Annotated in this window: 60 protein-coding genes (2 of these 60 only partly in view); 32 read left to right on the forward strand and 28 right to left on the reverse strand. The window is 64.9% G+C overall.

What is annotated here, in order from left to right; translation table 11 throughout:
• Together LB564_RS23990 and LB564_RS23995 are read right to left on the reverse strand one after the other, a co-directional pair.
• Positions 1-161 carry the start of a diguanylate cyclase gene (locus LB564_RS23990; protein WP_224541488.1) on the reverse strand. It extends 1,753 nt beyond the left edge of the window, so 161 of the gene's 1,914 nt are visible here — the first part of the coding sequence; its start codon is at positions 159-161; its stop codon lies off the left edge, out of view.
• Between the two features lie 172 nt (positions 162-333).
• On the reverse strand, positions 334-1,236 hold the full coding sequence (locus LB564_RS23995) for a LysR family transcriptional regulator (protein ID WP_224541489.1): 903 nt from the start codon (positions 1,234-1,236) through the stop codon (positions 334-336).
• Positions 1,237-1,329: 93 nt separating this feature from the next.
• On the opposite strand from LB564_RS23995, the gene LB564_RS24000 reads away from it, so the two are divergent.
• Complete coding sequence (locus tag LB564_RS24000) at positions 1,330-2,211, forward strand: aldo/keto reductase family oxidoreductase (RefSeq protein ID WP_224541491.1); 882 nt, start codon at positions 1,330-1,332, stop codon at positions 2,209-2,211.
• Positions 2,212-2,282: 71 nt separating this feature from the next.
• Here the strand turns inward: LB564_RS24000 and LB564_RS24005 are convergent, their stop codons facing one another.
• Positions 2,283-3,338, reverse strand: coding sequence for a hypothetical protein (locus tag LB564_RS24005; protein WP_224541493.1), 1,056 nt, complete (start codon positions 3,336-3,338; stop codon positions 2,283-2,285).
• A 65-nt stretch (positions 3,339-3,403) separates the two neighbouring features.
• Between LB564_RS24005 and LB564_RS24010 the strand changes: the two genes are divergently transcribed.
• Positions 3,404-4,594, forward strand: a complete 1,191-nt coding sequence (locus tag LB564_RS24010; protein ID WP_224541495.1) for a cytochrome P450 — start codon at positions 3,404-3,406, stop codon at positions 4,592-4,594.
• Between the two features lie 76 nt (positions 4,595-4,670).
• Here LB564_RS24010 and LB564_RS24015 read toward each other — a convergent pair whose 3' ends face one another.
• Positions 4,671-6,263, reverse strand: coding sequence for a GH3 auxin-responsive promoter family protein (locus LB564_RS24015; protein WP_224541497.1), 1,593 nt, complete (start codon positions 6,261-6,263; stop codon positions 4,671-4,673).
• Entirely contained in the window at positions 6,253-6,966 is a 714-nt protein-coding gene (locus LB564_RS24020) for a glycoside hydrolase family 15 protein (protein WP_224541499.1), read from the reverse strand. Before LB564_RS24020 ends, LB564_RS24015 begins: the two co-directional genes overlap by 11 nt.
• Before the next feature lie 208 nt (positions 6,967-7,174).
• On the opposite strand from LB564_RS24020, the gene LB564_RS24025 reads away from it, so the two are divergent.
• Complete coding sequence (locus LB564_RS24025) at positions 7,175-7,948, forward strand: pseudouridine synthase (protein WP_224541501.1); 774 nt, start codon at positions 7,175-7,177, stop codon at positions 7,946-7,948.
• A 16-nt stretch (positions 7,949-7,964) separates the two neighbouring features.
• Here the strand turns inward: LB564_RS24025 and LB564_RS24030 are convergent, their stop codons facing one another.
• Together LB564_RS24030 and LB564_RS24035 are read right to left on the reverse strand one after the other, a co-directional pair.
• Positions 7,965-8,366 (reverse strand): hypothetical protein, encoded by a 402-nt coding sequence (locus LB564_RS24030; protein WP_224541503.1) that lies wholly within the window; start codon positions 8,364-8,366, stop codon positions 7,965-7,967.
• A gap of 93 nt (positions 8,367-8,459) precedes the next feature.
• Positions 8,460-8,849: a hypothetical protein gene (locus LB564_RS24035; protein WP_224541505.1), complete on the reverse strand. Its 390-nt coding sequence runs from the start codon at positions 8,847-8,849 to the stop codon at positions 8,460-8,462.
• 432 nt (positions 8,850-9,281) lie between these two features.
• Here LB564_RS24035 and LB564_RS24040 point away from each other — a divergent pair, with 432 nt between their 5' ends.
• Entirely contained in the window at positions 9,282-9,683 is a 402-nt protein-coding gene (locus LB564_RS24040; protein WP_224541507.1) for a VOC family protein, read from the forward strand.
• 266 nt (positions 9,684-9,949) lie between these two features.
• Here the strand turns inward: LB564_RS24040 and LB564_RS24045 are convergent, their stop codons facing one another.
• A complete protein-coding gene (locus tag LB564_RS24045; RefSeq protein WP_224541509.1) occupies positions 9,950-10,531 on the reverse strand; it encodes a histidine phosphatase family protein in 582 nt (193 codons plus the stop codon).
• Positions 10,532-10,898: 367 nt separating this feature from the next.
• On the opposite strand from LB564_RS24045, the gene LB564_RS24050 reads away from it, so the two are divergent.
• Positions 10,899-11,348, forward strand: coding sequence for a universal stress protein (locus tag LB564_RS24050; RefSeq protein ID WP_224541511.1), 450 nt, complete (start codon positions 10,899-10,901; stop codon positions 11,346-11,348).
• 43 nt (positions 11,349-11,391) lie between these two features.
• Here LB564_RS24050 and LB564_RS24055 read toward each other — a convergent pair whose 3' ends face one another.
• Positions 11,392-12,297 carry an AraC family transcriptional regulator gene (locus LB564_RS24055; RefSeq protein WP_224541513.1) on the reverse strand — a complete coding sequence of 302 codons (906 nt, stop codon included), beginning with the start codon at positions 12,295-12,297 and terminating at the stop codon, positions 11,392-11,394.
• Between the two features lie 201 nt (positions 12,298-12,498).
• Between LB564_RS24055 and LB564_RS24060 the strand changes: the two genes are divergently transcribed.
• On the forward strand, positions 12,499-13,074 hold the full coding sequence (locus LB564_RS24060; RefSeq protein WP_224541514.1) for a DUF308 domain-containing protein: 576 nt from the start codon (positions 12,499-12,501) through the stop codon (positions 13,072-13,074).
• Positions 13,075-13,103: 29 nt separating this feature from the next.
• Here the strand turns inward: LB564_RS24060 and LB564_RS24065 are convergent, their stop codons facing one another.
• Both LB564_RS24065 and LB564_RS24070 read right to left on the reverse strand, forming a co-directional pair.
• Positions 13,104-13,853, reverse strand: coding sequence for a sulfite exporter TauE/SafE family protein (locus LB564_RS24065; RefSeq protein WP_224541517.1), 750 nt, complete (start codon positions 13,851-13,853; stop codon positions 13,104-13,106).
• Between the two features lie 39 nt (positions 13,854-13,892).
• The gene (locus LB564_RS24070; protein WP_224541519.1) at positions 13,893-14,102 is read right to left on the reverse strand and encodes a hypothetical protein; all 210 of its coding nucleotides are present in this window, start codon (positions 14,100-14,102) and stop codon (positions 13,893-13,895) included.
• 123 nt (positions 14,103-14,225) lie between these two features.
• Between LB564_RS24070 and LB564_RS24075 the strand changes: the two genes are divergently transcribed.
• Positions 14,226-15,098 carry a LysR substrate-binding domain-containing protein gene (locus LB564_RS24075; RefSeq protein WP_224541520.1) on the forward strand — a complete coding sequence of 291 codons (873 nt, stop codon included), beginning with the start codon at positions 14,226-14,228 and terminating at the stop codon, positions 15,096-15,098.
• A 15-nt stretch (positions 15,099-15,113) separates the two neighbouring features.
• Here the strand turns inward: LB564_RS24075 and LB564_RS24080 are convergent, their stop codons facing one another.
• Positions 15,114-15,812 (reverse strand): RES family NAD+ phosphorylase, encoded by a 699-nt coding sequence (locus LB564_RS24080; protein WP_224541522.1) that lies wholly within the window; start codon positions 15,810-15,812, stop codon positions 15,114-15,116.
• Positions 15,806-16,216, reverse strand: a complete 411-nt coding sequence (locus LB564_RS24085) for an MbcA/ParS/Xre antitoxin family protein (protein ID WP_224541525.1) — start codon at positions 16,214-16,216, stop codon at positions 15,806-15,808. Before LB564_RS24085 ends, LB564_RS24080 begins: the two co-directional genes overlap by 7 nt.
• Positions 16,217-16,764: 548 nt before the next feature.
• Between LB564_RS24085 and LB564_RS24090 the strand changes: the two genes are divergently transcribed.
• The gene (locus LB564_RS24090) at positions 16,765-17,364 is read left to right on the forward strand and encodes a hypothetical protein (protein WP_224541527.1); all 600 of its coding nucleotides are present in this window, start codon (positions 16,765-16,767) and stop codon (positions 17,362-17,364) included.
• Positions 17,365-17,474: 110 nt separating this feature from the next.
• Here the strand turns inward: LB564_RS24090 and LB564_RS24095 are convergent, their stop codons facing one another.
• From LB564_RS24095 to LB564_RS24105, 3 genes are all read right to left on the reverse strand, one after another.
• On the reverse strand, positions 17,475-18,908 hold the full coding sequence (locus LB564_RS24095; RefSeq protein ID WP_224541530.1) for an aldehyde dehydrogenase family protein: 1,434 nt from the start codon (positions 18,906-18,908) through the stop codon (positions 17,475-17,477).
• 161 nt (positions 18,909-19,069) lie between these two features.
• Positions 19,070-19,453 (reverse strand): ACT domain-containing protein, encoded by a 384-nt coding sequence (locus LB564_RS24100; protein WP_224541532.1) that lies wholly within the window; start codon positions 19,451-19,453, stop codon positions 19,070-19,072.
• A 2-nt stretch (positions 19,454-19,455) separates the two neighbouring features.
• Entirely contained in the window at positions 19,456-19,941 is a 486-nt protein-coding gene (locus LB564_RS24105; RefSeq protein WP_224541534.1) for a GNAT family N-acetyltransferase, read from the reverse strand.
• 369 nt (positions 19,942-20,310) lie between these two features.
• Here LB564_RS24105 and LB564_RS24110 point away from each other — a divergent pair, with 369 nt between their 5' ends.
• From LB564_RS24110 to LB564_RS24140, 7 genes are all read left to right on the forward strand, one after another.
• Positions 20,311-21,750: a PAS domain S-box protein gene (locus LB564_RS24110; protein ID WP_224541536.1), complete on the forward strand. Its 1,440-nt coding sequence runs from the start codon at positions 20,311-20,313 to the stop codon at positions 21,748-21,750.
• A 110-nt stretch (positions 21,751-21,860) separates the two neighbouring features.
• The gene (locus LB564_RS24115) at positions 21,861-22,247 is read left to right on the forward strand and encodes an ester cyclase (RefSeq protein ID WP_224541538.1); all 387 of its coding nucleotides are present in this window, start codon (positions 21,861-21,863) and stop codon (positions 22,245-22,247) included.
• A gap of 43 nt (positions 22,248-22,290) precedes the next feature.
• Entirely contained in the window at positions 22,291-22,512 is a 222-nt protein-coding gene (locus LB564_RS24120; protein ID WP_224541540.1) for a type II toxin-antitoxin system ParD family antitoxin, read from the forward strand.
• On the forward strand, positions 22,481-22,639 hold the full coding sequence (locus LB564_RS24125) for a type II toxin-antitoxin system RelE/ParE family toxin (RefSeq protein WP_263491666.1): 159 nt from the start codon (positions 22,481-22,483) through the stop codon (positions 22,637-22,639). Before LB564_RS24120 ends, LB564_RS24125 begins: the two co-directional genes overlap by 32 nt.
• A 193-nt stretch (positions 22,640-22,832) precedes the next feature.
• Positions 22,833-23,891, forward strand: a complete 1,059-nt coding sequence (locus tag LB564_RS24130; protein ID WP_224541542.1) for a YeiH family protein — start codon at positions 22,833-22,835, stop codon at positions 23,889-23,891.
• 80 nt (positions 23,892-23,971) lie between these two features.
• A complete protein-coding gene (locus tag LB564_RS24135; RefSeq protein WP_224541544.1) occupies positions 23,972-25,021 on the forward strand; it encodes a helix-turn-helix domain-containing protein in 1,050 nt (349 codons plus the stop codon).
• Between the two features lie 172 nt (positions 25,022-25,193).
• A complete protein-coding gene (locus LB564_RS24140) occupies positions 25,194-26,243 on the forward strand; it encodes an alpha/beta hydrolase family protein (RefSeq protein WP_224541546.1) in 1,050 nt (349 codons plus the stop codon).
• Positions 26,244-26,830: 587 nt separating this feature from the next.
• On the opposite strand, the gene LB564_RS24145 is transcribed toward LB564_RS24140, so the two are convergent.
• A complete protein-coding gene (locus tag LB564_RS24145; RefSeq protein ID WP_224541548.1) occupies positions 26,831-27,328 on the reverse strand; it encodes a GAF domain-containing protein in 498 nt (165 codons plus the stop codon).
• A gap of 294 nt (positions 27,329-27,622) precedes the next feature.
• Between LB564_RS24145 and LB564_RS24150 the strand changes: the two genes are divergently transcribed.
• Both LB564_RS24150 and LB564_RS24155 read left to right on the forward strand, forming a co-directional pair.
• Complete coding sequence (locus LB564_RS24150) at positions 27,623-27,856, forward strand: hypothetical protein (protein WP_140709001.1); 234 nt, start codon at positions 27,623-27,625, stop codon at positions 27,854-27,856.
• 62 nt (positions 27,857-27,918) lie between these two features.
• The gene (locus LB564_RS24155; protein WP_224541551.1) at positions 27,919-28,185 is read left to right on the forward strand and encodes a DUF1488 domain-containing protein; all 267 of its coding nucleotides are present in this window, start codon (positions 27,919-27,921) and stop codon (positions 28,183-28,185) included.
• A 77-nt stretch (positions 28,186-28,262) separates the two neighbouring features.
• Here LB564_RS24155 and LB564_RS24160 read toward each other — a convergent pair whose 3' ends face one another.
• Entirely contained in the window at positions 28,263-29,324 is a 1,062-nt protein-coding gene (locus tag LB564_RS24160; RefSeq protein WP_224541552.1) for a diguanylate cyclase domain-containing protein, read from the reverse strand.
• Between the two features lie 655 nt (positions 29,325-29,979).
• On the opposite strand from LB564_RS24160, the gene LB564_RS24165 reads away from it, so the two are divergent.
• From LB564_RS24165 to LB564_RS24185, 5 genes are all read left to right on the forward strand, one after another.
• Positions 29,980-31,023, forward strand: coding sequence for a LacI family DNA-binding transcriptional regulator (locus LB564_RS24165; RefSeq protein ID WP_224541555.1), 1,044 nt, complete (start codon positions 29,980-29,982; stop codon positions 31,021-31,023).
• A gap of 74 nt (positions 31,024-31,097) precedes the next feature.
• On the forward strand, positions 31,098-32,390 hold the full coding sequence (locus tag LB564_RS24170) for an ABC transporter substrate-binding protein (RefSeq protein ID WP_224541557.1): 1,293 nt from the start codon (positions 31,098-31,100) through the stop codon (positions 32,388-32,390).
• A 275-nt stretch (positions 32,391-32,665) separates the two neighbouring features.
• Complete coding sequence (locus LB564_RS24175; protein WP_224541558.1) at positions 32,666-33,595, forward strand: carbohydrate ABC transporter permease; 930 nt, start codon at positions 32,666-32,668, stop codon at positions 33,593-33,595.
• The gene (locus LB564_RS24180) at positions 33,595-34,452 is read left to right on the forward strand and encodes a carbohydrate ABC transporter permease (protein ID WP_224541560.1); all 858 of its coding nucleotides are present in this window, start codon (positions 33,595-33,597) and stop codon (positions 34,450-34,452) included. Before LB564_RS24175 ends, LB564_RS24180 begins: the two co-directional genes overlap by 1 nt.
• A 20-nt stretch (positions 34,453-34,472) precedes the next feature.
• Positions 34,473-36,455: a glycoside hydrolase family 127 protein gene (locus tag LB564_RS24185; RefSeq protein ID WP_224541562.1), complete on the forward strand. Its 1,983-nt coding sequence runs from the start codon at positions 34,473-34,475 to the stop codon at positions 36,453-36,455.
• Between the two features lie 46 nt (positions 36,456-36,501).
• Here LB564_RS24185 and LB564_RS24190 read toward each other — a convergent pair whose 3' ends face one another.
• The 9 genes from LB564_RS24190 to LB564_RS24230 form a co-directional block, all read right to left on the reverse strand.
• The gene (locus LB564_RS24190; protein ID WP_224541563.1) at positions 36,502-37,572 is read right to left on the reverse strand and encodes an acyltransferase family protein; all 1,071 of its coding nucleotides are present in this window, start codon (positions 37,570-37,572) and stop codon (positions 36,502-36,504) included.
• 365 nt (positions 37,573-37,937) lie between these two features.
• Positions 37,938-38,336, reverse strand: coding sequence for a DUF1801 domain-containing protein (locus LB564_RS24195; RefSeq protein WP_224541565.1), 399 nt, complete (start codon positions 38,334-38,336; stop codon positions 37,938-37,940).
• 32 nt (positions 38,337-38,368) lie between these two features.
• Positions 38,369-38,806: a DUF1801 domain-containing protein gene (locus LB564_RS24200; protein ID WP_224541568.1), complete on the reverse strand. Its 438-nt coding sequence runs from the start codon at positions 38,804-38,806 to the stop codon at positions 38,369-38,371.
• A gap of 6 nt (positions 38,807-38,812) precedes the next feature.
• The gene (locus tag LB564_RS24205; RefSeq protein WP_224541570.1) at positions 38,813-39,034 is read right to left on the reverse strand and encodes a hypothetical protein; all 222 of its coding nucleotides are present in this window, start codon (positions 39,032-39,034) and stop codon (positions 38,813-38,815) included.
• 40 nt (positions 39,035-39,074) lie between these two features.
• Entirely contained in the window at positions 39,075-39,467 is a 393-nt protein-coding gene (locus LB564_RS24210) for a VOC family protein (RefSeq protein ID WP_224541572.1), read from the reverse strand.
• 78 nt (positions 39,468-39,545) lie between these two features.
• Positions 39,546-39,977 carry an SRPBCC domain-containing protein gene (locus tag LB564_RS24215; RefSeq protein ID WP_224541574.1) on the reverse strand — a complete coding sequence of 144 codons (432 nt, stop codon included), beginning with the start codon at positions 39,975-39,977 and terminating at the stop codon, positions 39,546-39,548.
• Positions 39,974-40,297, reverse strand: coding sequence for an ArsR/SmtB family transcription factor (locus LB564_RS24220; RefSeq protein ID WP_224541576.1), 324 nt, complete (start codon positions 40,295-40,297; stop codon positions 39,974-39,976). The genes LB564_RS24215 and LB564_RS24220 overlap by 4 nt, the downstream gene beginning before the upstream one ends.
• A 267-nt stretch (positions 40,298-40,564) precedes the next feature.
• A complete protein-coding gene (locus tag LB564_RS24225; protein WP_224541577.1) occupies positions 40,565-41,281 on the reverse strand; it encodes a gamma-glutamylcyclotransferase in 717 nt (238 codons plus the stop codon).
• Positions 41,282-41,422: 141 nt separating this feature from the next.
• Positions 41,423-42,277 (reverse strand): helix-turn-helix domain-containing protein, encoded by an 855-nt coding sequence (locus LB564_RS24230; protein ID WP_224541579.1) that lies wholly within the window; start codon positions 42,275-42,277, stop codon positions 41,423-41,425.
• Between the two features lie 192 nt (positions 42,278-42,469).
• On the opposite strand from LB564_RS24230, the gene LB564_RS24235 reads away from it, so the two are divergent.
• The 7 genes from LB564_RS24235 (at position 42,470) to LB564_RS24265 (ending at position 49,382) form a co-directional block, all read left to right on the forward strand.
• The gene (locus LB564_RS24235; protein WP_224541581.1) at positions 42,470-43,225 is read left to right on the forward strand and encodes a phytanoyl-CoA dioxygenase family protein; all 756 of its coding nucleotides are present in this window, start codon (positions 42,470-42,472) and stop codon (positions 43,223-43,225) included.
• 212 nt (positions 43,226-43,437) lie between these two features.
• Positions 43,438-44,460: an ABC transporter permease gene (locus tag LB564_RS24240; RefSeq protein ID WP_224541583.1), complete on the forward strand. Its 1,023-nt coding sequence runs from the start codon at positions 43,438-43,440 to the stop codon at positions 44,458-44,460.
• A 65-nt stretch (positions 44,461-44,525) separates the two neighbouring features.
• Entirely contained in the window at positions 44,526-45,494 is a 969-nt protein-coding gene (locus LB564_RS24245; protein WP_224541585.1) for a sugar ABC transporter substrate-binding protein, read from the forward strand.
• 81 nt (positions 45,495-45,575) lie between these two features.
• A complete protein-coding gene (locus tag LB564_RS24250) occupies positions 45,576-47,093 on the forward strand; it encodes a sugar ABC transporter ATP-binding protein (RefSeq protein WP_224541587.1) in 1,518 nt (505 codons plus the stop codon).
• 12 nt (positions 47,094-47,105) lie between these two features.
• Complete coding sequence (locus LB564_RS24255; protein ID WP_224541588.1) at positions 47,106-48,080, forward strand: ribokinase; 975 nt, start codon at positions 47,106-47,108, stop codon at positions 48,078-48,080.
• Entirely contained in the window at positions 48,077-48,538 is a 462-nt protein-coding gene (gene rbsD, locus LB564_RS24260) for a D-ribose pyranase (protein ID WP_140709041.1), read from the forward strand. The genes LB564_RS24255 and rbsD overlap by 4 nt, the downstream gene beginning before the upstream one ends.
• A 1-nt stretch (position 48,539) precedes the next feature.
• Positions 48,540-49,382 (forward strand): 3-methyl-2-oxobutanoate hydroxymethyltransferase, encoded by an 843-nt coding sequence (locus LB564_RS24265; RefSeq protein WP_224541590.1) that lies wholly within the window; start codon positions 48,540-48,542, stop codon positions 49,380-49,382.
• Positions 49,383-49,465: 83 nt separating this feature from the next.
• Here LB564_RS24265 and LB564_RS24270 read toward each other — a convergent pair whose 3' ends face one another.
• On the reverse strand, positions 49,466-50,374 hold the full coding sequence (locus tag LB564_RS24270) for a LysR family transcriptional regulator (protein ID WP_224541593.1): 909 nt from the start codon (positions 50,372-50,374) through the stop codon (positions 49,466-49,468).
• A 98-nt stretch (positions 50,375-50,472) separates the two neighbouring features.
• On the opposite strand from LB564_RS24270, the gene LB564_RS24275 reads away from it, so the two are divergent.
• The 3 genes from LB564_RS24275 to LB564_RS24285 form a co-directional block, all read left to right on the forward strand.
• On the forward strand, positions 50,473-51,696 hold the full coding sequence (locus tag LB564_RS24275) for an MFS transporter (protein WP_224541594.1): 1,224 nt from the start codon (positions 50,473-50,475) through the stop codon (positions 51,694-51,696).
• Positions 51,697-51,804: 108 nt separating this feature from the next.
• Positions 51,805-52,497, forward strand: coding sequence for a DUF2270 domain-containing protein (locus tag LB564_RS24280; protein ID WP_224541596.1), 693 nt, complete (start codon positions 51,805-51,807; stop codon positions 52,495-52,497).
• Between the two features lie 111 nt (positions 52,498-52,608).
• Positions 52,609-54,256: the 5' portion of a cation:proton antiporter gene (locus tag LB564_RS24285; protein WP_411910226.1), read on the forward strand. It continues 686 nt past the right edge of the window; the window shows 1,648 of its 2,334 coding nt (coding positions 1-1,648); the start codon lies at positions 52,609-52,611; its stop codon lies off the right edge, out of view.

Raw genomic sequence — 54,256 nt, forward strand, 5'->3', positions numbered from 1 at the left:
AGCATCAGAATGATGGCGCCGACGCCCATCAGCAGGCCGAAGGCCGCCGCCTTTACGGCGGGCGCCCAGCGATCCAGCCACACATGGGTGTGGATCCAGACCGAAACGAACATCGCGACGACCGCCAGGTTGGCCAGCAATTCGGACCAGGGCGAACCCATTTTCTTACGCGTCCCCCTTCATTTTGCCTCTTGAAGGTGCATCCGGCGTTGGCGAAACCGCCCTTCTGATACGTCGGGCAAGACAACAAACCGTTACAGACCGCGTTTGGATTGTTCGAATGCGGGCGCAAGGCGGCGCTGCCGGAGGCCGCGTTGGCTCAGCTGGAACCCCTCACCACCGCATCCCGCCGACAAAATCGATGAAGGCGCGCAGCGGCGCCGGCGTCAGGCGGCGGCCTGGATAGTAGAGGAACGGGCCTGAAAATTCCTGCCACCAGGGCTCCAGCACCGGCTCCAGCCGGCCATCGTCGAAATAGGGGCGCAGCCAGTCCTCGAACAGCGAGACGATACCGCCGCCGGCGACCGCCACCTCGAGCGCGAGCGCCATTGCCGTGCCGGTGCTGACCAGCAGCGGCCCGGTCGGCTCGACGCTCACCACCTCGCCGTCGCGTTCGAACTCCCAGGGCGGCGTGAAGCCGCTGGCGAAGCGGCCGCGCAGGCAGGCATGGTCGAGCAGTTCGCGCGGGTGCTCGGGCCGGCCGTGCCGGTCGAGATAGGCCGTTGCGGCGGCGGTGGCGAAGCGCTGCCGGCGCGGGCCGATCGGCACGGCGATCATGTCCTGCTCCAGCCGCTCATCATAGCGGATGCCGGCGTCGCAGCCGCTGGCCAATATGTCGACGAAACTGTCCTCGGCGGTCACTTCCAGCCGAATTTCGGGATAGGCGGCGAGGAAGGGCGGCAAGAGGCGCGGCAGCACCAGTTTGGCGGCCACGACAGGCACGTTGAGCCGCAGCGTGCCGGCCGGGCGGCCGCGAAAGCCATTGACCACGTCGAGCGCCGCCTCGACCTCGCCGAGCGCCGGGCCGAGCCGTTCGAGCAGCCGCGCGCCGGCCTCGGTCGGCGCCACGCTGCGCGTCGTGCGGTTGAGGAGCCGCACGCCGAGTTCGCCCTCCAGCCGCCGCACCGTCTCCGACAGGCTGGAGGCGCTGACGCTTCCCACCCGGGCCGCCTCGCGAAAGCCGCCGGCGCGCGCCACCGCCATGAATGCCTGGAGGTCGCCCAGATCCGCCGCCATTGTTCGCCTTTCCGCACAGGCTGTGCCGATTACATCATATTATCGTGCAGGCGCGCGTTGTCTATATCTGGCTGATCCAAAGGAGACGACACCATGACCGACATCAGCAAGGCCGGAAGCTTCAGGCTCGGCGACCGCACCGTAAAACGTCTCGGCTACGGCGCCATGCAATTGGCCGGACCCGGCGTCTTCGGTCCGCCGAAGGACCGCGACGCCGCGCTCGCCGTGCTGCGCGAAGCCGTCGCCAGCGGCGTCGACCACATCGACACGTCGGATTTCTACGGCCCCCACGTCACCAACCAGATCATCCGCGAGGCGCTGCATCCCTACCCCGCCAACCTCACCATCGTCACCAAGATCAGCGCCCGGCGCGGCGCGGACGCATCGTGGATCCCGGCAATGTCGCCCCAGGAACTGACGCAGGCCGTGCACGACAATCTGCGCAATCTCGGGCTCGACGTGCTCGAGGTCGTGAACCTGCGCTCCATGCATGGCATCCACGGACCCGCCGAAGGATCGCTCGAGCCGCAGCTCGACACGCTCGCCGAACTGCAGCGCCAGGGCCTTGTGCGCCATATCGGCCTGAGCAATGTCACCCGCAAGCAGATCGCGCAGGGGCGCGGCAAGGTCGACATCGTCTGCGTACAGAACCAGTACAACATCGCGCATCGCCAGGATGATGCGCTGATCGACGAGCTTGCCGCCGATGGCATCGCCTATGTGCCGTTCTTCCCGCTCGGCGGTTTCACGCCGCTGCAGTCGAGCACGCTCGCCGACGCCGCGCAAAAGCTCGGCGCGACGCCGATGCAGGTGGCGCTCGCCTGGCTGTTGCAGCGCGCGCCCAACATCCTGCTCATCCCCGGCACCTCGTCGGTCGGCCATCTCCGCGAGAACCTGGCGGCGGCGGAGCTAAAGCTGCCGGCCGACGCGATCGAGGTTCTGGACGGCATCGGCGGCGAGGCCAAGGCGGCCTGAGAACGACCCGGCCGGGCAGAGCCTGCTCGGCCAGAACGCATTTATTGCCGGGGGCGAAACACCCCCGGCAATCATCCCAACAGACGCGCCAGCCGCTTTTTCAGCGCCCGCAGCGACAGGCGCCGCCTGAGCGAAAACCCCGCAATGCGCCGACGCACCGCCTGCATGGCGTCGGCATGGGCGGCATCGACGCTCATCGTGCCGTCGCCGAGCACAAGACTGAGGCCGGAAGCCGGCCGCATGATGCCGCGCAGCGCCTGGGCGTGCATGGCGGCGTAGCGGCTGTAGTCGGCGCCTGCCTCCCAACCGGGCGGACGCGCCAGGACCGTGGGATTGTTGTTGATCTCGAAGGTCTGGACCTGGCCGTCGACGATGCCGTAGTCGATGCGGCCATAGTCGATGCCGGCCAGTGCGAAGACACGCTCGATCTGCTCGGCATGCGGACTCTCGGCCACATAGGCGCGGCTCTCGGCCCTGTCCGCCTCGCTGAAGCGGGTGCTTGGAAACTTGATGTACCAGCTTTCATTGATGAAGCAGTGCTGCGGATAGACCGTCGGTCCGACCTTGTAGGCCGAATATTTGCGAAACCGTCCATCGGCCGAAGGTGCCGCGCCATATTCGACGATCATCAGGTCCGGGTCGCGGCGGATACGCGCCGGCAGGCCGGCGATGGCCCGATCGAGGGCCTCCGCGCTGTCGACCAGTCCGGTCAACGGCAACTCATGCTGGCTCTCCCAGCGCACGAAGACCGGAAAGCGACGGATTGCCTTGCGCTCCTCCAGGCGATGCACGTCGAAATGGTTGAGGCCGGCGGCCTTCAGCCGTTTCAGCAAGTCGAACCGGCCGGGCACGATCGCCGGATCGTTGAGCAGCAACAGGTCGGGATTGCGGGAGCGGATGCGCCCGTGCAGCGAAATCGCCGCCTGCGATTGAGCGGCGGACAGCCGTTCGAAATCGGTGAAGATGAAGGTGCCGGGCGCGACCGGCCCCAGCCTCGCGACATGCTCATAGGGAATGATCCGCACCTGTTCGCCAAGCCCATGGTCGTAATAGCCAAGCAGCACGCCCATCGTGTAAGCGTGTTGGCGCGTGCAGAAATAGTAGATCGGCCCTTGATCGGTGGTCATGGCCGGTTATCGGTTTGCGGACGCGTGCCTGATTTGGCCGGCAAGGTGGGGTTTTTCGAAAAGCGATGCATACCGGGCCCTCCGAGGCAGTCGAACATCCCTGGCAAGGGGTTCGCGCCGGCGCCTTCGAGGGCGCCGCCGACACCTATGCCATCCATGATGAAATGCGCCGGCAAGCGCCCGTCTGGCAGGCGCCTTGGGGCGATGTCTATGTCACCGGCTACGATCTGGTCTCCAACAGTCTTGCCGACCGCAAGCTCTCGCATGTGCCGCCGGGCAGCGAAGCGGCGCAGCCAGATTCGGCGATACGCGACTGGCTGATCTACCAGGAAGGCAGCGCCCACGCCGCGCTGCGCCAGGCCTTGCAACAGCCCTTTGTCGGCAAGGGCATGGCCGCCCTGCGCCCGGTGGTCGCGCAAGCGGTCGACGAATTCGTCGGCGATGCCGGCCTGTCGGATGCGGTCGATGTCGTCGCCGCCTTCACGCGCGCCGTCCCCGAACGCATCATCGGCCGCCTGCTTGGCGTGCCGGATGAGGACATGCCGCTGATCCGGGCCTGGTCGGTTGCGATCCGCACCATGCTCGACACCGGCTTCGACGATGCCTTTGGCGATGGCGCCAATCCAGCCGACGAGATGTCCGGTTATTTCGTGGAGCATCTGCGCCATCTGCTCGCCGCCGCAGACCTGCCGCCGCTGCTGGCGGGCCTGCCGGCTCTGGCCGACGCGCTGGGGCTGACGGCCGCCGGCCGCAACATAGCCTTCCTGGCCTTTGCCGGCCATGAGACCACGGTGCATCTCATCGGCAATATGCTGTTCCATCTTGCCCACCGGCCCGACCAATGGACGGCGCTGCGCGCCGACCGCCGGCTCGCCGCCAATGCGGTTGCCGAAACGCTGCGGCTGGAAAGCCCGGTGCAGAAGATCTGCCGCTGGCCGCTCGAGCCCGTGGTCCTTGGCGGCCGCGAGATCGGCAAGGACCGGCTGGTGGTGCTGCTGGTCGGCGCCGCCAATCGCGATCCCGCCCAGTTTGCCGATGCATCGCGTTTCGACCTTGGCCGCGCCGGCAGGCAGAATCTGGCTTTTGGCCGTGGCGCGCATGTCTGCATCGGCAGGGCGCTGGCCGAGATAGAGGGCCATGCGGTGCTGGAAGCCGCGCTCGCCCGCTGGAAAACCATCGAGCCTGTCGGCTGGCAATGGATGGACAATTCCTCCATCCGTGGCCTGGACGCGCTGACCTTGCGCCTGACGGCCTGAGCGGAAAAGGCTGGCCCCCTCCTCGTCGGCCGCCAGGGCAAATTCCGATTCCGGTCCAAAGGGATGACGCATCATCCTAAACCCCCGCTTCACCGGCATTGAGGGCCGCAAGCAGCGCCTCATCCGATTGCCCGAGCAGGATCGGCGCTTTCATGCCGGCAATGCTCGTGCCGCCTTTCAGGCGGTGGCGCTTCAGCCGGCCATAGAGATCATCGACCGCGATCGTCCGCAACGCGCCCAACTGGCCGATGCGGCGCGCATATTCATATTGCGGATTGGCCATCAGCTTGCGCTCGACGGCTGACCCCGGCGGCGCGACCGTGCCCGGGGCTCGCCTGGATTCGACGAAAAGCTGGTAGTGCGGATGCGGCGCCGCGACCGCCGCCAGCAGAGCATAGGTGCGGGGATCGAACCCAGCTTCGGCCAGAGAGCGCGCGACGAAGGCTTCGGTGAGTTTCTCGCCGCAGAGATCCGACACCATGCCTGCCCGGCCAATGAAGCGCAGGCGCGGCGTGTCGCCGGTGAAGCCACGGACCTCGACCACGTCTTGCGTGTCGTAACGATAAAGCCCCGAGCCGGTGGTGACGATCAGCCGGTAGCAGCGGCCAAGCTCGAGCTGCCAGGCGAAACGGCCGGCGCCGTCGTCGTCGATAAATTCGAAGAATCCGCTTTGCGATGCCAGGATCGAGCCGGGACCATCGCCATGGGGAAACGACACCGCCGCCTCGGTGGACATCAGGCCTTTCGGCTGGAGGAAGGCCTGGGGAAATTGCGCCTGCAATTCGGCGGCGAAGCCTTGGCTCGAGGCATCGGTCCAGCAGCTGATCGTATCGAGCCGAGGCCAGATCGCCGACAGGCCGGCACCGGCCCCGCCGAGGGCTGCCTCCAGAACGGCGATGCGGCGGCTCACCGTGGCGGCCGGCTGCGTGGCGCCAAGCCTCTCGCCAAGCTCCGGCAGCAGGCTCGCCGCATCGCGCCGCATGGCGCGCAGGATCTCGGTCAGATAGGTCGGGCTCCAGACCCAGATCAGGCTGAGGTCGTCGGCGGCCAGCAGGTGCAGGCAGGTCTGCCTTTGCCAGCTGGCGAAGTCGCCGAGTAGCCTCAGTTCCATCGGCACTGCCGACAATTCGATGAGGCTGTCGCGCAAGGCACCGAAATAGGCAAAAGGCACCGGACTGCCCAGCCTGTGGGCGCCGACGCGTTCGTCGGCTCCACGGCCGACGGGGCTCAGCGCGAAATAGCCATGCCCTTGCGCCACGCCCGGCCGGCGGCGGATCAGGTCCGCCAGCCAGGGATAGAGGCAGTCGGTGAACGCGCGCAGGCCGCTATCGGTATAGGGGATGTATTTAGAGCCGCCGGAACTGCCGCCGGTTTGCTCCAGGAAGCGGACCGGCTCGGCCGTCAGCACATTGCCGGCGCCGTCGATCGTGCGCTTGATGTAAGGCAGCAACGCCTCGTAGTCGGCGATCGGAACCAGATCGCGAAACGCCTCGGCCGACGTGGCGCTGGCGAAACCATGGTCGCGGCCGAACTCCGTCCCGGCATTGGCCTCGATCAGCCGCCGCAGCAGATCACGCTGCGTTGCCTCGACATGGCCGAGCCGCGCCCGAAAGCCTGCCTCGACGGCAGCGGTCGCGCCGGCGATCCGAGCCCAGGCGTCAGCGGCCATCGCCCAGCCCCTCTGCAAAGCTCGTGGCGCCATAACGCTTCAGATTGCCGGTCTCGAACTCGGTCAGGCAGGCGAGTTCGACACCTCTGGAATGGTCGGGGTTGGCTCTGACGAAAAAGGCCGCCAGGGGATTGTGGGCCGCCGTTTGCCTGGCGTCCGCCCATTGTTCCCGAAGATGGCCTTGCGATGGACCGAAATCGATGAGCCCGGTCGAAGGATCGAAATAATCGCCGTAGCGGGCGGACGCTATCGCATCGCGGATTGCCAGCAGGCAGGACGCTCCCTGGCCTTCGATGGCCGGAACGAACTTGCGAAAGAAATCGGGCAGGATGCGAAACGTGCGGTGTCCCTTGATGATGGGGAACCAGAACAGCCGGCCGTCGACCTTGGCCTTGGCCGCGCCCGCCGCGCGGAAAAAACCTTTCAGCAGCACGGGATTGCCCCAAAGCGAGGCGTGAAGGACGGTATCCCCGGAGAACAGGTAATGCACCGTCTCGTCGCCGATCGCCTGTTGGCGCACGAGATAGGTCGAGAAGCCGACGATCTCGCGGCCGAGACGGGTCAGCACGACGGCGTCCTTCTCGGACAGATCACGCTCGAAAAGCCCGCGATCGATCGCTTCGTAATAGGTCTCGTAGAGAGCAAACATCCGGTCGCGATCGGCCCTCGCCAGTTCCGCGACCGGTATTGTCAGCGTCTCCAAGGATTCCGTCTGGCCCGCACCAATTCCCAAATAGTCTGCCCGCCCCTATCAGACCCGATCTAGCGAATATCAGTCCCGGCTTGAAAAGTTCAACCCGGTGCTTGACGATTCATCGCTCGGACGGAGCCTCCAGCCGCATGGAGGCGTGGCTTGCGGTGCCCGCTTTCTCCATGGCATCTGTCGCCTGGAAGGGATCATCGGCAAAACCATGGCAGCACGATCACCACCGCCCGGCCGGCCGCCCCCCGGCAAGCCACGCGCCGCCGGGCCTCCCGGCGTCAGCCTGAACCGCGCGCTGTCGAAACTCGGTCTGTGCTCGCGCACGCAGGCGCAAGTGCTGATCGCGGCGGGCCGCGTGCGGGTCGGCGGCAAGGTGGTGCGCGATGCGGCGTTGCGCGTCGACATGAACCGCGACCGCATCGTCGTCGACGGCGACGCGGTCGTTGCCGAGCGCAAGGTCTATCTGATGCTGAACAAGCCGCGCGGGCTGGTCACCACCCGCGACGACCCGCAACAGCGCGACACCGTCTACGCCTGTCTCGAAGGGCTCGATTTGCCCTATGTCTCGCCGGTCGGCCGCCTCGACAAGGCGAGCGAAGGGCTGCTGTTGATGACCAACGACACCCATTTCGCCAACCGGCTGATGGACCCGGCCTCGCATCTGCCCAAGACCTATCACGTGCAGGTCGCCACGGTGCCGGATGACGTCATGCTGGGCAAGCTCCGCGCCGGCGTCACCGTCGATGGCGAGACCCTGGCGGCAAACTCGATCGGGCTTTTGCGCAGCGGCGGCCGCACCGCCTGGCTGAAGATCGTGCTCGACGAAGGCAAGAACCGCCACATCCGCCGCCTGCTCGCCGCCCACGACATCGAGGTCAAGCGCCTCATCCGCATCGCCATCGGCGGCTTGCCGCTGGGCGATCTCGCCAAGGGTGCCGCACGGCATCTGACGGCGGAGGAGCTGGCGTTGCTGGCGCAGTGAACGGGCGTCTAAGTTTCTATTCGACGTTGATGCTCACCACGGCCTGGTGAGCGTCGCCCATATAGGTGTGGACCGAAAACGTAACCTGGTCGCGACCCTTGTATCCGGGCTTCGACCGATAAAGCCCCTTGATGCCGTCAACCTTGTGCGCGTTGCATTTCCAACGGTCGTTCGATTTGGCAAAACCGGCGTAGATCTTGGCGTGGACGAGCCTGACCGTGCCGTGGCTTGGACCCGCGATGATCCGGACATCGTTGGCGCCCGCGCTCGAACAGTCGGCATTCAGGCTGACATTCCTGAAAATATAGATCTCCTGTCCGGAGAGCGCCGATTTTTCGTAGCTCGACGCCGCCGCCGGCCAGGCCGCGCAGCCCAGAATCGCCAATGCCGTTACCAAACTTGTCGTTCGACGCTTCATTTCAACGATCCTTCTGGCTGAACGATTTGCCGCCCGCCACGGCATGCGGGCGGATATTGGCGGGCCTCCGCAGCCCTTGCGACGGAAAGCCTGCTACTCCACCTTGATGTTGGTGACATATTTAAAGGCGTTGCCGTCATAGGTGTGGACCGAGATCGTCACCTGATCCCAGCCCTTGAAGCTGGGGCTCGACCTGTAGAGCGCCTTGATGCCATTCACCTTGCGGGAATTGCATTTTGCCCGGTCGTTCGACTTGTTGTAATGCGTGAATACCTTGTCATGGACGAGTTTTACATTTCCGTGGCTTGGACCCGAGACCACCCTCACATCGTCCCTGCCCTCGCTGGAACAATCCACGTTCAGGCTCGCCCCGCCGAAGAAATAGACATCACGGCCCGAAAGCGCTGTCTTTTGGTAGGTGAACGTCCGGTTGGAAGCAGCCGCGGGACTGACCGCCAGCCCCAGAAGTACCAGCCCCGTCATGATAGGTGTCGCGCGGCGCCTCATATTGTCTCCCCCCGGTTCAGGAACTCTCCGGCCGACGATTTTATGACAGCTCGGAGCAAGCAACAAATCACGGAAACAGCCATGCCAATCAATTCATGGTTATCAGAATAAAATCGATGAAAGCCCTCGGAGATCGCCATTCTCAATACTCATACCGGACGAAATGAAGTATTTATCTCGAAACAACGCCACGAAATTCTTAAGCCCATGAAATGCGCCAAGAACAGATTGCCGATTACAACACGTTGTCGCCTGCCGATGATTTCTCCCCTCCCGCTGTCCAGGCGCCGGTCAGGTCCGAAGCATAACCGCCGCTCCCTCTCTCCTGACAGAAAGCTGTCAGGAGGCCTGGTCTATGCATCGGCTGGGAAGCCCGCTAGCGGCTTCAGCGACCAAGGAGCCAATGCGATGAATTTCGTCTCTGTCCGCATCATAACGTCGGACGTCCAGCGCCTCGTGCGCTTCTACGGGGAGATCACCGGCATGCCGGTGACGGTGTACACGGAAGATTTCGCCGAACTGGCGACGCCGGCCTGCACCCTGGCGATCGGCGGCACACGCACCCTGATGCTGTTCGGCGGCGACATCGCCCGCCCCGCCGACAACCACACCGCCATCCTCGAATTCCGCGTCGGCGACGTCGATGCAGAATTTGCCCGGCTGTCGGACCTCATCAAGAAGACGACCGTGCAGGAGCCGACCACCATGCCCTGGGGCAACCGCTCGCTTTTGTTCCGCGACCCCGACGGCAATCTGGTGAATTTCTTCACGCCGGTGTCGGCGGAGGCGATCCGGAAATTCGAGAGGTAGAGGGCAGCCCAGCATCCGGAATTAGCCGAGACCTCCCCGCGTTCGTCATCCCAGGGCGGAGCAGCCGCGAAAGCGGCGTCGCGGAGACGCTGGGATCCATGCCGCGACCTTCGCCATCGAGTGCAGCGGAGCAGAATTCAGGACCGTGGCGACGCACCGGAGTCCCGGCATGGATCCTCGGGTCTACGCGACGGAGCTTCGCTCCTGCTCCGCCCATACATGACGAAAACGATAGGCGTTGCCGCATCTGGTTGATGTGGCCAGCCCTACTTCCCGTTCCACTTGCGCACGACTGGCTCGGTCAGATCGTGCTCGTAACCCAGCACGCTGATGCTGGCAGTGTCGAGCACGAAGAGCGCGCCGCCTTCGGGCGGCAGGCCGAGCCAGCGGGCGGTCAGCACGCGCAGGAAATGCGCGCTGGAGAAGATCAGTATGTCGGCATTGGCCTGGCGCAGGCGCTCGATGATCCTGTCGGCGCGGGCGCCGACATCGGCCGCCATCTCGCCTTGCGGGCAGCCGTCGCGGAACACGTTCCAGCCCGGCCGCCCGGCCAGGATTTCTTTCGTCGTGCGCCCTTCATAGGCGCCGTAATCCCACTCCTGCAGATCGTCCAGCTTGAGGCTTGTCGCGCCAAAGCCGGACAGCACGCTGGTGTTGTAGGCGCGCTGCGAGGGGCTCGACCACACCTGGGAAACCGACAGGCCTTTCAGCCGGTCCGCGAGACCGCGCGCCGCCGCCTCGCCAGCCGGCGTCAACGGCATGTCGGTGCGGCCGGTATGCTGGCCCGAAAGGCTCCACGCCGTCTCGCCATGCCGGACCAGATGGATTTGGGGAAACGCGCTGCTCATGGGATGCCTTTCGATGTCGTCGGCACCTTAGAGGACGATTCCGCAAAGGGGAATCCGGTTAGCGAATGCGCGGCGTGCCTCTTCTCGACAGGTTGGCGCCGCCCCTCACCATGCCGTGTCGGATGATTTCGCCAGCGCAAGTACGCGCCGGCGTTGCGGCGGCTTCTTTCTCCCCGTTTACGGGGAGAAATGCCCGGCAGGCCAATGAGGGGCGGCGCCGACGCCAACGATTGACCGCCCCAGACGCCAAGCCCTGTATATCAAGCCACCCGCTGGCCCTGATCCCCGCCGCATTGGCTCAATGAATGGGCGCGGGGGCATCACTATCTCTATTGGGTAGTCCTCAGGCACGACAGGCAACACCATCATGTACAAACATCTGCTCATCGCCACCGACGGCTCGGAACTGGCCGACAAGGGCGTCGCCCAGGGCCTCACTCTGGCCAAGGATCTCGGCGCCGCCGTCACCTTCGTCACCGTTTCGGAACAATTCCCGATCTTCGCCTGGGGCGGCGCCATGGCCGGTTACGCGGCCGGCGATGAACTGGCCGTCTACCAGGAAGAATCGCGCCGCTACGGCAAGCAAGTGCTCGACAAATGCAAGGCATCCGCCGATGCCGCCGGCGTCTCCGCCAAACTGGTCCATGTCGAGGACAAACGACCCGCCGAAGCGATCCTGGAGCTGTCCAAGGCGCAAGGCTGCGACCTGATCGTCATGGCCTCGCATGGCCGCAGGGGCCTCGGCAGGCTGCTTCTGGGCAGCCAGACGGCGGAAGTGCTGTCCTATACCGAGATCCCGGTGCTGGTGGTGCGGTAGCGGCTGGTCCCGCACCTCGCTATTTTGAGAACGGCGCCGCCGGTCAGGGATGCTTGCCGGCTTCATTCGCCAAGGCATATTCAACCCGTGGCGAATGCCCGAAAAGCTGCTTGTAGGCGCGGCTGAAGGCGGCCTCGGACTCGTAGCCGATGCGCAAGCCGATCTCGCCCACCCGCGCGTCCCGCCTGGCCAGGAGGTCGCGGGCCAGGCCCAGGCGCCATTCATTCTGGTAGCGCAGTGGCGAGCGCCCGACGAGCGCGGCGAAACGATCGCAGAAGCTCGAACGCGACATGCCGGCCTTGTCGGCCAGTTCATTGATGCTCCATCGCTGCAGCGGCCTTTCGTGGATGGCCTTCAGCGAACGGGCGACGCGGGCGTCGGAAAGCCCGCCGAGCCAACCCGTGGCGTGCCCTTCATGGACCCAGCTGCGTAAGGTGCGGATGACCATGAGATCGATGATGCGCGAAATCATCAAGGCGGCACCTGGCTCGGCGCCGCTGGTTTCGACCATCAGGAACGGCAACATTCCGTCGACCCACCCTGCCCCCTGGGTACGCTGGATGTGAATGCATTGCGGCAAGGCGAAGATCATTCCGCGCAGGCTGTCCGGATCAAACCAGAAGCGGCAGACGACGATCTCCACGCGCGGATGCGCCGCCACCAGCCGCAAGGCGCCGGGACCGCGAGGCAGCAGCACGAGGTCGCCAGCCTCGATGACGACAGCGGCCTGATCCTCGCTCTCCATGCGCAGCGCGCCGGACCTCACCACGACGATATGAGCCTGCCCGTCGTCGAGATCGAGCTGCTCCGCTTCCGCCAGCGCGCGTGAAAAAACCTCGTCGCCGGTAAGCCGGATCTGCGCCAGCACATGCGAGAGAAGGTCGCCGGAGACATCGGCACGCGGCCCTCCATCCGGAAGAATGGTCAAATTTTCAGGCGATTCAATCATGGATGAGGCCGGCTGTTTTCCCTACATTCCCTAGCAAGAATAGCGCATCTCGCAGTGATTATGTGCTGTTTTCATCTTGGATCAAAGCCATTCCCGCAAGTTGAGATGCGAGCGTGAGCTTTTCCAATCATCCGAAGCGGACGTGATCCCAGTCGATCAAGCGGGTCGACCGCCGTCCAACCACCAAGACAGGAAATTCCAATGAGCACTCAAACCATCCAGGCGCCCGGGGGCATTGCCGCATCGCAGTGGCTGAGATCCTATTATTTCATCCGGGCCGGCTTTTCGGTCGCCTGGGTTGCGGCGGCCTTTACCCTTGGCAAAAGCGCGCCGCCGGTCGCGGCGCTCCTCCTGGTCGCCTACCCCCTATGGGACGCGATCGCCAACATCGTGGATGCGCAGCGCAGCGGCGGCCTGAAGGCCAATCCCAGCCAGGCGCTCAACGCAGCGGTGAGCACGATCACCGCCATCGCGGTCGTCGTCGCGCTTGGACAGGGCCTGCACACCGTGCTGGCGGTGTTCGGGGCGTGGGCGGTTCTCTCCGGCCTGTTCCAGCTTGCCACCGGCGTGCGCCGTTGGCGGGCGGGCGCGCAATGGGCGATGGTGCTGAGCGGTGCGCAGTCGGCGCTTGCCGGCGGCTTCTTCATCAAGCAGGCAATCGGCGCAGCGACGCCCGGCATCACCGACATCGCCCCCTATGCCGCGTTCGGCGCCTTCTATTTTCTCGTCTCGGCCATATGGTTGAGCGTCACGCAGGCACGCAAGCGCAGAGCTTGATCCTTGCGCGTACCAAGGCTGGCCTGGCGTTAAAGCGCGGCCTCCAGCATGAGATAGGCCCCGAGCGCCAGCAGCCCGGCGAAGAACACCGTGCGAAAGGTCTCGACGCTCATCTTCTGGCGCAGCGCCTGGCCGACGAACATGCCGGCCAGCGCGGGTAGCAAGGCCAGAACCGACCCCGCCAGTTGCGCCGTCGGCGAGGCCAGCGCGCCGGTCCTGACCAGGCCGAAGCCGAGGGCCAAGGTCGACACGGTGAAGGAGAGGCCGAGCGCCTGGATCAGGTCTTCCCTGCCCAGCCGCAGCGATTGCAGGTAAGGCACCGCCGGAATGACGAAGACGCCGGTAGCGCCGGTGACCAAGCCGGTCGCCACGCCGACCAGAGGCGACATCCACGCTTCGTGGCGCGCCGGCGTGGTGAAGCCGGCCTTGGCGAGGCCCACAAGCGCATAGAGCACCAGTGCTGTGCCAAGCCCGGTCGAGGCGATCGTCGTGTGCGCGCCGGTCAACAGGCCGGCGCCGGCGACGGTGCCGATGACGACGCCGGCCATCATCGTCCACAGCCGCTTGCACAAGCCGCCGAAGGACGGGCCGGTGAACAATTGCCACAGGTTGGTGACCAGCGACGGGATCAGCAGCAGAGCAGCGGCCTGCGCCGGCGGCATGGTCACCGCCAGCAGGCCCATCGCCACGGTCGGCAGCCCCATGCCGACGACGCCCTTGACCAGGCCGGCGGCGAGGAAGACGAAACCGATGAAGGCGACGGCGCCGATGCTCAGCATGGATGGGCGCTCAGCATGAGCCCGGGCACGCCGGCTGCTTCAGTCATGCGACAGCATGTCCGTAGCTTCGGCATCCCGATCGGGGTTTGCCGGCGCGGCATCACGGCTGGCGGAAGCCGCCGCCACGGTGCATTCCCGCGAACCAGGATGCGCTTGCGCGATCGCAAGCGAGGCCACCGCGAGCGCCAGCACGATCGCCGCGCCTTCAAGAATGCCGAGCCCTCGCCGGCCTGTCGCTTTTTCGGTCATCGCATATCTCCACGCCAAATGATTTGACTGAGATCCGGGCCGCCCACAATGTGGAAATCGCGCTGCCAGCCTTCGGCCTGAACGAAGGCTGATCCGGCACGACACGATTTGCGGGAGCGAAAAATGCGCTTCGACCTCACCGATCTCAGGCTGTTCCTGCTGGTCGCCGAACGCGGCAGCATCACGCATGGCGCCGAACTCGCCGGCCTGGCGCTGGCCTCGGCCAGCGCGCGCATCAAGGGCATGGAGGAGAGCCTCGGCGCGCCGCTCCTGGAGCGGCGCCGGCGCGGCGTGGTGCCGACGGCGGCCGGACAGGCGCTGCTCCACCATGCGCGCGCCGTGCAGAACCAGATCGAGGCGATGGCCGGCGACCTCGGCGCCTATGCCACGGGCCTGCGCGCCCGCGTGCGGCTGATGGCCAACACGGCGGCGACCAGCGAACTTCTGCGTGAAGCAGTCCCTGCCTTCCTGGTCGCGCATCCCGGGATCGACATCGAGCTCGAGGAGCGCCCCAGCCATGAGATCGCCGAGGCCGTGGCCAACGGTGCGGCCGATCTCGGCATCGCCGCGACCTGGGCCGGGCTTGCGCATCTCGAGCAGAAACCGTTCTTCGTCGACCGCCTGGTGGTGATCACCGCGCGGAACCGGGCCGGCCTCGCAGGGCATGGCGTCGGCATGGCCGATATCCTGGGCGAAGCCTTTGTCGGCTTGAGCGCCGGCCATCCCTTGCAGGAACACATCGCCCGCCAGGCCGCCCGGCTCGGCGGCCACCTGCACTTCCGCATCCGCGTGCCCGGTCTCGACAATGTCTGCCGGCTGGTCTCGCAAGGCGCAGGCATCGCCATCGTGCCCGAAAGTGCGGCGCGCCACGCAGGCCGCACGCTGCGCGCCCTGCGGCTCGGCGATGACTGGGCAACGCGCCAGCTCAACCTCTGCGCCCGCAGCTTCGAGGCGCTGACGCCGCAAGCGAAACTGCTGGCGGCGGCGCTGGCGTGAGGCCAAGCCCCTTGCTCACACCACTTCCAACACTTTGCCGGTATCATGCTGGCGCACGAAATCGACGCGGCCGCCGTCCCAGTGGTAGCTGTAGTGGCGGCCCTGGACCGGGACACCGATGACGTCGGGCCAGAAGATGCCGATGCACGCTCCGTCGGGCATGCGCACGCTGTTCCACACCAGCCCGTCGCTGCCCGAGGCCCGCAGCGCCCGTCCTTCGACCTGCGAGGCGCTGTAGTCGTCCGGGTCGAGCACGCCGGGCACGGCGTTGACGTCGTCGAGGTCGCTATCGACGCTGCCGATCAGCACGCGGAAATCGGCCGTCCAGCCCGGCGCCTCATGGGTGGCGCGCATGAATTTCTGGTGATGGTGGATGGTTTCGGCGAGCGCCACGTCCTCGCTGTCGCCGGCATAATAGATTCCGTAGCTGCCATCCGAGAAGCGGCCGGGCCGTAAGGTCGAACAATGCACGAAAGGCGCCATGACGAAGCTGGCGCCGGGGCCGGAGACCCGCCTTGCGGCCGGCACCTTGCCGAGGTCGCCAAGCTCGAGCCGGATGCGCGGATTGGTCTTCTCCTCGACGGCGGCCAGCGCCTCCCAGTCGCGCGGGTCGGCGATGTCCTCGAACAGGTCGATCGGCGGATGGATGGAGCGGATGATGCGAAAAGTCTGGGGCCAGTGGACGCGGCGCCGGACCGCGAACCCACTCACCATGCACCACGCTCCGCGTCGAGCCATTCGCGCATCGCCGCGAGATCGGAGATGTCGCCGCGCAGCATCAGATCGAGCGCCGACTGGCCGCCGAATGTGGCATTGGGCTTGCGGATCCAGGCATAGCCGCGCGCCGGCTCGGTGAAGAGATAGCGCAGCCCTTTGTGGATGCCCATCAGATGCGCCATGCGGGTGCGCAGGTCGCGGTCGATCCGGCCGACGCCCCCTTCCTTCCAACGCGCCCAGGTGCGCGCCGAGATGCCGCCAAGCAGCACGCAGGCCTCGAAGTCGGTGAGATTCCACGCCTTGAACAGATTGACCGTGGTACGCGCCAAGGCGCCCGCCTCTTCATCCGAAATGGCCGAGCCGACCGTGGCCGGCGTCGTGGTGATGGCTTGAAGCTGCATGTTTAGACCTCGCTAATGGCAGATATATAGCATGTATATGCCAATTGGCAAGGAGACCCCAAAACAGGCTTCTGAATGGTGGCGTCGTCAAGGGGCGGACTCCGACACCCTTAATTCGTGGTTCGAACCGAGGATCCCCAGCCATATTGCAGTGCACAAGCCACTTATGAAGTGCCGCACTTAGCGACGCGCGTTTTCAATACTCACTTTAGGCAATCTGATGTAAGTTTGGACAAACGCTTGGGGGATGCCGATGGCTGAAATTACGGATCCGTCTACTGAACTCTTCCAGCTTTGCACAATGCTCAAGGGCATTGACTCAAAAGATGTTACGAGCAGGACTCTTGCCAAAAAATTTGGCGTCGATATCGACAGCGCGGAGTTCTTCTCGACGCTTGCCGCGATCTCTTCAAGAATCCGCCGACTTCGCTCCTTAGTAGCCTCGTTGACTGATACTCCAGAACCTTTCCGATCTGCATTTGATAGCGCCTGCGCTCAAGTGGCGTCGTTTCTCTCGTCGACAAGTCTAACGGGGACAATGGCGAGGAGTGCGAGATACTGCCTTTAAGGATGTCGCACTTAACACTCTTATGATGGCAGGACATACGGTTAAAAAAGTGGCACCGCTGAGCGTTCCGTCAGCTTCTGAACGTGCCGATCTGATTAAGAAACTTGATGACGCAATAGAGGCAATTAAATATGGAAACGACGTTTTTGCAACTCTGCTCGTTAATTCTTTTCTGACCCTTCGCGTCATCATCGAAAGGCTCGATTTTTACGGAGTCGACGGTCTAATTGACCATCTACTCAATACGCATGCGATCCTTCAAAATGCAGAAGCCTCGCAAAGTGATAGTAAGAAGAAACGAGGGTTTGCCAAAGCATGGAACGTATTGGCAACCATATACTTTCTGCTGACAGTTCCAGATGCGGGCATAACGGCGATTGAGAACAACTACGCACGTTTTCAAGTCGCGTTACACTATTTTTCCAAGGAAGCTCCTGAGCCCAATATTAAGCTGCTCACTGGACCGGCAAAGGACTCCGAGCCTGCGACAACGACGCAAGACGGCGTCGCAATTAGACCACAAGAACCCGAAGTGACAGCGGATGGGAAAGTGGCCAACGATCGAGGCGTCGCTGAATAGCGACAAGAAGGGTTGATCAATGAATCCAGATGGCAAAGGGCGCACCCGGGTGCGCCTTGTAGATTGCCTAGTGGGCTCGGCACCGGCCATCGCCCCAAAGAACGTCGTACTTACTCCGCCGCCTCATACCCCGCGATGCCCTTGATCTCCAGAAAATCCTCCAGGCCGTATTCGGCATACTCCCGGCCATTGCCCGACTGCTTGTAGCCGCCGAAGGGCAGGCCGGCGTCCCAGGTCGGATAATTGATGTAGACATTGCCCGATCGCATGCGCGCCGCCACGTCGCGCGCCTTCTGCAGGTCCTTGGCCTGGATATAGGAGGCAAGGCCGTAGACGGTGTCGTTGGCCTGCTCGACCGCCTGTTCCACCGTGTCATAGGGCAGGATCGCCAGCACCGGGCCGAAGATCTCCTCGCGCGCGATGCGCATGTCGTGGGTGACGTCGGCGAACACGGTCGGCCTGATGTAATAGCCGCGGTTGAGTTCGGCCGGACGGCCGGGGCCGCCGGCGACCAGTGTCGCACCCTCGTCGATGCCGGCCTGGATCAGGTCCTGGATCTTATCGAACTGGACCTGGCTGACGACAGGGCCGAGCTTGGTGTTGGCGCCGTCGGCCGGGCCGACCGTGAATTTTTCCGCCGCCACCTTGGCGTATCCGGCGGCCTCGTCGTGGCGGTCGCGCGGCACGAACATGCGCGTCGGCGCGTTGCAGGACTGGCCGCTGTTGCTGAAGCAGCCGGCAACGCCCTTGGAAACGGCGGTGGCGAGGTCGACATCCGGGAACAGGATGTTGGCCGACTTGCCGCCAAGCTCCTGGTGCACGCGCTTGACCGTATCGGCGGCGGCCTTGGCCACCAATATGCCGGCCCGCGTCGAACCGGTGAACGACATCATGTCGATGTCGGGGTGGCTGGACAGTGCCTGGCCGACGCCTGGACCGTCGCCGTTGACGAGGTTGAACACGCCCTTCGGCACGCCGGCCTCGTCGATGATCTCGGCGAAGATGATGGCGTCGAGCGGCGCGATTTCGGACGGCTTCAGCACCATGGTGCAGCCGGCGGCGAGTGCGGGACCGACCTTGCAGGTGATCTGGTTCAGCGGCCAGTTCCACGGCGTGATCAGGCCGACGACGCCGATCGGCTCCTTGACCACGAGATGATTGCCCTTGACGTGGCGGAACTGGAAATTCTTCAGCGTCTCGGCCATCTTGGCCAGATGCGCCAGCCCAATGCCGACCTGGCTGTCGAGCGCCATCTGGCGTGGCGCGCCCATCTCGCGCGACACGGCGATCGCCAGGTCCTTGGAGCGCTTCTTGTAGACTTCGATGACGCGGTTCAGGATGTCGAGGCGCTCCTCGACCGAGGTGAAGCCATAGGTGTTGAAGGCGCGCTTGGCGGCGGCCACCGCCTTGTCGACATCCGCCTTGGCGCCGAGCGAGATCTGCGCGAAGGCGTCTTCATTCGAAGGATCGATGACGTCGAGCGTGTTGGGCACGACAGGATCGACCCACGCGCCGTCGATATAGAACTGCAGATTGTGTGACATGGTTTTCTCCTGGGGTGCCGCATGGCCGGTCCGGCCGTAATATCGGGTCAGAAATAACGATGCGCGAATGGCGCTGTCAAACGCAACCCCCGAAGTGGTTGAGCCAGCGCGCCAGTGGTTGATCCAGCGCGCCAAGTTGATCAGGGCCAGCGACGAGCGGACTATAGCAGCGTATGCCCGGCTTCGCCCAGCAAGCCTCTCGCCTTGGGCTCGTCCGCCGCTTTCACCAGCAGGTGATCGCCATCGAAGGTCGATACCAGGAAGATGCCCAGTTCGTTCTCCGACAGCGGCTGGATGACAGACAGCACGATGCCGGTTTCGTCGAAGGCAAACGGCCCCTGCAATTTGAAGGCGACCCAGTCGTGATCATGCTTGACGGCATCCGGCACGCGATCCTGAAGGCAGGTTATCGAAAGCTCGTCATCGGTCCTGGTGATGCTGACGAAGCCTGGTCCGTCCGCCCAGGCAGGAATGCCGTCACCGGCCTGAAGCCGCGAAATCGCATACAGGCCGGGGAGTTGCCTGAGCTTGATCCTGGCGGCCATCCTCACGCTCCGGTCGGTGGGCATCCAACGAGCCGCTTGCTCATGTAGACGGTCGTTCCGTTCAGGAACGGCTCCTCGCGGTCGACCGTATAGCCAAGCTTGCGATAGAGCGACACATTGGCTTCGAAGGCACCGTTGGTCAACAGGCGGAGCTCCGGGCGGCCTGCCGCGCGCGCCTTGGTTTCCGCGCGCTCCAGCAGCAGCCGGCCGATGCCCCTGCCCTGCGCCTGCGGCGCGACGCAGACATTCTCGATCCAGAGGTGATCGTCGGCGAGCAAAGTCTCGATCATGCCGACGATGCGGCCGTCGTCGATGGCAAGTTCGAACGGATGCGCGGCGACGGCCTTGTCGTAATCGGCACGCATCGGCAGCGGCTCGCGGCCGATCACCGGCACCCATTTGCCATAGGCGGCGCGCACGATGTCGCGGATGGCGGCAGCGTCGGCAGGCTCGGCCGGCCGAAACCGGATGGAAGGATTGGTGGTCATCGGAAAGGCTCCAGGCATGAAAAAGCCCGCCGGCGTATTTCGCGGGCGGACTGTGGAAACGAAGCGGATTTAGGAAGCCGGTCTTCGTCGTCGCACAATCAGCCTGCCGGCCCGCACGGGGCGGCCTCGCTTGCTGTCGGGGGGCGCGAGATCAACCATGGTGGCAGGCTGGAGCGGCAACCGTCACGCGTCAAGGCATCGTCTCGCCCGGTCATTGGGCCAACCGCCCACAGCGCCTGGCAGAGCAGTTCAAGCGAACCCTGCCAGAAACCGTTTCCTGTCGGATTCGTCTTTCTTAACGTTCGCACTGCTGTATACGGAACCGTTTTAGCCCGCCGACGTTCACGGTGGTTAAATGGAACCTTGCGCATGACGGACCTGTCGAACAGCTCGACGCTCGATCTATCCCATCAAATCCTCGATAATCTGCCCGTCGCCATCTACACGACCGACAGCGAAGGCAGGATCACCTATTTCAACCGGGCCGCGGCCGATTTTGCCGGGCGCGAGCCCGAGCTCGGAAAAGACCAGTGGTGTGTGACGCACAAGCTGTTCACGACCGACGGGCAGGTGTTGCCGCACGACCAATGCCCGATGGCCGTTGCCTTGCGGGAGAACCGGCCGATCAGAAACCAGTCGGCCATCTCGCAGCGCCCGGACGGCACGCGCGTGCCTTTTCTTCCCTATCCCACCCCGCTCCATGACGAGCAGGGCAAGCTGGTGGGCGCCGTCAACATGCTGTTCGACCTCACCGATCGCCATCTTGCCGACGAGGCCAGGCATCATCTGTCGGCCATCGTGGAATCCTCCTTCGATGCCATCGTCAGCAAGGATTTGAACGGCGTCATCAAGAGCTGGAACGCAGGCGCCCAACGCCTGTTCGGCTACACCGCCGACGAGACGGTCGGCAGGTCCGTGACCATGCTGATACCGGACGACCACCTGGACGAGGAGCCGCGCATACTGGAGCGCATCCGCAATGGCGAGCGGGTCGAGACCTACGAGACCATCCGCCGCCGCAAGGACGGCAGCCTCGTGCCCGTGTCCCTGACCATCTCGCCGGTACGCAACGCCGTCGGCCAGATCATCGGAGCCTCCAAGATCGCCCGCGACATTTCGCTGGCCAAGGAGAACGAATATCGCATCCGCATGCTGATGCGCGAGGTCAACCATCGGGTCAAGAACCAGTATTCCGTCATCATCTCGATGATCCGGGAAACCAGCAAGCGGTCCTCGACGCCGACGGAGTTCGAACGCCAGGTGCGCGAGCGCATCATGGCGCTGTCGCTCTCGCATGACCTGCTGGTGTCAGGCGACTGGAGAGGCGCGACGATCTTCGAACTGCTGCTGGCACAGGCCAAACCGTTCGGCAACGAGGAGCGGATTTCCATGGCGGGCCCTTCCCTGACGCTGAACCCCAATGCCGTCCAGTATCTCGGCATCGCGTTTCATGAACTGGCGACCAATTCAGCCAAATACGGCGTGCTTTCGGCCGCTGAGGGAACGATATCGGTGCAATGGAAGGTGACCGGGGCAGGCGACCTGAAACGGTTCCAGCTGATCTGGAAAGAGCGCGATGGTCCCCAGGTGCAGAACATCGGCCATGGCGGTTTCGGAACCGTCGTGCTCCAGCGCGTCGCTCCAGCCGCTGTAAGCGGCACCGGCGTTCTCGAATATGACAACCACGGCGTCACCTGGACCCTTGAAGCACCCTCGTCGCAGCTCGAAGCCTCGGTCGACAGCGAACACGTCGACCCGCAGGCGATCGACGAGGTGATCGGCGAACCGGAATTGGCAGTCCTTCCCTGATGCCGCACTCGCAATCCGGCATTGGCGCGCTATGTCTCCCCCGAAAGCATTTCTCGCCGTCTGGAACAGTCGCATAACGATGCGGGTGGGGCAAAGCGCCGGAGCATGCCGTGACCGATGAAGATCTTGCCAAGAGCTATCGTGGCTACATCGCCTGCCTCAACGCCCAGGACTGGCAGAACCTCGGCAGCTTCGTGCACCAGGAGGTGCACTACAATGGCGACCGGGTCGGGGTATCGGGTTACCGCGACATGCTGGAACGGGATTTTCGGGAAATTCCCGATCTTTATTTCGACATCCAGTTGCTGATCGCGGATACGCCTTTCATCGCCAGCCGCCTCCAGTTCAACTGCACGCCAAAGGGGACTTTTCTCGGCCTGCCCATCAACGGCAAGAAGGTCTCCTTCAGCGAGAACGTCTTCTACGAATTTCTCAACGACAGGATCAGGAACGTCTGGTCGGTCATCGACAAGGCGGCGATCGAAGCGCAGCTTTGATGTCATGCGCCACCTATCCTCTTGCGGCTGGTGGTAAACCACGATGCGCGAGGTCGTTGCGGCGGGCGAATACGCTTCGGCGAGCGAAGTCATGCGCGAGGCCTTGCGGAAGTTTCGTCGGACGCAACGCGACAAAGCCATCGACGAGTTAGGCCGGCTATGGGACGAAGGCATGGCAAGCAGCGATCCCGTCGACGGCCGCGATGCCTTTGCCCGGATCAAAAGCAAGCTTGATGCTGGGATCGCCGAGCGCACATCGCGATGACGCTGCGCCTACGGGTTTGCGTACATTCCCTGCGGGAAACTACTTGATCATCTATCGCCAAACGGACGACGGTGCGGAGATCGCGCGTGTTATTCGTGGCGCGCGGCGGTGGCAGGAATTGTTGTAGCCCAACGGGTTGCGTCCTCGTGGTTGGTGCGCTTGCTTTGGCCGCCAAGCCACCCAGCATCGCCCGCACGCGCGCTTAAGGCTGTTTGGAAGACAAACCGTTCGCAAAACCAGATCATTCCAACTATAATAATTCGTTGGAAAGATCGGTTGTGAAATGGCATTTCCCCGGCATACCCGCCTGGAGAATTCCATTGTCTTCCCTGAGCCGCATCGCGAACGATATTCCCAAGACCACGATTTCCGCCGATCTTGCGCAGGGCCGCAAGCGCCTCGATTCGCTGTGGAACGGCGTCATCCCCGGCATCGTGCTGGTGGCGATGATCACGGCGGTCGCCTTCTCGGCCCGCAATGTCTCCGGCTTCGCCTTGTTCAGCCCGATGATCCTGGCCGTGGTCGCCGGCATGATCTATTCCAATGTGTTGGGCACGCCGGCGCATGCCAGAGCGGGCATCGCTTTTTCGCAGAAGCGCCTGCTGCGCTTCGCCATCGTGCTGCTCGGCTTCCAGCTGACGCTCGGCCAGGTCGTCTCGATCGGCGCCGGCGGCGTCGGCATCGTGGCGGCCACCCTTGGCGCCACCTTCCTGTTCACCATCACGCTCGGCCGGTTGATCGGCGTCGATGCCAAGCTCACCCAGCTGATCGCCGCCGGCACCTCGATCTGCGGCGCCTCGGCGATCGTCGCCACCAACATCGTCACCGAGGCGCGCGACGAGGATGTCACCTACGCCGTCGCCTCGATCACGCTGTTCGGCACCGTCGCGATGCTCGGTTTCCCGTTGCTGGCGCCATTGCTCGGCCTCGACCAGCACGCCTTCGGCCTGTGGGCCGGCGCCTCGATCCATGAAGTGGCGCAGGTCATCGGCGCCGGCTTCCAGAACGGCACGCAGTCGGGCGAAATCGCCACGGTGGCCAAGCTGACGCGCGTTGCCATGCTGGCGCCGATGGTCATCGCGCTCGGCCTGATGGCGCGCAGCAAGAGCAACCCCTCGGCGGCGCGACCGCCCATGCCATGGTTCGTCGTAGCCTTCGTCGCCGTGGTGGCGCTGAACAGCCTGGTCACGATCCCGGCCGAAATGAAGCAGGCGATGGCGCTCGCCACCACCGTCATGCTGACCATGGGGCTGGCCGCCATGGGCCTGCAGGCCGACATTTCGCAATTGCGTTCGCGCGGCCTGCGCCCCCTGGCGCTCGCCTTCTGCGCCTTCCTGTTCATCGGCTGCTTCAGCCTGATGCTGGTGAAGTTGATCTGACACGGGCTGAGCCCGATCGCTCATTGGGAATCGAGACCACTTCGGCTAGGGTCGCCTGTCAGCATAGAGCCCCACGACCCATGCCGTTCGTTCCCCTGCCCTTCGTCGTCGCGCTGCTGCTGCTCATCCTGCTCTGGGTCGTCGGCAGGCGCGAGGACGGGGCGGCGCCCAACCTGCCGCTTCTCGGCCTGATCCTGCTTGCCGCTCTGCAATCCGTATTGACCGGCCTGCGCTGGGGTTATGGCATTCGCGAGGTCGGCTACATCGCTCCCGTCTCCGCCGCCATCATGCCCGCGCTGCTCTATGCCGGCGTCTCCAGGCTGGTCCGCGCCAGCGACCGCCGGTGGCCGGCCTTGTTGGTGCTCCATGCGGCGCCGGCGGCAATCGTCATGATGCTGGTGATCGTCCGGCGCGACGCGGTCGACGCGGTGCTCGTCGCAATCGACGTCATCTACGCCTCGGCCATCCTGTGGCTGTTGCGGTCCGGCGCGGATGGGCTTCGCCTGGCGCCCTTCGACGGCGCGGTGCCTGCCTACAGGGCCATCATCGCGGCGGCGGCGGCACTGTGCCTCTCGGCCCTGGTCGACATGCTGGTGTCCTTCGAAATAGCATCCGGGCAAGGCGCCCGCGCGGCGCTGGTGATCGGCATCGCCAATCTTTTCATCCTCGTGATTGTCGGCGTTGCGGCGGCGGCAGCGAGCCAAAGCCACGTTCCCCGCACCATCGCCGAGCCGATGGACCAACGGTCCCCACCCGATGCCGGCGAAGACGCCGGCACGATCGCCAGGGTGAACGAGCTGATGCGGGAAAAGAAACTCTATCGCGACGCCAATCTCAACCTCAACCGGCTTGCCCGGCGCGCCGGAATTCCGGCGCGGCAGATCTCGGCCGCGATCAACCGGGTAATGGCCAAAAACGTCTCGCAATATGTCAACGAACACCGCATCGCCGAGGCCTGCCGGCTGCTTGGCGAAACCGGACGGCCCGTCACCGAAATCATGTTCGCCGCCGGCTTCCAGACCAAATCGAACTTCAACCGCGAATTCCGTCGCGTGACCGGCATGACCCCGCTCGCCTGGCGCGAGAAACACGCGCAGGCGCCATTGCTTGCGAGCCCCGTGGGCGGTTGACGACGCTCTTCCAAGGCAGCGGTACCAGATCGCGATCGTGAACGTCCTCGATCGCGATCGCGGTCGCGGGTTTCGCTCCTATCGGCCGATATCGCCTCATCGACACAGCGAGCGCCGCTGGCCGGAGCCTTCGTGGCCGCGGCGATGGCGCTTTCGGCAAACGGAGAGCTCAATGAAATTTCGAACCATGCTTTGCGCCATCATCGTCGCCACGATTGCGCCTCAACATCAGGCCAGTGCCGGCGACGCCGTCGGCGTTCGCCATGTTGCCGCGCCATCGCTGGAGCGCGGCGGCGATCTCGACGTCACCGTCTGGTATCCGGCCGAGCCGGGCGGCGTGACCGTAAACCTTGGCGACAGCGAACTCTTCACCGGAACGTCCGCCGCGCGCGATGCGCCGATATCCCCCGGCAAGTTCCCGCTCATCCTCCTCTCGCACGGCGCAGGCCTGGCCGGCACCCCGCAAGCCATGAGCTGGATCGCGACGCCCCTGGCCAGACAAGGCTTCATCGTCGCCGCGCCAACCCATCCGGGCAATGGCGGGAAAAACAGATCCGCCGCCGAGACGATGAAACTGTGGCTGCGGCCCGTCGACCTCACGGCAACCCTGGACGCGATGGAGAAAGAGGCCTCCTTCCGCGGCCACATCGACCAAGGCAAGGTGGGCGCGCTCGGCCTGTCCATGGGCGGCGGCACGGCGCTTGCCATTGCCGGCGCGCGCGTCGACCCGAAGCGCCTTGCCGCCTATTGCGACACCGGTTTGCTCAATGCCTCGCTGTGCGGCTGGATCAGGCAAAGCGGCGTCGACCTCCATGCCATGGACATGCGGCTCGCCGGCCGCGACAACAGCGACAGGCGCATCCGCTTCGCCATGGCGATCGACCCCGCACCGTCGGATGTCTTCGACGCTGCAAGCTTTTCCGGCATCAGGATCCCGGTCGACATCGTCAATCTCGGCCAGCCGGGAAAAATCCCTATCACCGCCGACGCCTCCGCTATCGCCAAGGCGATTTCAGGGGCAAGCTACGCGACGATCGCGGATGCCAGCCACTACAGCATGTTCGGCGAGTGCAAGCCCGACGCGCCAGCACTCGTCATTTCCGAAGAGATCGGCGATCCCGTCTGCGACGATGGCGGGGGGCGACCGCGCGGTCAAATCCATGCGCAGTTGATCGAGATGGCGGCCGCCGCGTTCAATCGCGCGCTGAAGGCAGCGCCGTAGGCTTGCAAGGCAGCGCTCTACGACGCCCCCTCTGTCCTGCCGGACATCTCCCACAATTTGGGCTAGGGGATGCACACATCTTCCATGATCAGCGCGACTGATCGGTCTGAGGCTTGATTGCCAGGTGGTTCCCCCAATCCGTCGCTGCTTCGCGGCGCCACCTTTCCCCCTCCGGAGGGAAAGGAAGGGAGCTTTGCTGGACGAGAGTTGACGGCAAAAAGCCTGGCGCCTTTCCTCTACCCCGTCGATCGGGGGGCCCGAAGGACGGGCGAGACCCGTGGCTCGCCCCGGCAAGGTGGCTCGGCGAAGCCGAGACGGAGTGGGGGTCGACCTGCTCAGTACAAGACAATGCATGCGCCAAGCTGCCATGCACGCTATCGCCGAAGTCCAGCCGCTTGGAAATGCGTGCATCCCCTAAACAATTTGGGCGGAGATTGGCAGTTTCAGCGCCGGCTTTCATCTTGCAACGCCGAAGATTGGCGAAAGCCGAAACACAGCCAATCTCCCCACCTGAGGGGGAGATGTCCGGCAGGACAGAGGGGGGCGACGCGGAACTCGACGCCGATGTTTATCCCGATGCCGACCGCTCAGTCCTCGAACGAACTCGACGCGGCATAGATCGCCGCCAGCGACTCGATGCCGGCCTGGTCGGCCGCGTCGAAGCGGCCGGGCGTCGGGCTGTCGAGGTCAAGCACGCCGAAGACGCCCTCATCGTCTTCCAGAAGCACCACCAGTTCCGAGCGCGAGGCGGCATCGCAGGCGATGTGGCCGGGAAAATCATGCACGTCCTTGATCAGCATCGAGGTGCCGAGTTCGACCGCCGTTCCGCACACGCCCTTGCCGACCGCGATGCGCACGCAGGCCGGCTTGCCCTGGAAGGGACCCAGCACCAGTTCCTCGTCCGAGGCCAGGAAGTAGAAGCCGGCCCAGTTGAGGTCGGGCACCATCTGGAAGATCAGCGCCGAGGTGTTGGCGGCATTGGCGATGGAATCGCCCTCGCCCTCGAGCAGCGCCTTCAATTGTTTGGCGAGGTCACGATAGAACGCGGCCTTGTCCGATGTGTCGATGGCCTTGGCGGCAAACATAGCTGGTCTCCGAATTTCAGCATCGCGCGGTTCCGTCTCGATCCGTCGCCAAGGCTCCGCACCAAACGGCCACCGGGCCATACTAGCGTGAATTTCGGCCTCCGCGAAAGCCGCGAGATCGCTCAAAAATTCTTCGCCATTGGATTTAAATATTCAAAAGTATTATGTCGGCGGGCGATTTCGCAATGCAGGCCAGGCGCTAAATAATTCAAAAAATTGATTTTTGCCGTCTGCATGCCTATTTATCGGAAGAGTTCATTTCTACAATTCTCATGCATAAGGGAGATTTTCACGATGGCCGAAGGCAATCAGACGATCATGGAAAAAGCTGAAGCCCGCTTTGTCGACAAGCAGAAGAAGACCGCGGAGCGCAACAAGGCAACCGCTGAATATGTATCCGAGGCGCGGGCCAGGGAGATCAAGACGGCAAGGTTGAGGGAGTTGCGGCTGGCCAAGGAAGAGGCCGACCGCGTCGCTGAAGCCCTAAACCCGACGCCGAAGAAGAAGCGAGCGGTGAAGAAGGCCTAGAGCAATTCCAGGCAAAGTGCGAGGCGGGTTTCCCGCCCTCGCGTCAAATCGTGGAGGCCAAGATGAGCCTGACATTCCCCAATCGCAGCCGCAGCTACGACGAAGCCGGCAAGCGCATCCGGTTCGTCGGCCATGACGGCATGTTCCAGATTTCCTTTTCCGTCGCCGCCGATGCGATGTCGAAGATACAGCCATCGACCGTGGCCAATGAAGCAGGCTACCTGGCCACATTCGACACCGAGAGCGGTGCCATTCGCGACGTGGCCTCGAAGGCCTACGGCCGCACCCGCAAGAGCATCTATGTGCTGACATCGGACGATTTCGGCTGAGCCGGCTCGCGTGCCGGCATCGAACAACGGCTTGGGGCGGTTCGCCGTTTCCGTGAACCGCCGAACTGCTCCAGCCCTCACGCCGCCGCGCTGCGGCCTTTCATTCCAGCCTCGGCCTTGAAGATGCGGAACGTGTTGCGGCCTGCCGCCTTGGCGGCATAAAGCGCGGTGTCGGCCCGCGCGAACAGGTCGCAAGGCTGCCCTGCATCCGCGAAGGCGATGCCGATCGAGGCGCCGAGCCTGAGCGACTGGCCGCAGGCGGCGACCGGTTTGCCCATCGCCTCGACGATGCCGCGCGCCACGCCGGAGACGGCGCCCCGGTCGAGATGGGTCCCGAGCAGCACCGCGAACTCGTCGCCGCCGACGCGCGCCACCAGTTCGGCCTCGCCGCACGCGCCGGCAAGACGCAGGGCCGCCTCCTTCAGGCACTCGTCGCCAATGACGTGGCCGAACGTGTCGTTGACGGCCTTGAAGCCGTCGAGGTCGATCAGCAGCAGTGCGCCGAGCGGTCGACCCTCTTCCACATGCCCAAGCCGCGCCTGGAAGCGGGCACGGTTGGCAAGCCCGGTCATGGCGTCGAATTCGGCCAGATAGCGCATCCGGTCCGACAGGATCTTTTCCTCGGTGATGTCCTGCTTCATGCCGAAGATGCGCACCGGCTCGCCCGCCTCGCACTCGACGGTGGCGGTGATGCGGATCCAGCGGCAATGGCCTGCCAGCGTGGTGATCTCGGCATCGAGGGTGAAGCCGTTGCGTTCGGCAATCGCGCGGCTGCGCAAAGTGGTCAGCGCCTTGCGCGACTCCTGCGGATAGCACTTGACGATCTCCGAGCGGTCGAGCGCCGAGCCGCGCGGCAGGTCGAACAGGTCGTAGACGACGTCGGTCCAGGTAAGCTGCTCGTCGGGCAGGCTGCATTCCCACACGCCGATACGCGCGGCCGCCGACGCACGGTCGAAGATCTTGCGGCTGTGCGCCAGCGACACCTCCTGCCTGGCGATCAGCGCCGCCTGCGCGGCAAGGTCCGCCTTCAGCCCCGCGATGGTCGCGGCATCGCCGCGGTGGTCGTCGGCGCTGTCGTGCCCTGCCCGCTTGCCGGCCTGCGCGGCCATGCCTTTCGGAGTGCAGGATGTATCGGGCATGGCGGAGCTCCAGCGGAGGGCCACCTTGGCGCAACAGCGATTAAGACTTCGCTGACAATCCGTGGGTCCCTCGCCCCATAAAGGCGGCTACGGCATGCACACAGGTGGCTGGTCTTTGGCGATGGCGTGGATGGCAGCTTCGCGCATGCATTGTGTTAGGCTGCGCTGGTCGACCCCCACTCCGTCTCGGCTTCGCCGAGCCACCTTGCCGGGGCGAGCCACGGGTCTCGCCCGTCCTTCGGACCCCCCGATCGACGGGGTAGAGGAAGGGTGCCAAGCTTTTTGCCGTCAACGCTTTTCCAACGGGGCTCCCTTCCTTTCCCTCCGGAGGGGGGAAAGGTGGCGCTGCGAAGCAGCAACGGTTTGGGGAACCACGTGGCAATCAAGCCCCGAGCAGATCAGCACGCCAATACAGAGGACCGGTGCATAGCGTAGACGGGCGTTGGGGGCGAGGAACCAAGTCTTGCTAGCCTCAGCCTCTCTCTTCCCACCGCTGGAGCTTCAAACCACTTTCCCTCTTGAACGCTCCTCCGATCTGGCCTAGCCTCATCTGAGAAAAGGTTTTTCCATCCACCTCCGATCAGGCTAGGCCATTGGCCGACCTTCTTCCGGCGATTAAGGGAAAACCTTTTCTCAACTGAGGATTTGCGCCGCGATGGCATCGGACGATCAGCCAGTTCCGGTCTTTCCCAAGCCCGTCACCTTGCGTGACGTGGCCGCCCAAGCCGGCGTCAGCGTCGCCACCGCCTCCAAGGCGCTCAACGACCAGGGGCGCATGACGGCCGAGACCCGCGAGCGCATCCGCGAGACGGCGCGCGGCCTGGGGTTTCGGCCCAACAGCCTGGCGCAGAGCTTGCTCAGACGCCGCTCCTTCACCGTCGGCCTGCTCACCAACGATACCTATGGCCGCTTCTCGCTGCCGCTGATGTCGGGCATATCGGACGCGCTGGTCGATGCCGGCGTTTCGGTGTTCCTGTGCAATGTCGAGGAGGATCCGCGCCTCGGCCAGCTCCATGTCGAGGCCATGCTCGACAAGCGCGTCGACGGCATCATCGCCACCGGCAAGCGCATCGACCGCCATCTGCCGGTCGACCTCTCCAACCTGCGCGTCCCGGTGATCTATGCCTTCACCCAGCCCGATCCCGACGCCATCGCCTTCGTCTCCGACGATGGCGGCGGGGCGCGGCTGGCGATCGAGCATTTCCGCCGGCTCGGCCGCAAACGCATCGCCCATGTGACGGGTCCGGCGAGCTTTGCCGTGGTGCACGAACGGGCGCGGGCTTACCGCGCCGTGCTGATGGAAACCGGCCTGCCGGTGATCGAGCCGCTGCTCGGCGCCTGGTCGGAAGCCTGGGGACATGACGCCGTGGCAAAACTGTTCGATGGCAGCGGCGAAAGACCGGATGCCGTCTTCTGCGGCAACGACCAGATCGCGCGCGGCGTCATCGATGCCCTGCGCGAACGAGGCCTCGGCGTGCCCGACGACGTCGGCGTCATCGGTTTCGACAATTGGGAGATCGTGGCCGAGGCGACCCGCCCGCCCCTGACTTCGGTCGACATGAACCTGGCGGCCCTCGGCCGCGAGGCTGGCCTGACCCTGCTTTCCCTGGTCGGCGGCAAGCCCGCGACGCCAGGCATCAGAAAACTGCCGTGCCGGCTGGTGGTGCGGCAGTCCTGCGGCCGCCTGCCGGATGGTTGAGAAAGACGGCTGAAAAACGAAACGCCGCGATCGGCGGCAAGCCGCGCATCGCGGCCAATGTGGAGGAGGAGAACATGAGGACTTTGACTGCCAAACTGGCCCTGCCCAAACTGGCCCTGACCAGACTCGCCTTGACCAAACTCGCCTTGACGGCCGCTATTCTGGGCGGCGGCCTGCAACTTGCCGCCGCCGAGACCGCCAACATCTGGGTGCGCGCCGACGGCTCGAACTTCATGCCGAGGATCGTCGACGCCTTCAACAAGGCGCACAAGGACCAGGTCAAGCTCGACATCATTCCCAATGCCGAGATCATCCCGAAATATGGCGCGGCCGCAGCCGGCGGTACCGCACCCGACGCACTGTCGCTCGACCTGATCTACACGCCGTCCTTCGCCGCCGCCGGCCAGTTGGAGGACATCACCGACTGGGCGAAGTCGCTGCCCTATTTTGCCAGCCTGTCGCCGGCGCATGTCAAGACCGGCACCTACAAGGACCATATTTACGGCCTGCCCTTCTCGGCCGACGCCTCGGTGCTGATCTGGAACAAGAAGCTGTTCAAGCAGGCCGGCCTCGATCCTGACAAAGGCCCGACCAACTGGGCCGAAATCGCCGCCGACGCCGAAAAGGTCAACGCGCTGGGCGGCAACATCAAGGGCTTCTATTTTTCCGGCAATTGCGGCGGCTGCAACATCTTCACCTTCACGCCGCTGATCTGGGCTTCGGGCGGCGACATCCTGTCGGAGGACGGCTCGAAGGCGACGCTGGACAGCCCGCAATTGCGCGGCGCCATCGATCTCTACCGCTCCATGGTCAAGAAGGACCTGGTCCCGGCGGGCGCGCAGACCGACACCGGCGCCAATTTCTTCGCGGCGTTCGCCGCCGGCAATATCGGCATCTCGCCCTCCGGCGCCTTCGCCATCGGCGCGCTCAACACGCAATATCCCGATATCGACTATGGCGTCACCTTCCTGCCGGGCAAGGACGGCAACTGGTCGTCCTTTGCCGGCGGCGACAATTTCGTCGTCACCAAGGGCACCAAGAAGCTCGCCGTGGTGAAGGCCTTCCTGGACTTCGCCTATTCGCTCGAAGGGCAGACGATCCTGGCCAAATACGGCAGCCTGCCGGTGCGCGGCGACATCGCCAAGGACGCGCTCAAGGATCTCGACCCGCGCTACCAGATCGCCGCCGAGGCCATGGCCAAGGGCAAGACCCCCTACTCCGTGGTGTTCAACGATTTGATCAACTCCGCCAACGGCCCGTGGACGCAGATGATCAACGAGGTGTTCTTCGGCGACGACGTCGATGGCGCCATCGCCAACGCCCAGGAAACCATGCAGTCGATCATCGACCAGGCGCCGCAGAAGTAGGCGCCTGTCCGGCCGCCCGCCTGTCTCCCTGGGCGGGCGGCCGGGAATTGCTTTGGTTCAAATGGCAGGGCTATCGCTTTGAGACAAGACCCCCTCATCCGGCCGCTACGCGGCCACCTTCTCTCCGCTGGGGAGAAGAGGCTGGCCCCCGCGCCGGCGCCCTCCTCTCCCCTCGGGGAGAGGTCGGATTGCCCCGAATTGCCCTTCGCAATTCGGTTGGCAATCCGGGTGAGGGGGTGCTTGGCCAATGCCCTAACAGCATCGAGCGCCCAGCCATGACCACAATCACCACCACGACCACCGCCCCACCCCGCGTCCGCAAACGCGTCGGCGCCGGGCGCCGGCAATGGATCGGCCTGCTCTATGTCGCGCCAGCGGTGGCGCTGGTCATGCTGTTCTTCGTCGTTCCGCTCGGCATGACGGCCTGGATGTCGCTCCACAACTGGCCGCTGATGGGCGAGCACTCCTTCATCGGCCTCGGCAACTACTGGGCAATCCTGCGCGACACCAGGTTCTGGAACGCGCTGAGATTCACCGGCTACTACACGCTGGTCGTCACCATCGCGATCTTCGCCGTCGCCTTTCCGCTGGCGATCTTCATCGAGCGGCCGCGCCCGTTCACCAATCTCTACCGCACCATGTTCTTCATGCCGGCGGTGGTCGGCTTCGCCTCGGCAAGCCTGCTCTGGTCGTGGCTGCTCAACGTCGATTCCGGCCTGTTCAGCCCGGCCGCCTACGATCTTGGCCTGATCGACAGGAAATTCAACCTGCTCGCCACCTTCCAGCCGGCCTTCTGGTCAATCATCGCCATGGTGGTGTGGAAGGTCGCCGGCTTCACCATGATCATCCTGATGACCGGCCTGCAATCGATCCCGCAGGACCTGCAGGAGGCTGCGGTCATCGACGGCGCCGGCCCGTTCGCAAGGTTCCGGGCGATCACCTTGCCGCTGATGCGCCGCACTTTGGCGCTGGCGCTGATCCTGTCGGTCGCCGGTTCGATCCTGGCCTTCGACCAGTTCTACATCATCCTGCGCGGCGGCCCGCGCAACCAGACGCTGACGGCGGTGTACTGGATCTTCAACCAGTCCTTCGTGTCGTTCAAGCTCGGCTATGGCGCCGCGCTCTCGATGGTGCTGCTGGTCATCCTAGTGGCGCTCAGCCTGGTCCAGCTCTGGCTGCTGCGCAAGCCCGAGGGGCTCGACTGATGGCGCAGGCGATATCAGCCAGGGGCAAGCTTGCCGCCCGCTTGGCCCGGCACTCCACAGGCATCATCGCCTCGGTGCTGTTCGTGGCGCCGATCGTGTGGACGGTGCTGTCGGCCTTCAAGCCGGCGGCCGAGGCACGCCTGCCGCCGCTGCCGCCCTGGCCGACCACGGGCTTCTCGCTGGAGAACTACGCCACGCTCAATTCCTTCGGTGACGGCCTGTGGGTCTCGGCGCAGAACAGCATCTACGTCTCGGTGATGACCGTCATACTGTCGGTCATCGTCAGCGTGCTCGCCGGTTACGGCTTTTCGCGCTTCCGGTTTCCGTTCAAGGACCTGTTCTTCGTCCTCATCCTGTCGACGATCATGATCCCGTTCCAGTCGATCCTGACGCCGATCTTCCTGGTGCTGACCAAGCTCGGCCTGCACAACACGCTGACCGGGCTGGTCGGCGTCTATGTGACGCTGCAGCTGCCGTTCTCGATCTTCATGATGCGCAACGCTTTCGACGCCGTGCCGCGCGAGATCGAGGAGGCCGCGCGCATGGACGGCGCCAACAACGCCACCATGCTCGTCAAGGTGATGCTGCCGCTGGTCTGGCCTGGTGTCGTCACCATCGCGCTGTTTGCCTTCCTCGGCGCCTGGAACGAGTTTTTGGCCGCCTTGGTGCTGATGACCGACCAGTCCAAATTCACGCTGCCGGTGATGATGACAGCCCTTCAGTCGGGCCGCTTCGGCGCCATCGACTGGGGCGCCGTGCAGGCCGGCGTCACGGTGATGATGATCCCCTGCCTGATCCTGTTTCTTGCCCTGCAGCGCTTCTATATCCGCGGCCTGATGGCCGGGGCCGTCAAGTAATCGATCGAATGGAGTAAGTCATGACCGCATCGCCATCCCCCCGGCCCGCCACCACAGCCAAGCCGAAGCTCGCCTTCCGCCCGCTGCCGGTGCCGCAGGTCGACGTGCACGGCTTCTGGGGCGATCGCGCCGAGGCGGTCGCGACGCGCACCGCCGACATCCTTTACGACCGCTGCGTGGAGGCGCGCATGCTGGAGCAGATCGACCCCGACCGCCCCTCGCCCGGAATCGTCATTCCGTTCCACTCGCCCTCACCCGACGAGGCGGCCTCCCCCGGCTTCACCGGCTCGACGGTGACCACGCAGATGTTCTGGGATTCCGATCTCGGCAAGACGATCGAGACCGCAGCCTATTCCCTCTACCGGCGCAAGAATCCTGACCTGGAGAAGAAGATCGACGCCGTAATCGACATGTACGGCAGACTGCAGCAGGAGGACGGCTATCTCTCCAGCTGGTACCAGCGCATCCAGCCCGGCCTGCGCTGGACCAATCTGCGCGACTGCCACGAGCTTTACTGCGCCGGCCACCTGATCGAGGGCGCGGTCGCCTATTACCAGGCCACCGGCAAGCGCAAGCTGCTCGACATAATGTGCCGTTACGCCGACCACATCGCCTCGGTTCTGGGTTCCGAGCCCGGCAAGAAGAAAGGCTATTGCGGCCATGAGGAGATCGAGCTGGCGCTGGTCAAGCTGGCGCGGGTGACCGGCGAGGCGAAATACATGGAGCTGGCCAAGTACTTCATCGACCAGCGCGGGCAACAGCCGCATTATTTCGACGAGGAGGCGCGCGCCCGTGGCGCCGACCCCAAGGCCTATCATTTCAAGACCTATGAATACAGCCAGTCGCACATCCCGGTGCGCGAGCAGGACAAGGTCGTCGGCCATGCGGTGCGGGCCATGTATCTCTATTCGGGCATGGCCGACATCGCCACCGAATATGGCGACGACACGCTGCGCGTGGCGCTCGACCGTCTGTGGGACGACCTCACCACGAAAAACCTCTACATCACCGGCGGGCTCGGTCCCTCGGCGCACAATGAGGGTTTCACCAGCGACTACGACCTGCCCAACGAAACCGCCTATGCCGAGACCTGTGCTTCGGTCGGGCTGGTGTTCTGGGCGAGCCGCATGCTCGGCATGGGGCCGAACGCCCGCTATGCCGACATGATGGAGCGCGCGCTCTACAATGGCTCGATCTCCGGCCTGTCGCTCGACGGCTCGCTGTTCTTCTACGAAAACCCGCTGGAAAGCCGGGGCAAGCACAACCGCTGGAAATGGCACCGCTGCCCCTGCTGCCCGCCCAATATCGGCCGCATGGTCGCCTCCATCGGCAGCTATTTCTACAGCCTGGCCGACGATGCGCTTGCCGTGCACCTCTACGGCGACTCCACAGCCCGTTTCGACATAGCGGGCGTGCCGGTGACGCTGACGCAGGCGAGCCGCTATCCCTGGGACGGCGCGGTCGAGATCACGGTTGAGCCCAAAACGCCGGTCGAATTCACGCTGCATTTGCGGGTGCCGGGCTGGAGCTCCGCCGCCAGGCTGGAAATCAACGGCCAGGCGGTCGACCTCGAGGAGGTGACCAGCGACGGCTACGCCGCGATCCAGCGCAACTGGAAGAAAGGCGACCGTGTCAGGCTCGATCTCGAAATGCCGATCAAGCGGCTCTACGCCAATCCCGAGGTCCGGCAGGATGTCGGCCGCGTCGCGCTGTCGCGCGGGCCGCTGATCTACTGCGTCGAGGCGATGGACAATGACATCAGCCTGCACCGGCTGACCCTGCCGCGCACGGCCGGCATCGAGGCGCATGACGAACCGGGCCTGCTCGGCGGCGTGGTGACGCTTTCAGCCACGGCGCAAGCCGATGCCGGCGACGGCTGGCAGGATGGGCTCTATCGTTCCGAACCGCCGGCCAAGGTCGAGACGCGCCTGACCGCCATCCCCTATTTCGCCTGGGACAACCGCGAGCCCGGCGAGATGCTGGTGTGGCTGCGGGACGGCTGAGGTTGGCAGCGACGCCCGCGCCTTCTGGCCTCGACTGTTTGGAACGTCACTCGGCGGCGACAGGCTGCGGTGCCTTCGGTGCCGCGCTGCCGTCGGCATGCGCCCAGGCCGGCCGCTCGAACAGGAACATGCCGAAGCCGATGCGCTGGACGATAAAGTAGAGCACGACCGGGCTGATGATCGAGACCAGCAGCACCGCCAGGCTGAGCATGCCGGTGTCGGTCAGCAGGCCGCTGGCCAGCGCGGCGCCGCGAAACAGCGACATCGGGATGGTGAAGGCAACATAGACGACCAGAGAATGTTCGCCGAGCCAGCGCAGCCATTCCATGGCGGGAAACTTCGACAGGAAGCCGCCGAGCACGCACAGCGCCACCGCGCCGGCGACGGCCAAGGTAAGATGCAGCGGCGGCCATGCGGCCAGCCCCATCTGCATGCCGACCGGCTGCATGGCATAACCCGGCGAATAGACCAGCAGGCCGTTGATGACAGCCCACAGGACGAGCCCGGCGACGGCCAGCGCCGGGCGGCCTTGCGTCCAGTCGACAAGCCGGAACACCAGCGGCGCCATGACGAAGCCGACGTAGAAAAAGACGAAATAGGCCGCGAATTGTTCGACCGTGTAGCTGTCGGGACGCGGCGCCCACATCTGCAGCGCGGCCGCGATCGGGATGACGATCCAGGCGGGGACCGCGAACTGGCGCAGCAGTTTCGCCGCAAGGCCGAACACCGCCAACATGTAGATGAACCACAGCACGCCATAGGGCTGCACGACGGCCATCGCCAGGTCATGCAGCATGCCGGCGGGATCCCGGCTGAAGATGCCGATCTTCAGCCCGATCGAGATGATCGCCCACAGCACGTAGAAATAGAGGTAATGAACGACGCGCCGGTCGACATAGCGCCGCCACGGCCGGTCGATCACCTGCGACAGGAAAAGTCCGGAGATCAGGAAGAATTCCGGCATCCGGAACGGCGTCGCGAAGCCGATGACATAGTGGAGGAAGCCGACGCCACCGGTATACTCGCCGGTGTTGTAGGCCGAGTACATCATGACCACGAGGATGATCGAGAGGCCTTTGGCCGTGTCCACCCACGGCATGCGCATCGGGCTGTTCATGGCGGCGAATCCAAACCGGGCCGGCCCGGCTGGCCAGCCTTCATCCGGCTAGGTCTAGCACCATCAAGCTTCCCAGATGGTAAACGCGTCGGTCTTTGGGGCGAGGCTGGCAGCGTCCGGGGTCACTCCTGCCGTGTTGAAGTCGTTGGCAATCATCCGCCGTCAGCGCTGCCCCTCACCTGCCTGCCGGCGTCCTCTCCCCGTAAACGGGGCGAGGGACGCCGTTGTCGCCGATTTCGCCAATCGCCAGCGTTGCAGAAAGAGCGTCGGCCTCGCGGTAGCCCTCTCGCCCCGTTTACGGGGAGAGATGTCCGGCAGGACAGTGAGGGGCAGCGCCGACCGTGACCGCCATGCGCAATGGACGATTACTTTCGGGCCTTCGACTTGTTCAAGGCAACCGCCGCGCGGACCAGCGCCTTGAAAGCCTCCTCGTCGACATCCTCGCCCTGCTGGAAATCGATGGCGCGGCGCGTATTCCCTTCGAGGCTGGAGTTGAACAACCGCGCCGGATCGGGCAGCGCCGCGCCCTTGGCGAAGGTCAGTTTGACGACGGCCTTGTAGGTCTCGCCGGTGCAGATCATGCCGGCATCCTCCCACACCGGAACGCCGCGCCATTTCCAGGTCTCGACCACGTCGGGATCGGCCTGATGGATCAGCGCGCGCAGCCGGGCGAGCATCTCGCCGCGCCAGTCGTCCAATTCCTTGATCCGGCCATCGATCAGCTCGGAGGGAGATTTGCTTTCTTGCGATCCCGTGGTCGTCATGATGTTTCCTCCTTCGAACGGAAATAGAGCGCTTATATGCGCTCGCCAGGCAATTGGCTGGCCTGCTTCACCCAGGCAACGAACCGCGCCTCGTCCAGTCCATCATCCTCGCGGATGTCGAGATAGCGCGTATCCCCGCTCTTGGACGCGCCAGGCGGCACCGGATCGAGCGACTGGCCGCGAAAAAAGGCCACCTTGATGTATCTGGCGAAGCAATGGATGCCGAGGAACCAGCCTTCGCCCTCGACGCCGTAGACCGGCGAGTTCCATTTGACCGCCTTGTGCACACAGGGAACGGCGCGCTCGATGAGCGCGTCGAGGCGCTCTCCCACGGCACGCTTCCAGCCCGGCATGGCCGCGATATAGGCCTGCACCGGCGCATCGCCATGGCCCTTGGCGATCCGAGGGTTGCCGCCGGAGAGTGGCTTCACCGGCGGAGCCTCAGGGACGGGTTTTGTCGATTGCGCCATCCGTTCCTATCCGTTGGCGCGCTGCGCGACGCGCCCTTTCGCAGCGTAAGGCAGCACGAACATATAGAGGCCGCTGAACAGCATCAGGAACAGCGGCGGCAGCGGCGAATAGACCACCCAGGCGGGCGGCTGCCCGAAGGCCATGGTGGCGAAGTTGGCGGCGACGGTGATCGTGAAGATGATCGACAGCCAGCGATGCGCCTGCCTTATCCATTTGCTCCAGTCCAATTCCACCTCCTCTTCCATTAGGCGTTGAAACCCTGGCGCACTACCAGCGCGCCAGTTCCGTGATCTGGACGAGATTGCCGCAGCCATCATTCACCTGCGCGATGGTCGAGCCGGTCACTTGCGTCGGGGGCATGGCGAAGACACCGCCCTTCGCCTCGATGCGCTCATGATCGCCCTTGATGTCGTCGGTGAACAGCATCAGCGCCGGCTGGCCTTGGCTGAAGATCGCCTGCTGGTAGGTCTTGGCCGCCGGATTGTCGTTCAGCGCCAACTGCAATTCGGTCCCCTCCGGCTCTTCGGCCGGGACGACCGTCAGCCAGCGGAACGGCCCATTGCTGAAGTCGGCCTTCTTGGTGAAGCCGAGCACGCCGGTGTAGAAGGCAAGCGCCTTTTCCTGATCGTCGACATAGATGCTGGTCAGTTTGATCTTCATCGCATTTCTCCATGGGTTTTGCTGGCGGAGAACCGCCCTGTAAAAGTGCTGTATGGTTTTCGGCCTGACCGGGAACTCTCAGTCCGTTCGCGCCAGAAGCTCTTCCAGTCTCTCCAGGAATTGCGGCCAACCGGTTTTGGCGCCGCCATAGGCGCGTCTCTGGTCGGGCCGGAAACCGGCCTGCTCCATGCGCAGATGGGTTCCCGTCGGCGTCGGGGTGAGCGTGAAGGTCACCACGCTCCTGAGATCGAAGGCCGGATCCTGGTGCGCCAGGTTCCAGCTGTAGGACAGCGTCCTGTGCGGCTCGACGGCAAGCACCTCGCAGTCCAGCACGCCGCCCCAGTCGGCGCTGATGTTGAAGCGATGGCCGACGGCGGGCTTGAAATCGTTCCTCATCAGCCACTCCTCGATCAGATGCGGTTGCGTCAGCGCGCGCCAGAGTTTTTCGGGCGGGTGGGAAATCTCCCGCTCGACGACGACAGTGCGGGTTTCCTTTGCACTATCGTTCACTGGTCCATCCTTTTGAGCAGATCCTCGAGGTCGTCGAACCGGCTTTCCCAGAACCCGGCCATGTCACGCGTCCAGTCCATCAGCGGCGCCAACGCGGCAAGCTGGGCGCTGTAATGCGTCTGGCGGCCCTCATGGCGGTCGCGCACCAGCCCGGCCTGCTTCAGCACGCCCAGATGCTTCGACACCGCCGGCTGCGAGACGCCGGCCTGTGTCGTCAGCGCTCCGACCGTCTGCTCGCCCTGGCGGCAAAGCCGTTCGAAGATCGCCCGCCTGGTCGGGTCGGCGAGCGTCCTGAAGATCATGTCATGAGCGTCTGGCATTCCTAATCGATAACCCGTTGGCTATTGGTTGACGTATAACCACAGGGATATATGTTCGTCAAGCGGAAGATTGGGAAGGCGGTAGCCGAAGCCCCAAACTTCGTCTTCCACGGGCGGAGCAAGGAGCGTAGCGACGCGGCGCAAACCCCTGGGTCCGCGACGGAGCTTCGCTCCTGCTTCGCCCAGGGATGACGAAATTGAGAGGCTCCCGCCAATCACCAACGCAGGCGATCCATCAACACAGGCGACTGGCTCCGTGCAAAGCCATTAGACGCCGGCATGCAGGCTCCCGATCTCCCGCGCCACCAGTTCCTGCAACTGCCACAGATTGCGGTCGCGTATGCCGCGGGCGTCGAGGTGGCGGATCGTCTCGAACAGATATTGCGCGCCTGAGCCCCAGTGGCCGACGGCGCTCGCCAGCGTCGCGGCGACCACGCTCTTGTCGAGCTTGCCCGCATAGCGCGGATTGGCGCGGTCGACGACGAAGCCCAGCGCCCGGCATGGCCCGGATGATGTGCTGACCCGCAGCCAGCGCGGCACGTTGACGGCGGGCAGGATGGTCATTTCGCGGCGCAGCAGCGCTTCCAGATTTTCGGCGACCGGTTCGGCGATCTCGAACACCATGCCCTGGCACTGGCCGCCACGGTCGAGCGCCATCATCAGCCCGGGCTGATCGAGCGTGCCGCGAAAGCGCTGCACCGTGAAGCAGAACGAGCGGTGCCAACCCCGCGCCACCGCCCGCTCGCCGCCCCTCACCTCGCCGGCCGGCTTCCACAGCAGCGAGCCATAGGCGAACAACTTCAGCGGCCCGGCCGGTGCCGAGGCCAGGATCTCGTCGCGAACCCGCCCATAGTCGGCGTCGGTCATCGGGATCATGCCCGGCACCGGCCCGGCATCCTCGACCGCCCGCAGCGTACGCGCGACAAGCGCCTCGGTCAGCGCCATGGGTGCTTTGCGTGGCGCGATGGAAGTTGGCTTCTTCATGTTCGTCATGTTGCTGAAGGCACGGGGATTCTCAAGGGTGCTGGACGCTCGGGCATCGCTTCACGTTCCGAGTTCTCTGAGTGCTTTTCCGCAAACGTTGCGCTGAGGTGAATTAGCCCGCCCAAGCGCTTGAAAAGACTCCTATCGCCCCGGCGCCGCGCTCAGCTCGCTGCGCCGCCAGGCGGCTGGCGAGATGCCGACCGAGCGTTTGAACTCGCGGCCAAAATGGTAGACGTCGCAGAAGCCGCAGGCTTCGGCCACTTCCGCCAGCGGTTGCTCGCCCTGCACCAGCAGCGACTGCGCCTGCATCAGCCGTTCGCGCATCAGCCATTGGTGCGGGCTGGTGCGCAGGTGCTTCTGGAACAGCCGGCGCAATTGCGAGGGACCGAGGCCGGTCACCGCCAGCAGGTCGGCGGCGCCCCAGGCAAAGCCGGGCTCGGCGCGCATGGCGTCGAGCGCGGCCGCCAGCGGCCCGGGCAGGTCGTCATGGCTGGCGCCCCCTGTCGCGCGGTCGACCAGAAGCAGGAACTCCGCGACCAGCTGGTTGAGGCGCAGGTCAAGCCCGGCGTCGCGCCGCCGCAGCGCCGAAAACAGCCGCTCGAACCAGGGCGCCGGGCTCGCCGCCTCCGCGAACACGGCGCGCGGCGCGCCGTCGCCGAACAGCTTGCGCCGCAGCGCCACCGGATCCGGTCCGTCGAGCCTGAACCAGAGCAGCGTCCAGGGGTCGGCGGGATCGGCGCAATGCACATGCGGCGCTTCATTGGCCATCCACACCAGGTGGCCGGCGCGCATCTCCAGCCGCTGCCCCAGCGTCTCGACATGGCCCCTTCCGGAGACGCAGTAGAGGATGTCCTGGCCGGGATAAAAGGGCCGTTCGATGCGGTAATCGCGCGCTGCCGCGACCTTGCCGGCGCGCGGCACGCTGAACGCCGCGCGCGTCCAGCCGCCGGCCGGCACATAGTGAAAACTCTCGATGACGGCGTTCTTTTCGAGCATGCGCGTTTTATACAAAAAGATCGCCCTGCTGTCCATTTTGTTGGCCGCCGGGCGTCGCTATGGTTGCTCTCATGAGGCCGGGGATAACGGCGGGCAACGGCCCAAACCCCCGATTTTCCAGCCATTCGCGGCGTATCGCGCCAGGGAGTGGCCGCTGTCAGGCATGCCAGGGAGGCAAGACGAATGTTGGCGATGACGAGGAAAGAAGCGGAAGACTACGCCCGCGACGGATACATTATCCGCAGGGGCCTGCTCAGCGTGGCGGAGGTCGACGATTTCCGCGACCATGCCCGCAGGCAGCTCGAGGCGGAAAACAAGAGCGGCGCCGTGATGGCCAAGGGCGACAAGGAGGGCAAGACCACCCTCCTGAAAATGTGGACCAAGGCCGAGGACGACAAATACGGGCTGCTCGCCCGCGACGAGCGCATGGTCGATCTCGCCGAAGACGCTGTCGGCAAGCCGATCTACCTCTACAGCCACAAGATGACCATGAAGCAGCCCAATGAGGGCGGCGCCTGGGAATGGCATCAGGATTTCGGGTATTGGTATAATTATGGCTGCCTGGCGCCGGAGATGATGAGCATCTATGTCGCGCTCGACAAGGCGACCCGGCAGAATGGCTGCCTGCAGGTGCTGAAGGGCACGCACAAGCTCGGCCGCCTCAACCATATCAGAGAGAACGACCAGACCAATGTCGAGCAGGAACACCTCGAAGCGGCACTCAAGCGCTACGAGCATATCTATGTCGAGATGGAAGCCGGCGACGCGCTGATCTTCGACGGCAATCTCTTGCACCGCTCGGACGCCAATCGTTCCGACACCTATCGCTGGGGCTATATCTGCTCCTACAACGCCATCGAGAACGCGCCCTTCAAGAAGGTTCGCGAATACGGAAACTTCGACGAACTGCGCAAGGTGCCGGCCGGCTCCTTCCGCAAGGCATCGTAACGCGACGACATCGGCACGGGCGGCCACGCCCAAGCCTGGCCATGATCCCTTTTCGAAAGATCATGGCCGAACAGGGAGATAGAGCCTCATCCTGAATCACTTCGGGAACGGCTTCGAGGCATCGGCCCGCGCCCGAGCTCGGCGGGGTCGATGAAACGCAGAAGTGGCCATGCTCGGTGAGGACCGGCGGCCGCGCTGAGGGAGGATAATGTATGACCCATGCGGTCAGGACCGGCGCGCGCGCGCCAGCCACCGACCGATTCACGCTGGCGCGGCTTTCGCGGGCGCGCGAGGCGGGCGTGTTCATCGCGCTCCTCGCAATGTGCCTGTTCCTGTCCTTCGCCACCGATGGATTCCTGACATCGCTGAACCTGCTCAATGTCGGGCGCCAGGTCTCCCTGCTCGGGATCATGGCGGTCGGCATGACGTTCGTCTTGATCGCCGGCGAGGTCGACCTGTCGGTCGGCTCGACCTACGCGCTGTCGGGCCTTGCCACCGGCATGCTGATCATCGCCGGCTGGGCGCTGCTGCCAGCCATCGGCGCTGGCCTCCTGACCGGCGTCGTCATCGGCCTGATCAACGGCGTGCTCTCCACCTATGGCCGCCTGCCCTCGCTGATCGCCACGCTCGGCATGTTGTCGATCGTGCGCGGCGCCGCGCTGATCCTGACAAACGGCCAGCCGGTTACGGTCAACGTCCGCAACGGCGCGCTGCCCGATGTGCTGGCGAGCTTCGGCTTCATGGGCCAGGGCTATCTGTTCAGCGTCATCCCCATGCAGCTCGTGTTCTTCGTCATCGTGGCCGCCCTTGCCTGGCTGGTGCTGTCCTTCTCCAATTTCGGCTTCCGCGTCTATGCCGTCGGAGGCAGCGCCAAGGCGGCGCGCGTTTCCGGCATCTCCGTCAACAAGGTCAAGATTTCGGCCTTCGTGCTGATGGGCGTGCTTGCAGCCTTCGCCGGCATTCTCGGCCTTGCCTTCCTGCCCTCCAGCCAGGCCGGACGCACCGGGCTTGGCCTGGAGCTCGACGTCATCGCCGCCACCATCGTCGGCGGCGCCTCGCTGTCGGGGGGCGAAGGCACCATCCTCGGCACCATCCTGGGCGTGCTCATCATCGGCGTCATGCGCAACGGCCTGGTGCTGATGGGCGTGTCGCCCTTCGTCCAGGAACTGATGATCGGCCTGGTCATCATCATAGCGGTGGGCATCGACAAATGGAGCACGCGCCGACCCACTTAATCCAAAAAACAACGGGTTAGATCCACGACACAGAAGCAACCAGAACCAAAAAGGGAGGACTATCCATGAACATCAGACACGTCATTTTCGCGGCGGCAATCGGCCTGTTTCCGCTCTCGGCTCACGCCGCGTCCAAGCTCGCCGATTTCCAGCTCGCGCCGCGCATCAAGGCCAAGATCGACGCCGGCCAGCCGCTCGATTTCTACGTCTCCTACCATGACGTCTCGAACGAATTCGCGCCCTTCATGAAGGCCGGCGTCGAGCGCGCCGCCAAGGAGGACAAGGTCGGTGCCCAGTTCATCGGTCCGGTCGGCGCCGATGCCGACGGCCAGATCTCGGAGATCGAGACGCTGATGGGCAAGATGGACGGGCTGGCGATCTCCTCGGTTTCGACCGACGCGCTGGCGCCGGTGATCGACCGCGTCATCGCCGCCGGCATCCCGGTCGTCACCTTCAACACCGATAACCCCGAGAGCAAGCGCCTCGCCTTCGCCGGCCAGGACCTCGTCCAGTCCGGCCGCGAGGCCGGCAAGCTGATGGCGAAAGTGCTTGATGGCAAGGGCAAGGTGATGATCACCACCATCGACGCCGCGGCGCAATGGTCGCTCGACCGCGAGAAGGGCGCCCGCGAGGCGCTCAAGGCCGAGTCCGGCATCGAGGTGGTCAACACGCTCAACACCGGCACAGACCCGCAGAAGATCTATTCAGCGATCGAGAACGCCATGCTCGCCAATCCGTCGATATCAGGCGTGCTGTCGCTCGAATGCTGCTCGACGCCGGCCGCCGGCACCTGGGTGGAGCGCAACAAGGCCGCCGACAAGGTCAAGGTCGTCGGCTTCGACCTGCTCGACCAGACGGTGCAGCTCGTCCAGGACGGCAATGTCGATGCCACAATCGACCAGGCGCCGGAAAAGCAGGGCTTTGCCGCCGTCGACCTCCTGGTAAAATTCCTCAAGGGCGAGCCGATCGACAATGTCGACACCGGCGTCGGCATCTACACCAAGGAAAACATCGCCGAGGTCGTCAAGAAGTAAGCCTCGGTTCTGCACGGCCGCCGATCCCCGTGGACCGGCGGCCGCTTGCGCGAATTCAGCCAGCCCCAAGCCAGCAGGTCCATGACAGAGCAACCGACCCCTGCCCCGATCGTCGAGATTTCCGGACTGACCAAGCGGTTCCCCGGCGTGCTGGCGCTCGACCGCATTTCCGTCGCCTTCCGGCCCGGCGAGGTCCATGCCGTGATCGGCGAGAACGGCGCCGGCAAGTCGACGCTGATGAACATCCTGGCCGGCGACCTGCAGCCCGATGGCGGCGAGATCCGCATCGACGGCAAGCCGGCCACCATCGCCTCGCCGCTCGCCAGCCGCGCCGCCGGCATCACCGTCGTCTATCAGGAGCTGGCGCTCTGCCCGACGCTGAGCATCGCCGAAAATATCATGATGTCCGACATGGCGGCGCGCTCCGTGGTGTCGCTGGTGCCGCGCGACGAGATGCGGCGCGAGGCACGCGCGGCACTCACCCGGCTCGGCATGGGCACGCTCGACCCCGACACCAAGGTTGGCCGCCTGTCGGTCGCCGAAATGCAGCTGGTCGAGATCGCCGGCGCCATCCGCCAGCGCGCCCGCGTGCTGGTGCTGGACGAACCCAATTCGGCGCTCTCCAAGCGCGAGAGCGACCGCCTGTTCGACATCGTCAAGCAGTTGCGCGGCGACGGCGTCACCGTCATCTACGTCTCGCATCATCTGAAGGAAGTGCTCGACCTTGCCGACCGCATTACCGTGATGCGCGACGGCCGCACCATCGAGACCATGGACAATTCAGGCCTGTCGGAAGAGCGGCTGATCCGCGCCATGGTCGGCCGCGAGCTGGACACCGCGCGGCAGTGGTCGCTGCAGGCCGAGGCGCGCTCGCATGAGGCGCCGGTCGTGCTCTGCGTCGAGAAGCTGACCGCGCCCGGCCTGGACGAGGTGAGTTTTCATGCCCGCGCCGGCGAGATCCTCGGCATTGGCGGCCTGCCGGATTCCGGCAAGGACATGCTCGGCGAAGCCTTGTTCGGCCTCTGCGCCCGGCATGGACGTCTCACCATCGACGGCAAGGAATTGCGCGGCGGCGACCCCCAGGCCTCGATCCGCAACGGCATGGCGCTGGTGCCGGCCGACCGGCGCGGCGCCGGCGCGCTGTTGACCATGAGCGTCGCCAACAATGTCGTCTCGGCCTCGTTGCCACGCTTTTCGCTGGCCGGCTTCATGCGGCGTGGCGCCGTGCGCCGCGAGGCGCGCGCGCAGGTCGCCCGGCTCGATGCGCGCATTTCACATCTTGGCCAGAAACTGGCGACGCTGTCGGGCGGCAACCAGCAGAAAATCATCCTTGGCCGCAGCCTCGTCACCAACCCGCGCGTGCTGGTGCTGCACGAGCCGACGCGCGGCGTCGATGTCGGCGCCAAGGCCGAGATCTACGCGATCTTGCGCGGCATCGCCGGCGAAGGCGTGGCGGTGGTGATGATCTCGTCCGAAATTCCCGAATTGATCATGAACGCCGAACGCGTTCTGGTGCTGCGCAATGGCCGCGTTTCGGGCGAACTGACCGGAGCCGGCATCAACGAGGAAGCGATCCTGGCGCGCGCCATGGCGTCCTGAACGAGGGGATTGATGAGCAAGACCGCACCCAAGATCACCATCGTCGGCAGCTTCGCCGTCGGCCTGACCATGCGCGCGCCCAAACTGCCGATCTTCGGCGAGACCATGCTCGGCACCGATTTCGACATGGGCGCCGGCGGCAAGGGTTCGAATCAGGCGGTGGCCACCGCCAGGCTGGGCGCCAGCTCCTCGCTGGTCGCCATCATCGGCACCGACAAGCTGGCCGGCATCGCCACCGACCTCTACGCAGCCGAAGGCGTCGACGCCAGCCTGGTCTCGACGCGCACCGAACGCGCCACCGGCGTCGGCTTCATCATCCTCAACGACAAGGGCGAGAACTTCATCATCCTCGACATGGGCGCCAACGAACTGATGGACGCGGCGGTCGTCGACACCGCCGAGGCGCGCATCGCCCAAAGCGACGTGGTGATGACCGTGCTCGAAGTGCCGATCCCCGCCGCCGCCCGCGCCATGGAGCTTGGCCGCCGGCATGGCGCGCGCACCATCCTCAATCCAGCGCCCGCGCGCCAGCTTCCCGACGCGATCTTCAGGGATGTCGACTATCTCACCCCCAACGAGAGCGAATTGCGCATCCTGCTCGGCCTGCCCGCCGACGATCCGCGCTCATCGCGTGAACTCGCCGGCGAGTTGCGCCGGCGCGGCGTGTGCAATGTTGTGGTGACGCTCGGCCGCAGCGGCGCGCTGATCCTGACCGACGAACTCGACGTCATGGTACCGGCGGTGCCGGTGGAAGTGGTCGACACGACGGGTGCCGGCGACGCCTTCAATTCCGGCTTCGCCGTGGCGCTGGCCGAGGGCCGCGACATTGTCGACGCGGTGCGCTTCGGCGTCGTCTGCGGCGCCATCGCCTGCACCAGGCTCGGCGTCATTCCGGGCCTGCCCGAGCGCGCCCAGGCCGACGCGCTCTACGCCGAGGCAATCAAGACGACATGGCCCCAAAAGACAGCACAGAAGGAAAAAACATGAACCGGAACCGGCTGCTCAACGCCGAACTGTCGCACGCCATCGCCTCGATGGGCCATGGCGATCTGATGATCGTCTGCGACGCGGGCTTTCCGATCCCGTCGAGCGCCTGGCGCATCGACCTCGCTATCTCGCCCGACGTGCCGGATCTCGAAACCGTGCTCGGACCGATCGCCGAGAACCTGATCGCCGAGCGCGTCGGCTATGCCGACACGCTGCCGGTGCACAACGCGCCACTGCTGGCGAAACTGAAGCGCCTCTTCCCCGACGCCGATTTCGAGACGGTGACGCACGAGACCATCCTCGGCGAGATGGCGAAAAAGGCCAAGGTCATCGTGCGCACCGGCGCTTTCGACCCCTGGGGTAATATCCTCATCTATTCCGGCGTCGACGTGCCGGCATGGTTCTCCAAGCCCGGCGTCGTGGCGCCCGATTATTACGCGAAGAAATTGAAAGGCTGACATGCCGCGCATCTTCGACTTCGGCGGCCGCGAGGTCGAGCGCACGGTGACGGTGGCGAGCCTGCGCGCGCTCAAGGGCAGCGGCCGGCACGTCGCGCAGGTGACGGCTGAAACGGCAGAGGAGGCGGCGGCCGCGGAAGCCGCCGGCATCGAAATGGTCGTCTGCCGTGCGGCCAATGTGGCGCGCGTGCGCGAAGGCTCGCGCCGCGTCTTCGTCACCGCCGCGCTCGGCTTCGCCGACGCGGTGACGCCGGACGAGATCCTGCGTACCGCCTTCTCCGCGATCACGGCCGGGGCCGACGCCTTGATCACGGGACGCGGCTACGACACCGTGCGCATGCTCGCCGACGAACAGATCCCGGTCATGGGCCATCTCGGCTTCGTGCCGCGCAAATCGACATGGGTCGGCGGCATCAGGGCGGTCGGCAAGACCGCCAACGAAGCGCTGGCGCTCTGGGACCGTTTCCAACGGCTTGAGGATGCCGGCGCCTTCGCCGTCGAATGCGAGATCATCCCGGCTGAGGTGATGGCCGAGATCAACCGCCGTACCGGCCTGGTCACGGTCTCGCTCGGCTCCGGGCCGTCGTCGGACGTGGTGTTCCTGTTCACCTCCGACATATCGGGCGAAAGCGCCCGCCTGCCCCGCCACGCCCGCGCCTGGGGCAACCTCGCCGCCCTCCACAAGGCCGTCCGCGACGCGCGCGTCGAGGCGCTGTCGGGGTTTCGCAAGGAGGTTGCGAGTGGCGGCTATCCGGCGGAGGCCGAACTGGCCGGGATTGCCGACGCCGAGTTGGAAGAGTTTCGCGCGCGGTTGGGGGCGGTTGGAAGCAAACGCGAGTCCTAAAGATCGGTTGGAACGAGAAACGGTGCCCGACAAACAAACGCCTCTTTCCTTCGCGTGTCCGAAGATCGCGCGAGCAAACATGGCTACGACACCAGCGGCATCGGCACCTTCAGCCCGTCGATCAGCGCATCCCGAAACAGCACGATCGGGCGGCTGAGACGTCCGGCCGGTGGGCGGTGCAGCAGCCAGGCGCGCACTTGCGGCTTGAAGTCGGGGCAGTCGATCACCTCCACCGCGTCGCGCCAGCGGCTGTCGGCGAAGGCGCCCGGGGTGACGATGCCGATGCCGTGGCCGCGCGCCACCAGCGACATTCTGAGGTCGACGCTGAGCGCCTCCACCCCGACCTGGAACGGCAGCCTCGCGGCCTCGAAACTCTGCCTGATGAAAGCGCGAAAGCCACAGCCATTCTCGTTCATCACCCAGGCGAAACGCGACAGCTCGGCGAGCTTCGCCGGTTTCGGCACGCCAAGGCCGGGTGACGCCACCAGCAGCACCGATTGCGCGCCGAGATCGTCGCAGACCAGTTCGTCCGGCGGGGCCAGGCCTTCGGCAAGGCACACCGCCACCGCGTCGAGTTCGCTGCGCGACACCTGCTCGACCAGCCTTGGCGACCAGCCGGAGGTGATGCGCAGCGTCAGCTGCGGAAAGGCGGCGCGCAGGCTGTCGAGCGGCAGCGCAAGTGCCGCATCCGAGAGATAGGGCATGATGCCCAGCCGGAACTCGCCCTTGACCGCGCCTTGCGGCGAGACGCCGGCCTTCAGATCCTCGAGCGAGCGCAGCACGCGGCGGCCGTGCTCATAGGCTTCGCGTCCGGAGGCCGTCGGCTTGAGCGGCTTCGACTGGCGGTCGAGAAGTGCCGTCGACAGCCCGTCCTCGAGGTTCTGGATGCGGCGCGTGACACCCGGCTGGGTGAGGTTGAGCCTGGCCGAAGCGCCGACGATGGAACCGGTTTCCACAACGGCGACGAAGGCTTCGAGATCATGGATGTTCATGCGTACCTCGCATAATCATTATCGAATTCATCGAATTGTAGCATGATAAAGCTTTGGCATAAAGTCCTTGCACGATATGCAACTTCATTGAGGACTTCATGCTCGACACGAATGACGGCCAAACAGCCGGCCGGCTTCCGGTTCAAACCATCACCGGCCCGCAGACGCTGCTGTTTGCCGCCTCCACCGGCATCATCGTCACCAATCTGTTCGCGCCGCAGACACTGGTTGGGCTGATAGGCCCGTCGCTCGGCGCTGGCGCCGCGAGCGTCGGCCTTGTCGCCATGGCGACGCTGCTCGGCTATGCCGCCGGCCTGTTCTTCCTGGTGCCGATGGCCGATCTCGGCGAGAACCGTGCCTTGATCCTGCGCATGCTCGCCGCGGCCGCGTTGGCGGCCGGCATCGCGGCGCTGGCCCCCACGACCGCCTCGCTGCTGATCGTCCTTTTCATCCTTGGCGCCGCCTGTTCGGCGATCCAGATCCTGGTGCCGATCGCCGCCTCGATGGCACCGCCCGGCGAGGCCGGGCGCGTCATCGGCGATGTGATGAGCGGGCTGATGATCGGCATCCTTTTGGCGCGGCCGCTGGCCAGTTTCATCGCCGACGCCTGGGGCTGGCGCGCCTTCTACGGCCTCAGCGCCGCTGCCCTGACGCTGCTCGCCATCGTGCTGGCCTTCACGCTGCCGCGACGGTGGCCGCAAGCGAAATCGTCCTATGGCGCGCTGATTGCCTCATTGGTCGGCCTGTTGCGCGACGAGCCGGTGCTGCGGCGCCGCGCGCTGACGGCGGCGCTGGTGATGGCGGCGTTCAGCCTGTTCTGGACGGCGGTCGCCCTGCGCCTCGCGCAGCCGCCCTTCGGCCTCGGCCAGCGCGGCATTGCGCTGTTCGCCCTGGTCGGCGCCAGCGGCGCCGTCGTCACGCCGCTGTTCGGCCGCGCCGGCGACCATGGCTGGACCCGGCCGGCGACAATCTTCTGCCATCTCGTGCTGATGGGCGCACTGGCGCTCACGGCCTGGGTCGGATCCTCCCAATCCGGATCGTCGTGGACGCCGCTCGTGCTGATGGGCGTCAGCGCCGTGCTGCTCGACATCGGCGTCACTGGCGATCAGACGCTTGGCCGCCGCGCCGTCAACCTCTTGCGGCCCGAGGCGCGCGGCCGCCTCAACGGCCTGTTCGTCGGCATTTTCTTCATCGGCGGCGCCATCGGTTCACTGCTGGCCGGAATTGCCTGGGCCTGGGCAGGATGGCCGGCGGTCTGCGCCATCGGCGGCGCCTTTGGGCTCGTCGCACTTCTGGTCGACTGGATCGGCGGGCCGGAATGACCGCCGGCCGCGACGATCCGCCAGTCCCGACAGAGCGTCCCCTTGGCGCGGGCCACCATCATGGAACGAGATCGCTTCCGTCACGTTTTATCAGGCCGGGAGGAACTCATGAACGATGCGCCGGCAACACCCGTCGGCAGGCCGCTTTCGCCAGGCGAGTTGGTCACCGTGATGTCGCATTTCCATCGCGCCGAGATCGCCCGCATGGCCGGGTGGCGCGACCGCCTCGACCGCACCAGCAATTGGGCGATCACCGTTGTCGCGGCGATGCTGTCGGTGTCGCTGTCAACGGCCAGCGCCCATCACGGCGTGCTGCTGTTCGCCATGCTGCTGGTGCTGCTTTTGTTGTGGATCGAGGCGCGCCGCTACCGGTTCTTCGATGTATACCGCGCCCGCGTGCGCCAGTTCGAGCGCCATTATTTCGCGCAGATCTTCTCGCCGCAGCCCGACTTCGCTTCCGACTGGCTGCTGGTCGTCGGTGAAAGCCTGCGCACGCCGAAATTCCTGGTTTCGCAACGCGTGGCGCTGGCGCGCCGTCTGCGCCGCAACTACCTGCACATGATGCTGATCCTGCTGCTCGCCTGGATCCTCAAACTGTCGACCCCGAGCCTGATCGACCAAGGCGTGCCGGTCGGCTTTGCCGGCACATTGCGTGAGGCCGTGAGTGCCGCGGCGCTCGGTCCCATTCCGGGCATCGTCATCGTCGCCGCGGTTGCCCTCCTCTACGCCGGCCTGGTGGCAGCCGCCTTCCTGACGCCGGGCGACGACGGCGAACTCTCCTTCGGCGACGTCCACGTCTGAGTTCGATGTCTGAGTTCGATGCTGGGCCAACACCTCGCGGCGGATGGCTGCAACGCAAACCTCAGCCGCGCGTTGTGATGGTCAGTCCGCGGCGGCGTCTTGAAGGGACCCATGATCCACCCACTGGCAACAAGGTCGCACGGCACCGCGGCCGCTCTTTCGCTGGCCTTCCTCGCACTCGCACCGGCAAACCAGGCGCTGGCCGCGCAGCCGGCCGGCCACGCCTCGGGCATGGGCGGCTCGGCCGAAGGGCTGTTCGTCGCCGAGATCGTGCTCCTCCTTCTGGTCGGCCGTGGCCTCGGTGAAATCTTCCAGCGCTATGGCCAGCCGGCGATCATGGGCCAGCTGATCGGCGGCATCCTGCTCGGGCCCTCGCTGTTCGGCTGGCTCTGGCCCAACGCCCAGCATCTGATCTTCTCCACCGACCCGGCGCAAAAAAGCATGATCGATGCCGTCTCGCAGCTCGGCATTCTGCTGCTCCTCCTGCTCACCGGCATGGAGACGGATCTGCGCCTCGTGCGGCGGGTGGGCGCGGCCTGTTTTTCGATCTCGATCACCGGCGTCGTACTGCCCTTTGCCTGCGGTTTCGCGCTGGCGCAGGTCTTGCCGGACACGCTTCTGCCAGAGCCGAGCGAGCGCATCGTCGCCGGGCTGTTCCTCGGCACGGCGCTGTCGATTTCCTCGGTGAAGATCGTCGCCATGGTGGTGCGCGAGATGAACTTCATGCGCCGCAATCTCGGCCAGGTCATCGTCTCCTCGGCGATCATCGAGGACACGATCGGCTGGCTGGTCATCGCCGTCACCTTCGGCATCGCCACAAATGGTAGCCTGCAGGTGCTGCCATTGTTCCTGACGGTCGCCGAAGTGGCGCTGTTCATGGTGTTCTCCTTCACCATCGGCCGCCGCCTGGTGTTCACCCTGATCCGCTGGAGCAACGACTCCTTCCGCAGCGAATACGCCGTCATATCCGTGATCCTCATCATCATGGGCGTGATGGCGCTGATCACCAATCTGATCGGCGTCCACACCGTGCTCGGCGCCTTCGTCGCCGGCATACTGGTCGGAGAATCACCGATCCTGTCAGACCATATCGAGGGCCAACTGCGCGGCGTCATCACCGCGCTCTTCATGCCGGTGTTCTTCGGCATGGCCGGTCTGTCCGCCGACCTCACCGTGCTTGTCGACCCGACGCTGGCGCTGCTGACGCTGGCGTTGGTGCTGATCGCCAGCATCGGCAAATTCTCGGGCGCTTTCCTCGGCGGCAGGCTGGCCGGCATGTCGCTGAAGGAGTCGACCGCCGTCGGCAGCGCCATGAACGCGCGCGGCTCGACCGAGGTCATCGTTGCCTCGATCGGCCTGTCGATGAACATCCTCTCCCACAATCTGTTCACGATGATCGTCACCATGGCCGTCATCACGACGCTCGCCATGCCGCCAATGCTGCGCTGGGCGCTCGGCCGGCTGCCGGTTGGCGACGCCGAAAAGCAGCGCGTCGACCGCGAACTGCTCGACGAGCGCGGCTTCGTCTCCAAGCTGGAGCGCTTGCTGCTGCTTGTCGATGACAGCCCGGTCGGCAAGTTCACCGCCTATCTCGCCGGTCTCGTCGGCGGCGGCAGCGGCATGCCGACCACGCTGCTTCACCTGGAGGGCGGCGAACTGCCCGGCCCTGCCCGCGACAAAGGTCCCGAGCGAGCCTCCAAGCAGGTCAAGAGGGGCGCGGCCAAAAGTGCCCGGGCTGTCAGCAAGGCCGAGGATACGC

The sequence above is a fragment of the Mesorhizobium sp. ES1-6 genome (genome assembly GCF_020164775.1).
In the GTDB taxonomy this organism is placed as follows: domain Bacteria; phylum Pseudomonadota; class Alphaproteobacteria; order Rhizobiales; family Rhizobiaceae; genus Mesorhizobium.

Excerpts from the sequence above, each read along its gene's own strand:
- LB564_RS24230 (WP_224541579.1), bottom strand. The coding sequence starts at position 42,277 with ATGCTCGAAAAGAACGCCGTCATCGAGAGTTTTCACTATGTGCCGGCC.
- LB564_RS24165 (WP_224541555.1), top strand. The coding sequence starts at position 29,980 with ATGGCATCGGACGATCAGCCAGTTCCGGTCTTTCCCAAGCCCGTCACC.
- LB564_RS24210 (WP_224541572.1), bottom strand. The coding sequence starts at position 39,467 with ATGAAGATCAAACTGACCAGCATCTATGTCGACGATCAGGAAAAGGCG.
- LB564_RS24235 (WP_224541581.1), top strand. The coding sequence starts at position 42,470 with ATGACGAGGAAAGAAGCGGAAGACTACGCCCGCGACGGATACATTATC.
- LB564_RS24045 (WP_224541509.1), bottom strand. The coding sequence starts at position 10,531 with ATGAGCAGCGCGTTTCCCCAAATCCATCTGGTCCGGCATGGCGAGACG.
- LB564_RS24025 (WP_224541501.1), top strand. The coding sequence starts at position 7,175 with ATGGCAGCACGATCACCACCGCCCGGCCGGCCGCCCCCCGGCAAGCCA.
- LB564_RS24015 (WP_224541497.1), bottom strand. The coding sequence starts at position 6,263 with ATGGCCGCTGACGCCTGGGCTCGGATCGCCGGCGCGACCGCTGCCGTC.
- LB564_RS24245 (WP_224541585.1), top strand. The coding sequence starts at position 44,526 with ATGAACATCAGACACGTCATTTTCGCGGCGGCAATCGGCCTGTTTCCG.
- LB564_RS24240 (WP_224541583.1), top strand. The coding sequence starts at position 43,438 with ATGACCCATGCGGTCAGGACCGGCGCGCGCGCGCCAGCCACCGACCGA.
- LB564_RS24220 (WP_224541576.1), bottom strand. The coding sequence starts at position 40,297 with ATGCCAGACGCTCATGACATGATCTTCAGGACGCTCGCCGACCCGACC.
- LB564_RS24175 (WP_224541558.1), top strand. The coding sequence starts at position 32,666 with ATGACCACAATCACCACCACGACCACCGCCCCACCCCGCGTCCGCAAA.
- LB564_RS24060 (WP_224541514.1), top strand. The coding sequence starts at position 12,499 with ATGAGCACTCAAACCATCCAGGCGCCCGGGGGCATTGCCGCATCGCAG.
- LB564_RS24180 (WP_224541560.1), top strand. The coding sequence starts at position 33,595 with ATGGCGCAGGCGATATCAGCCAGGGGCAAGCTTGCCGCCCGCTTGGCC.
- LB564_RS24280 (WP_224541596.1), top strand. The coding sequence starts at position 51,805 with ATGAACGATGCGCCGGCAACACCCGTCGGCAGGCCGCTTTCGCCAGGC.
- LB564_RS24145 (WP_224541548.1), bottom strand. The coding sequence starts at position 27,328 with ATGTTTGCCGCCAAGGCCATCGACACATCGGACAAGGCCGCGTTCTAT.
- LB564_RS24125 (WP_263491666.1), top strand. The coding sequence starts at position 22,481 with ATGCTGGGATCGCCGAGCGCACATCGCGATGACGCTGCGCCTACGGGT.
- LB564_RS24265 (WP_224541590.1), top strand. The coding sequence starts at position 48,540 with ATGCCGCGCATCTTCGACTTCGGCGGCCGCGAGGTCGAGCGCACGGTG.
- LB564_RS24135 (WP_224541544.1), top strand. The coding sequence starts at position 23,972 with ATGCCGTTCGTTCCCCTGCCCTTCGTCGTCGCGCTGCTGCTGCTCATC.
- LB564_RS24055 (WP_224541513.1), bottom strand. The coding sequence starts at position 12,297 with ATGATTGAATCGCCTGAAAATTTGACCATTCTTCCGGATGGAGGGCCG.
- LB564_RS24005 (WP_224541493.1), bottom strand. The coding sequence starts at position 3,338 with ATGACCACCGATCAAGGGCCGATCTACTATTTCTGCACGCGCCAACAC.
- LB564_RS24160 (WP_224541552.1), bottom strand. The coding sequence starts at position 29,324 with ATGCCCGATACATCCTGCACTCCGAAAGGCATGGCCGCGCAGGCCGGC.
- LB564_RS24035 (WP_224541505.1), bottom strand. The coding sequence starts at position 8,849 with ATGACGGGGCTGGTACTTCTGGGGCTGGCGGTCAGTCCCGCGGCTGCT.
- LB564_RS24255 (WP_224541588.1), top strand. The coding sequence starts at position 47,106 with ATGAGCAAGACCGCACCCAAGATCACCATCGTCGGCAGCTTCGCCGTC.
- LB564_RS24225 (WP_224541577.1), bottom strand. The coding sequence starts at position 41,281 with ATGAAGAAGCCAACTTCCATCGCGCCACGCAAAGCACCCATGGCGCTG.
- LB564_RS24000 (WP_224541491.1), top strand. The coding sequence starts at position 1,330 with ATGACCGACATCAGCAAGGCCGGAAGCTTCAGGCTCGGCGACCGCACC.
- LB564_RS24275 (WP_224541594.1), top strand. The coding sequence starts at position 50,473 with ATGCTCGACACGAATGACGGCCAAACAGCCGGCCGGCTTCCGGTTCAA.
- LB564_RS24095 (WP_224541530.1), bottom strand. The coding sequence starts at position 18,908 with ATGTCACACAATCTGCAGTTCTATATCGACGGCGCGTGGGTCGATCCT.
- LB564_RS24050 (WP_224541511.1), top strand. The coding sequence starts at position 10,899 with ATGTACAAACATCTGCTCATCGCCACCGACGGCTCGGAACTGGCCGAC.
- LB564_RS24075 (WP_224541520.1), top strand. The coding sequence starts at position 14,226 with ATGCGCTTCGACCTCACCGATCTCAGGCTGTTCCTGCTGGTCGCCGAA.
- LB564_RS24065 (WP_224541517.1), bottom strand. The coding sequence starts at position 13,853 with ATGCTGAGCATCGGCGCCGTCGCCTTCATCGGTTTCGTCTTCCTCGCC.
- LB564_RS24110 (WP_224541536.1), top strand. The coding sequence starts at position 20,311 with ATGACGGACCTGTCGAACAGCTCGACGCTCGATCTATCCCATCAAATC.
- LB564_RS24120 (WP_224541540.1), top strand. The coding sequence starts at position 22,291 with ATGCGCGAGGTCGTTGCGGCGGGCGAATACGCTTCGGCGAGCGAAGTC.
- LB564_RS24195 (WP_224541565.1), bottom strand. The coding sequence starts at position 38,336 with ATGACGACCACGGGATCGCAAGAAAGCAAATCTCCCTCCGAGCTGATC.
- LB564_RS23995 (WP_224541489.1), bottom strand. The coding sequence starts at position 1,236 with ATGGCGGCGGATCTGGGCGACCTCCAGGCATTCATGGCGGTGGCGCGC.
- rbsD (WP_140709041.1), top strand. The coding sequence starts at position 48,077 with ATGAACCGGAACCGGCTGCTCAACGCCGAACTGTCGCACGCCATCGCC.
- LB564_RS24070 (WP_224541519.1), bottom strand. The coding sequence starts at position 14,102 with ATGACCGAAAAAGCGACAGGCCGGCGAGGGCTCGGCATTCTTGAAGGC.
- LB564_RS24040 (WP_224541507.1), top strand. The coding sequence starts at position 9,282 with ATGAATTTCGTCTCTGTCCGCATCATAACGTCGGACGTCCAGCGCCTC.
- LB564_RS24190 (WP_224541563.1), bottom strand. The coding sequence starts at position 37,572 with ATGAACAGCCCGATGCGCATGCCGTGGGTGGACACGGCCAAAGGCCTC.
- LB564_RS24140 (WP_224541546.1), top strand. The coding sequence starts at position 25,194 with ATGAAATTTCGAACCATGCTTTGCGCCATCATCGTCGCCACGATTGCG.
- LB564_RS24150 (WP_140709001.1), top strand. The coding sequence starts at position 27,623 with ATGGCCGAAGGCAATCAGACGATCATGGAAAAAGCTGAAGCCCGCTTT.
- LB564_RS24250 (WP_224541587.1), top strand. The coding sequence starts at position 45,576 with ATGACAGAGCAACCGACCCCTGCCCCGATCGTCGAGATTTCCGGACTG.
- LB564_RS24200 (WP_224541568.1), bottom strand. The coding sequence starts at position 38,806 with ATGGCGCAATCGACAAAACCCGTCCCTGAGGCTCCGCCGGTGAAGCCA.
- LB564_RS24080 (WP_224541522.1), bottom strand. The coding sequence starts at position 15,812 with ATGGTGAGTGGGTTCGCGGTCCGGCGCCGCGTCCACTGGCCCCAGACT.
- LB564_RS24270 (WP_224541593.1), bottom strand. The coding sequence starts at position 50,374 with ATGAACATCCATGATCTCGAAGCCTTCGTCGCCGTTGTGGAAACCGGT.
- LB564_RS24085 (WP_224541525.1), bottom strand. The coding sequence starts at position 16,216 with ATGCAGCTTCAAGCCATCACCACGACGCCGGCCACGGTCGGCTCGGCC.
- LB564_RS24170 (WP_224541557.1), top strand. The coding sequence starts at position 31,098 with ATGAGGACTTTGACTGCCAAACTGGCCCTGCCCAAACTGGCCCTGACC.
- LB564_RS24030 (WP_224541503.1), bottom strand. The coding sequence starts at position 8,366 with ATGAAGCGTCGAACGACAAGTTTGGTAACGGCATTGGCGATTCTGGGC.
- LB564_RS24010 (WP_224541495.1), top strand. The coding sequence starts at position 3,404 with ATGCATACCGGGCCCTCCGAGGCAGTCGAACATCCCTGGCAAGGGGTT.
- LB564_RS24100 (WP_224541532.1), bottom strand. The coding sequence starts at position 19,453 with ATGGCCGCCAGGATCAAGCTCAGGCAACTCCCCGGCCTGTATGCGATT.
- LB564_RS24185 (WP_224541562.1), top strand. The coding sequence starts at position 34,473 with ATGACCGCATCGCCATCCCCCCGGCCCGCCACCACAGCCAAGCCGAAG.
- LB564_RS24155 (WP_224541551.1), top strand. The coding sequence starts at position 27,919 with ATGAGCCTGACATTCCCCAATCGCAGCCGCAGCTACGACGAAGCCGGC.
- LB564_RS24105 (WP_224541534.1), bottom strand. The coding sequence starts at position 19,941 with ATGACCACCAATCCTTCCATCCGGTTTCGGCCGGCCGAGCCTGCCGAC.